Origin of the sequence: Sphingobacterium olei, assembly GCF_005048855.1 — a bacterium.
Classification (GTDB): domain Bacteria; phylum Bacteroidota; class Bacteroidia; order Sphingobacteriales; family Sphingobacteriaceae; genus Sphingobacterium; species Sphingobacterium olei.
The window spans coordinates 415,057-472,727 of record NZ_SUME01000002.1 but is presented as its reverse complement, the minus strand read 5'-3'; the positions used below and the strand labels follow the sequence as shown (position 1 = coordinate 472,727).

53 protein-coding genes and 2 tRNA genes (1 of these 55 running past the window's edge) are annotated in these 57,671 nt (G+C 40.2%); 31 read left to right on the top strand and 24 right to left on the bottom strand.

The genetic code is table 11. From position 1 onward, the window contains the following. The 10 genes from FAZ15_RS06330 to FAZ15_RS06285 form a co-directional block, all read left to right on the top strand. Positions 1 to 1,067, top strand: partial view of a CaiB/BaiF CoA transferase family protein gene (locus FAZ15_RS06330; protein WP_136900468.1) — the 3' portion only. 76 nt of this gene lie to the left of the window's left edge; 1,067 of the gene's 1,143 nt are visible here — the last part of the coding sequence; its start codon lies beyond the left edge, outside the window; it ends in the stop codon at positions 1,065 to 1,067. Next, positions 1,060 to 2,316: an extracellular solute-binding protein gene (locus FAZ15_RS06325; RefSeq protein ID WP_136900467.1), complete on the top strand. Its 1,257-nt coding sequence runs from the start codon at positions 1,060 to 1,062 to the stop codon at positions 2,314 to 2,316. The genes FAZ15_RS06330 and FAZ15_RS06325 overlap by 8 nt, the downstream gene beginning before the upstream one ends. A 35-nt stretch (positions 2,317 to 2,351) precedes the next feature. Beyond that, entirely contained in the window at positions 2,352 to 3,425 is a 1,074-nt protein-coding gene (locus FAZ15_RS06320; protein ID WP_136900466.1) for a Gfo/Idh/MocA family protein, read from the top strand. A 71-nt stretch (positions 3,426 to 3,496) separates the two neighbouring features. Next, the gene (locus FAZ15_RS06315; protein WP_136900465.1) at positions 3,497 to 3,952 is read left to right on the top strand and encodes a MaoC/PaaZ C-terminal domain-containing protein; all 456 of its coding nucleotides are present in this window, start codon (positions 3,497 to 3,499) and stop codon (positions 3,950 to 3,952) included. Between the two features lie 18 nt (positions 3,953 to 3,970). Continuing rightward, the gene (gene fucP / locus FAZ15_RS06310) at positions 3,971 to 5,266 is read left to right on the top strand and encodes an L-fucose:H+ symporter permease (protein ID WP_136900464.1); all 1,296 of its coding nucleotides are present in this window, start codon (positions 3,971 to 3,973) and stop codon (positions 5,264 to 5,266) included. 171 nt (positions 5,267 to 5,437) lie between these two features. Beyond that, positions 5,438 to 7,603: an alpha-L-rhamnosidase-related protein gene (locus FAZ15_RS06305; RefSeq protein ID WP_136900463.1), complete on the top strand. Its 2,166-nt coding sequence runs from the start codon at positions 5,438 to 5,440 to the stop codon at positions 7,601 to 7,603. A gap of 119 nt (positions 7,604 to 7,722) precedes the next feature. Further along, positions 7,723 to 11,001, top strand: a complete 3,279-nt coding sequence (locus FAZ15_RS06300; RefSeq protein ID WP_136900462.1) for a glycoside hydrolase family 2 TIM barrel-domain containing protein — start codon at positions 7,723 to 7,725, stop codon at positions 10,999 to 11,001. Positions 11,002 to 11,095: 94 nt separating this feature from the next. Further along, positions 11,096 to 14,491, top strand: coding sequence for a glycosyl hydrolase (locus tag FAZ15_RS06295; RefSeq protein WP_136900461.1), 3,396 nt, complete (start codon positions 11,096 to 11,098; stop codon positions 14,489 to 14,491). Between the two features lie 14 nt (positions 14,492 to 14,505). Continuing rightward, on the top strand, positions 14,506 to 16,527 hold the full coding sequence (locus tag FAZ15_RS06290; protein WP_136900460.1) for an aceric acid hydrolase: 2,022 nt from the start codon (positions 14,506 to 14,508) through the stop codon (positions 16,525 to 16,527). A 72-nt stretch (positions 16,528 to 16,599) separates the two neighbouring features. Beyond that, positions 16,600 to 18,879 (top strand): DUF5703 domain-containing protein, encoded by a 2,280-nt coding sequence (locus tag FAZ15_RS06285; protein ID WP_136900459.1) that lies wholly within the window; start codon positions 16,600 to 16,602, stop codon positions 18,877 to 18,879. A 71-nt stretch (positions 18,880 to 18,950) separates the two neighbouring features. Here FAZ15_RS06285 and FAZ15_RS06280 read toward each other — a convergent pair whose 3' ends face one another. Both FAZ15_RS06280 and mqnB read right to left on the bottom strand, forming a co-directional pair. Then, positions 18,951 to 19,937, bottom strand: coding sequence for a pyruvate dehydrogenase complex E1 component subunit beta (locus tag FAZ15_RS06280; protein ID WP_136818824.1), 987 nt, complete (start codon positions 19,935 to 19,937; stop codon positions 18,951 to 18,953). A 124-nt stretch (positions 19,938 to 20,061) separates the two neighbouring features. Next, positions 20,062 to 20,685: a futalosine hydrolase gene (gene mqnB / locus FAZ15_RS06275; protein WP_136900458.1), complete on the bottom strand. Its 624-nt coding sequence runs from the start codon at positions 20,683 to 20,685 to the stop codon at positions 20,062 to 20,064. 59 nt (positions 20,686 to 20,744) lie between these two features. Between mqnB and FAZ15_RS06270 the strand changes: the two genes are divergently transcribed. The 8 genes from FAZ15_RS06270 to FAZ15_RS06235 all read left to right on the top strand — a co-directional run bounded on the left by FAZ15_RS06270 (position 20,745) and on the right by FAZ15_RS06235 (position 26,769). Beyond that, a complete protein-coding gene (locus FAZ15_RS06270) occupies positions 20,745 to 21,158 on the top strand; it encodes a 6-pyruvoyl trahydropterin synthase family protein (protein ID WP_136900457.1) in 414 nt (137 codons plus the stop codon). A 19-nt stretch (positions 21,159 to 21,177) separates the two neighbouring features. Then, positions 21,178 to 21,807 (top strand): GTP cyclohydrolase I FolE, encoded by a 630-nt coding sequence (gene folE, locus FAZ15_RS06265; protein ID WP_136900456.1) that lies wholly within the window; start codon positions 21,178 to 21,180, stop codon positions 21,805 to 21,807. Between the two features lie 154 nt (positions 21,808 to 21,961). Then, positions 21,962 to 22,597 (top strand): O-methyltransferase, encoded by a 636-nt coding sequence (locus FAZ15_RS06260; protein WP_136900455.1) that lies wholly within the window; start codon positions 21,962 to 21,964, stop codon positions 22,595 to 22,597. A gap of 22 nt (positions 22,598 to 22,619) precedes the next feature. Beyond that, positions 22,620 to 23,126 (top strand): glucosaminidase domain-containing protein, encoded by a 507-nt coding sequence (locus FAZ15_RS06255; protein WP_136900454.1) that lies wholly within the window; start codon positions 22,620 to 22,622, stop codon positions 23,124 to 23,126. Positions 23,127 to 23,147: 21 nt separating this feature from the next. Next, on the top strand, positions 23,148 to 23,984 hold the full coding sequence (locus FAZ15_RS06250) for a glucosaminidase domain-containing protein (protein WP_136900453.1): 837 nt from the start codon (positions 23,148 to 23,150) through the stop codon (positions 23,982 to 23,984). Positions 23,985 to 24,098: 114 nt separating this feature from the next. Beyond that, positions 24,099 to 24,797, top strand: coding sequence for a hypothetical protein (locus FAZ15_RS06245; RefSeq protein ID WP_238387168.1), 699 nt, complete (start codon positions 24,099 to 24,101; stop codon positions 24,795 to 24,797). Positions 24,798 to 24,807: 10 nt separating this feature from the next. Then, positions 24,808 to 25,824 carry a DUF3078 domain-containing protein gene (locus tag FAZ15_RS06240; RefSeq protein ID WP_136900451.1) on the top strand — a complete coding sequence of 339 codons (1,017 nt, stop codon included), beginning with the start codon at positions 24,808 to 24,810 and terminating at the stop codon, positions 25,822 to 25,824. A 15-nt stretch (positions 25,825 to 25,839) separates the two neighbouring features. Next, complete coding sequence (locus FAZ15_RS06235; RefSeq protein ID WP_136900450.1) at positions 25,840 to 26,769, top strand: N-acetylmuramoyl-L-alanine amidase; 930 nt, start codon at positions 25,840 to 25,842, stop codon at positions 26,767 to 26,769. On the opposite strand, the gene FAZ15_RS06230 is transcribed toward FAZ15_RS06235, so the two are convergent. The 6 genes from FAZ15_RS06230 to FAZ15_RS06205 form a co-directional block, all read right to left on the bottom strand. Then, entirely contained in the window at positions 26,766 to 28,475 is a 1,710-nt protein-coding gene (locus FAZ15_RS06230) for a sodium:solute symporter (protein WP_136900449.1), read from the bottom strand. The two genes, FAZ15_RS06235 and FAZ15_RS06230, sit on opposite strands and share 4 nt — an antisense overlap. 105 nt (positions 28,476 to 28,580) lie before the next feature. Continuing rightward, entirely contained in the window at positions 28,581 to 28,778 is a 198-nt protein-coding gene (locus tag FAZ15_RS06225) for a hypothetical protein (RefSeq protein WP_136900448.1), read from the bottom strand. Between the two features lie 94 nt (positions 28,779 to 28,872). Then, complete coding sequence (locus FAZ15_RS06220; protein ID WP_136900447.1) at positions 28,873 to 31,299, bottom strand: PIG-L family deacetylase; 2,427 nt, start codon at positions 31,297 to 31,299, stop codon at positions 28,873 to 28,875. Positions 31,300 to 31,557: 258 nt separating this feature from the next. Continuing rightward, complete coding sequence (locus FAZ15_RS06215) at positions 31,558 to 31,815, bottom strand: DUF6952 family protein (RefSeq protein WP_136900446.1); 258 nt, start codon at positions 31,813 to 31,815, stop codon at positions 31,558 to 31,560. After that, entirely contained in the window at positions 31,796 to 32,110 is a 315-nt protein-coding gene (locus tag FAZ15_RS06210) for a thioredoxin family protein (RefSeq protein ID WP_136900445.1), read from the bottom strand. The genes FAZ15_RS06215 and FAZ15_RS06210 overlap by 20 nt, the downstream gene beginning before the upstream one ends. Before the next feature lie 55 nt (positions 32,111 to 32,165). Next, positions 32,166 to 32,798, bottom strand: coding sequence for a peroxiredoxin (locus tag FAZ15_RS06205; protein ID WP_136900444.1), 633 nt, complete (start codon positions 32,796 to 32,798; stop codon positions 32,166 to 32,168). A 202-nt stretch (positions 32,799 to 33,000) separates the two neighbouring features. Between FAZ15_RS06205 and FAZ15_RS06200 the strand changes: the two genes are divergently transcribed. Continuing rightward, positions 33,001 to 33,072 (top strand) — tRNA-Arg (locus FAZ15_RS06200). Between the two features lie 60 nt (positions 33,073 to 33,132). Here FAZ15_RS06200 and FAZ15_RS06195 read toward each other — a convergent pair. Next, positions 33,133 to 33,205: transfer RNA gene (locus FAZ15_RS06195), tRNA-Gly, on the bottom strand. A 274-nt stretch (positions 33,206 to 33,479) separates the two neighbouring features. Then, the gene (locus tag FAZ15_RS06190; RefSeq protein ID WP_136900443.1) at positions 33,480 to 35,021 is read right to left on the bottom strand and encodes an NAD(P)/FAD-dependent oxidoreductase; all 1,542 of its coding nucleotides are present in this window, start codon (positions 35,019 to 35,021) and stop codon (positions 33,480 to 33,482) included. A gap of 137 nt (positions 35,022 to 35,158) precedes the next feature. On the opposite strand from FAZ15_RS06190, the gene FAZ15_RS06185 reads away from it, so the two are divergent. From FAZ15_RS06185 to FAZ15_RS06170, 4 genes are read left to right on the top strand one after another with little or no spacing between them, the layout of a single operon-like run. Continuing rightward, the gene (locus FAZ15_RS06185) at positions 35,159 to 35,737 is read left to right on the top strand and encodes a LemA family protein (protein WP_136900442.1); all 579 of its coding nucleotides are present in this window, start codon (positions 35,159 to 35,161) and stop codon (positions 35,735 to 35,737) included. Between the two features lie 57 nt (positions 35,738 to 35,794). Then, entirely contained in the window at positions 35,795 to 36,229 is a 435-nt protein-coding gene (locus tag FAZ15_RS06180; RefSeq protein WP_136900441.1) for a TPM domain-containing protein, read from the top strand. A 7-nt stretch (positions 36,230 to 36,236) separates the two neighbouring features. Then, positions 36,237 to 37,064, top strand: coding sequence for a TPM domain-containing protein (locus tag FAZ15_RS06175; RefSeq protein WP_136900440.1), 828 nt, complete (start codon positions 36,237 to 36,239; stop codon positions 37,062 to 37,064). A gap of 34 nt (positions 37,065 to 37,098) precedes the next feature. Further along, the gene (locus FAZ15_RS06170) at positions 37,099 to 38,223 is read left to right on the top strand and encodes a redoxin domain-containing protein (RefSeq protein ID WP_136900439.1); all 1,125 of its coding nucleotides are present in this window, start codon (positions 37,099 to 37,101) and stop codon (positions 38,221 to 38,223) included. Positions 38,224 to 38,281: 58 nt separating this feature from the next. Here FAZ15_RS06170 and pfkA read toward each other — a convergent pair whose 3' ends face one another. The 4 genes from pfkA to FAZ15_RS06150 all read right to left on the bottom strand — a co-directional run bounded on the left by pfkA (position 38,282) and on the right by FAZ15_RS06150 (position 42,535). After that, positions 38,282 to 39,256, bottom strand: coding sequence for a 6-phosphofructokinase (pfkA, locus tag FAZ15_RS06165; RefSeq protein ID WP_136900438.1), 975 nt, complete (start codon positions 39,254 to 39,256; stop codon positions 38,282 to 38,284). Between the two features lie 60 nt (positions 39,257 to 39,316). Next, positions 39,317 to 41,020: a protein-disulfide reductase DsbD family protein gene (locus FAZ15_RS06160; protein ID WP_136900437.1), complete on the bottom strand. Its 1,704-nt coding sequence runs from the start codon at positions 41,018 to 41,020 to the stop codon at positions 39,317 to 39,319. A gap of 186 nt (positions 41,021 to 41,206) precedes the next feature. Then, positions 41,207 to 41,659 (bottom strand): protein-disulfide reductase DsbD domain-containing protein, encoded by a 453-nt coding sequence (locus FAZ15_RS06155; protein WP_202912341.1) that lies wholly within the window; start codon positions 41,657 to 41,659, stop codon positions 41,207 to 41,209. 102 nt (positions 41,660 to 41,761) lie between these two features. Continuing rightward, entirely contained in the window at positions 41,762 to 42,535 is a 774-nt protein-coding gene (locus FAZ15_RS06150) for a biotin--[acetyl-CoA-carboxylase] ligase (protein ID WP_162304892.1), read from the bottom strand. 44 nt (positions 42,536 to 42,579) lie between these two features. Between FAZ15_RS06150 and rsfS the strand changes: the two genes are divergently transcribed. Genes rsfS through FAZ15_RS06130 form a run of 4 tightly spaced genes read left to right on the top strand, consistent with a single transcriptional unit; the run spans position 42,580 to position 46,382 of the window. Next, on the top strand, positions 42,580 to 42,954 hold the full coding sequence (rsfS, locus tag FAZ15_RS06145) for a ribosome silencing factor (protein WP_136900434.1): 375 nt from the start codon (positions 42,580 to 42,582) through the stop codon (positions 42,952 to 42,954). Between the two features lie 35 nt (positions 42,955 to 42,989). Continuing rightward, entirely contained in the window at positions 42,990 to 45,056 is a 2,067-nt protein-coding gene (gene ftsH, locus FAZ15_RS06140) for an ATP-dependent zinc metalloprotease FtsH (protein WP_136900433.1), read from the top strand. A 45-nt stretch (positions 45,057 to 45,101) separates the two neighbouring features. Continuing rightward, entirely contained in the window at positions 45,102 to 45,749 is a 648-nt protein-coding gene (locus FAZ15_RS06135; RefSeq protein ID WP_136900432.1) for a LutC/YkgG family protein, read from the top strand. Between the two features lie 3 nt (positions 45,750 to 45,752). Then, positions 45,753 to 46,382 (top strand): rhomboid family intramembrane serine protease, encoded by a 630-nt coding sequence (locus tag FAZ15_RS06130; protein ID WP_136900431.1) that lies wholly within the window; start codon positions 45,753 to 45,755, stop codon positions 46,380 to 46,382. Here the strand turns inward: FAZ15_RS06130 and FAZ15_RS06125 are convergent. Continuing rightward, positions 46,379 to 47,917, bottom strand: coding sequence for a YifB family Mg chelatase-like AAA ATPase (locus tag FAZ15_RS06125; RefSeq protein ID WP_136900430.1), 1,539 nt, complete (start codon positions 47,915 to 47,917; stop codon positions 46,379 to 46,381). The two genes, FAZ15_RS06130 and FAZ15_RS06125, sit on opposite strands and share 4 nt — an antisense overlap. A gap of 201 nt (positions 47,918 to 48,118) precedes the next feature. Between FAZ15_RS06125 and FAZ15_RS06120 the strand changes: the two genes are divergently transcribed. The 3 genes from FAZ15_RS06120 to FAZ15_RS06110 all read left to right on the top strand — a co-directional run bounded on the left by FAZ15_RS06120 (position 48,119) and on the right by FAZ15_RS06110 (position 49,440). Continuing rightward, entirely contained in the window at positions 48,119 to 48,388 is a 270-nt protein-coding gene (locus tag FAZ15_RS06120) for a YtxH domain-containing protein (RefSeq protein ID WP_136900429.1), read from the top strand. Between the two features lie 79 nt (positions 48,389 to 48,467). After that, positions 48,468 to 48,938, top strand: a complete 471-nt coding sequence (locus tag FAZ15_RS06115; protein ID WP_202912328.1) for a hypothetical protein — start codon at positions 48,468 to 48,470, stop codon at positions 48,936 to 48,938. Further along, on the top strand, positions 48,919 to 49,440 hold the full coding sequence (locus FAZ15_RS06110) for a hypothetical protein (RefSeq protein ID WP_136900428.1): 522 nt from the start codon (positions 48,919 to 48,921) through the stop codon (positions 49,438 to 49,440). Before FAZ15_RS06115 ends, FAZ15_RS06110 begins: the two co-directional genes overlap by 20 nt. Here FAZ15_RS06110 and fcl read toward each other — a convergent pair. Then, the gene (fcl, locus tag FAZ15_RS06105; protein ID WP_136900427.1) at positions 49,437 to 50,366 is read right to left on the bottom strand and encodes a GDP-L-fucose synthase; all 930 of its coding nucleotides are present in this window, start codon (positions 50,364 to 50,366) and stop codon (positions 49,437 to 49,439) included. The genes FAZ15_RS06110 and fcl overlap by 4 nt on opposite strands. Before the next feature lie 55 nt (positions 50,367 to 50,421). Between fcl and trmB the strand changes: the two genes are divergently transcribed. Next, complete coding sequence (gene trmB, locus FAZ15_RS06100; protein WP_136900426.1) at positions 50,422 to 51,075, top strand: tRNA (guanosine(46)-N7)-methyltransferase TrmB; 654 nt, start codon at positions 50,422 to 50,424, stop codon at positions 51,073 to 51,075. Between the two features lie 143 nt (positions 51,076 to 51,218). On the opposite strand, the gene trhO is transcribed toward trmB, so the two are convergent. The 8 genes from trhO to FAZ15_RS22685 all read right to left on the bottom strand — a co-directional run. Beyond that, the gene (gene trhO, locus FAZ15_RS06095; RefSeq protein WP_136900425.1) at positions 51,219 to 52,199 is read right to left on the bottom strand and encodes an oxygen-dependent tRNA uridine(34) hydroxylase TrhO; all 981 of its coding nucleotides are present in this window, start codon (positions 52,197 to 52,199) and stop codon (positions 51,219 to 51,221) included. Between the two features lie 71 nt (positions 52,200 to 52,270). Continuing rightward, on the bottom strand, positions 52,271 to 52,507 hold the full coding sequence (locus tag FAZ15_RS06090) for a DUF3820 family protein (protein WP_136900424.1): 237 nt from the start codon (positions 52,505 to 52,507) through the stop codon (positions 52,271 to 52,273). Next, positions 52,488 to 53,240 (bottom strand): glycosyltransferase family 2 protein, encoded by a 753-nt coding sequence (locus FAZ15_RS06085; protein WP_136900423.1) that lies wholly within the window; start codon positions 53,238 to 53,240, stop codon positions 52,488 to 52,490. Before FAZ15_RS06085 ends, FAZ15_RS06090 begins: the two co-directional genes overlap by 20 nt. Then, on the bottom strand, positions 53,237 to 54,151 hold the full coding sequence (locus FAZ15_RS06080; protein WP_136900422.1) for a sugar transferase: 915 nt from the start codon (positions 54,149 to 54,151) through the stop codon (positions 53,237 to 53,239). The genes FAZ15_RS06085 and FAZ15_RS06080 overlap by 4 nt, the downstream gene beginning before the upstream one ends. A 122-nt stretch (positions 54,152 to 54,273) precedes the next feature. Next, a complete protein-coding gene (locus FAZ15_RS06075; RefSeq protein WP_136900421.1) occupies positions 54,274 to 54,909 on the bottom strand; it encodes a class I SAM-dependent methyltransferase in 636 nt (211 codons plus the stop codon). Between the two features lie 238 nt (positions 54,910 to 55,147). After that, on the bottom strand, positions 55,148 to 56,596 hold the full coding sequence (locus FAZ15_RS06070) for a lipopolysaccharide biosynthesis protein (RefSeq protein ID WP_162304891.1): 1,449 nt from the start codon (positions 56,594 to 56,596) through the stop codon (positions 55,148 to 55,150). A gap of 38 nt (positions 56,597 to 56,634) precedes the next feature. After that, entirely contained in the window at positions 56,635 to 57,378 is a 744-nt protein-coding gene (locus FAZ15_RS06065) for a DeoR/GlpR family DNA-binding transcription regulator (protein WP_136900419.1), read from the bottom strand. Positions 57,379 to 57,392: 14 nt separating this feature from the next. After that, on the bottom strand, positions 57,393 to 57,671 hold a 279-nt coding region (locus FAZ15_RS22685; RefSeq protein ID WP_202912327.1), incomplete at its 5' end, for a hypothetical protein.

The window sequence follows — 57,671 nt, the reverse complement described above, 5'->3', positions numbered from 1 at the left end:
CGGATTTGGGTGCCCGAGTGATTAAAATTGAAAAGCCGGATACGGGAGATATCTGCAGGCAGATGTACACCTCCGATACAGTACTTAATGAAACATCAACGGTATTCCATGCGATCAATCGCAATAAAGAGAGTATTGCCTTGGATATTAAAGATGAAGCGGATCGCGACATTATCATCAAGCTTATTGAACGGGCGGACGTGGTGATGCACAACTTTAGACCGGGCGTCATGGAACGACTCGGATTTGATTATGCCACGGTAAGCGAAATTAACCCGAAGGTAATCTATGGGGAGATATCGGGTTATGGTGAGACAGGCCCTTGGGCCAAGAAGCCGGGACAGGACTTATTGTTGCAATCAATTACAGGCATGACCTGGCTAAGTGGGAATGAAGGCAATGGCCCGGTCCCTATGGGTTTGTCTATTGTCGATATGTTTGCTGGAGCCAACCTCAGTAGTGCCATACTGTCTTGTTTATATAGAAAAGCCATGCATGATCTGGGTGCACACATTAAAGTGAGCATGTTAGATTCGGCTGTTGATATTCAGTTTGAAGCGGTTACCACCTACTTTAGAGATGGAGGTCAATTGCCGCAGCGCACAGCAGTAAGTAATGCACATGCCTATCTCGGAGCACCTTATGGGATATACAAGACCCGAGATGGATTTCTCGCCTTGGCTATGGGGTCGATTCCCTTTCTTGGAAAACTGTTGAGCTGTGAAGTTTTGACCGATTTTACAGATGGCGAGCAGGCTTTTGTGCGACGCGATGCCATCAAAGATATATTGGGGCAGCATCTGGCAACGCAAGAAACAAGCTATTGGTTAGAAATTTTAGAAGCTGCTGATATATGGTGCGCTGATGTGCTGGATTGGAACCGATTATTGCAACACGATGGTTTTAAGGTGCTGGATATGATACAACAGGTCACTATGGGTGATGGGTTTTCCTATGCTACGACCCGCTGTCCGATACGAATTGATGGGCAAGTGCTGTATTCGGACAAGGGATCCCCTAAATTAGGGGAGCATAACCAAAAAATTATAAACGAACTGTATGGCTAAATTACGTTTCGCTGTTAGAAAATTTGATCCTTTTGAGCAAGCTTTGCTTAAATTTTGGCATCAATATAAGGAACTATATGCGGTAGATGTGGATATCGAATTCGTACCCTTGGATTTAGAAGAGTTATACGATACCCTGTTCGTGCAACATGGGCTTCGTAATGGCAATTGGGATCTTGTGCATATCAATACCGACTGGATTGCACAAGCTTTTGAACAAGGCGACTTACACGTTTTAAATGAGTACTTGAATCGTAATCCTCCCGAGGATTATGCTAGAGCATGGAGTTCGAGCTTGCTAGGATTTCAAAATTTTGAAGGACAGATCGTTGGACTTCCTTTTCATGATGGTCCGGAATGTTTGGTAATTCGTAAAGACCTTTTTGAAAGTGAAAAAGAACAGCAACAGTTTTTCAATATGCATAAGCGGGAATTAGCTGTTCCAAAAACGTGGGAAGATTTTCTTTTGGTTGCCGAATTCTTTACAAGACCTCAGGACAATTTGTATGGAACTGTCTTTGCCGGTTATCCCGATGGACACAATGCGGTGTTTGACTTCTGTATACAGCTGTGGTCCAGAGGAGGTGAATTGCTGGATAAACATGGACAGGTAAGTCTGGATCAAACGACTGCGGTGGAGGCTCTGGATTTTTACAGAAGCTTGTTTCGGGATAGGCGTTGCTTGCATCCAAATTCGGTAACATACGAATCCGTGCAGGCGGGAGAGGCTTTTGCAAGGGGAGAAGTCGCGATGATGGTCAATTGGTTTGGTTTTGCCTCTTGGGCTCAAATTGATTCGGCGTCTACTGTGCGAGGTCAAGTAGAGATTGCGCCTATACCGGCTAATGAAAATATTTCTGCACCTTCACTCAATGTGTACTGGCTGTATGCGATCGCCGAAGGAAGTAAACATAAAGCATTGGCGTACGACTTTATACGTTTTGCAGTCGCTAAAGAGCAGGATAAAGCCCTGTCATTGGGAGGTGCTGTCGGTTGTCGTTATTCGACTTGGTATGATGCCGATATTAATGCCCAGATTCCGTTTTACAATAAGCTCGCTGCGCTCCACGAAACTGCCCGTACGCTACCGCGAATAGCGAACTGGTCTGATGTAGCACATATTATTGATCATACCGTTACTTCTGCTATCCACAGTGAGAAAGACAGTTTGACCCTTTTAAAAGAAGCTCAGGAAAAACTTTCAGGTGGTGGTAACAGTAAAACCATGAAAGCTCTTGATGGCCATTGAGAACAAATACACGCAGAAAAAATAAATTCATTGCTATGTTAAACATTGAATACAAAGCCATATTACCTAAAACAAAGCTACCTATTGTTATTATTGGAGCGGGAGGCATTGTGAAGGATGCCCATCTGCCAGCTTACAAAAAAGCGGGTTTTGAGGTGTATGGTATCGTAAATCGTACGAAGCCTAAAGCCGAGGCCTTGGCAGCGGAGTTTGCTATACCCCATGTATTTGATTCGGTAGCTGATGCCGTTGCGCAGGCTCCTGCAGATACCGTCTATGATATTACGATCATGCCCAGCCAGTTTATCGAAACTTTGGAAGCGTTGCCCAATGGGGCGGCGGTATTGATACAGAAGCCCATGGGTGATTATTTTTCCGAAAGTAAAGCTATTTTAGAAGTTTGCCAACGTAAAGGTCTAGTTGCGGCAATCAACTGCCAGTTAAGACAGGCACCGTTTGTGAATGCTGCGCGCTGGTTAATCGAAAAGGGATATATTGGAGAGATCTACGATATGGAAGTGCGGGTCACGGTGCAGACACCTTGGGAATTATTTCCCCATGTCATGGTACATCCCCGCCTCGAAATACTATACCATAGCGTACACTATATCGACCTGATCCGTTCCTTTTTAGGGAATCCAGCAAGCATATATGCCAAGACATTGAAACACCCTGCAAAGGCTTTATCTTCGAGCAGAACAACCTTGTTGTTTGACTATGGTGATACGGTACATGCTGTCGTGAATACCAATCACGATCACGACTTTGGTGCGAGACATCAGGAGAGTTATATCAAATGGGAAGGTACTAAAGGTGCTATCAAAGCAAAGATGGGCCTGTTGATGAATTATCCCGATGGAGTGCCGGATGCATTTGAATATGGTATCAAAGATGAAAATGGACAGTGCGAGTGGGTAACCTTTCCGATTGAAGGCTCGTGGTTTCCGGATGCTTTTATCGGTAGCATGGGAAGTTTGATGCGATTCAAATTAGGCGAAATTAACGTATTACCGGCTGCAGTGGAGGATGTTGTTGATACCATGGCGGTGGTGGAAGCTGCATATCAAAGTAGTGCGAGAGGCGGACAATCCGTCAATTACAAGGTTTAAAAAACAAAGAATAACGATAAAAGACTAAGAACGTGGATAGTTCTGATATCTAAATACTAACATCTAAAAATATGCATTTCGAATCGATATTTTACGAAGATTACACGTTGGAGGATAAACGTGTAACATTGGGGCGAACCATTACAGAGACTGACTTTGTGGTTCACGCTGGCCATACCGGCGATTTTTTTCCGCATCATATGGATGCAGAATGGTGCAAAACACAGCCCTTTGGTCAACGGATCGCCCATGGAACGATGATTTTTGCCATCGGTATTGGTTTGACGGCGTCCGTGATCAACCCGGAAGCCTTTTCAAAAGGTTATGATCGTTTACGTTTTGTAAAGCCGGTTTTCATAGGCGACACCATTCACGTGGAAGTTACTATTTCTGAAAAATCGGAGGCTAAGAACCCAGAATACGGTACTGTGGTAGAGCATGTCGAGGTGATTAACCAGCATGGGCAGGTCGTATTGGTAGCGGATCATATTTTGCTGGCCAAACGTAAAGAAACAACTTCTAAATAACCTTCAATATATTGACGTATGCATATCGATTCAACTAAAAAAGTGACCGTTACCGGTAATCCCAAGAATTATCTGTTTCCTTTTATACTTGTTGTTAGTTTATTTTTCTTGTGGGGTATTGCCCATAATTTGAATGGTGTGTTGATTCCGCATTTGAAAAAGGCCTGTCAGCTGGACAATAGTCAATCCGCTCTGGTGGATACCTCTGTTTTCTTCGCTTATTTTATCATGGCGCTACCTGCGGGACTTCTATTGCGTAAGTTGGGCTACAAAGTTTCAATCGTTATTGGCCTCCTCGCCTTTTCATTGGGCGCTTTCCTGTTTATTCCTGCCGCCAACGCGCGAATGTACGAACTGTTTTTGGTGGCGTTGTTCATTATTGGTTGTGGGCTGGCTGTATTGGAGACCGCGGCAAATCCCTATGCGACCATATTGGGGCCTCCTGAGTCGGCCACACAACGTATCAATCTGGCTGCTTCATTTAATGGGTTAGCAGCGATGTTAGGACCCATTCTAGGAACGGTATTCATTCTTTCGGGAACAAGCTATACCGCTTCGGAATTGGAGGCTATGGCGGAAGCTGAACGCTTGACCTATTTAGCTTCAGAAGCTTCTTCCGTTAAACTGCCCTATTTTGTATTGGGAGTTATTTTATTGTTGGTTGCTGTCATTTTCATGTTTGTGAAGCTTCCGGAGATTAAGGAGACGCAATCGGTAGTAGGAGAAAGTAGCGAAAAGAAAAGCCTATTTGCCGTGCTACGGCATAAGAATCTGACTTTTGCCGTTGTGGCTCAATTTTTCTATGTAGGAGCTCAAGTTTGTGTCACTAGTTTTTTTATTCGTATGGCGCAACAAGGGGCTGGTGTAGATGAAAAAACAGCAGGATACTATTTGGGTGTGTACGGACTTTTATTTATGGTCGGTCGGTTTGTTGGCACATTTCTTCTAAAATACACTACGGCAAATCGACTATTATCCATCTACACATTGGTATCTGTTTTATTGGCGGCCACGGCTGTTTTTGGATCAGGTATGGTGGTTTTATACGCTTTGGGTGGTTTAGGCTTCTTTATGTCTATTATGTTTCCCACGATCTTCTCATTGGGTATCGCAAATTTGGGTAACGAAACAAAACAAGCATCGTCGTGGCTGATTATGTCCATTGTCGGAGGAGCAATCTTTCCTTTCCTCATGGGGGATATTATAGACAATGCAAATGATAATACACAGATAGGGTATGTAATTCCATTGGTATGTTATGCCGTGATTCTATGGTATGCTGCAAAAGGTTACAAACCTGTTTCGATTAAATAAAGCAGTATGCCCATGCTAACATAATATAATAGCTAGAGAAAATCTTATAACTATACAAGGGGCTTTTGAGGTAAGTTTGTATTTGATGGATAACGCCAAACTCAATTGTTCAGTGAAGAAGAAGTATGCGTAGACATCATGCGAAGCCAATTGGATATTAAAATGGATATCATGTTTATAAAGAAAATTACGTCTTTCTGTTGTTGTTTGTTTTCCGCTGTTACGCTGTTTGCACAGCAGGGAGCTACCTGGATCTGGTATCCTGGTGATTTTGAGGTATGGTTAAGCAACGATATGCAAAATCGCAGAACAGAAAGAGGAACATTCTTTCCGCCGTTTTGGCGAATGGATAGCCACTATGTATTGGTAGAGTTCCACAAGGAGTTTGACGTACCTGCGGATGAAGAGATAACGATCGTAGCCGAAGGAAAGTACAATGTCAAGGTGAATGGGAAAATGCTACCTGGTATGCCTGCAAAGATCGATCTTAAAAAAGGAAAACAAAAAGTAAATATTAAGGTTTATAACCAAGGGCAGGTACCGGCCTTATACGTCTCAGGTAAAACCGTGAATACCAACAAAGATTGGTTAGTTACGTTTGAGGACAAAGAATGGATCGATGAGACAGGAAAGGCTTCTGATCAATCGGGTACGACCTATGTCAAAGCAGGCTACTGGAATTTTGATCAACCTACGCAGTTCCCTTCTAAATTTAAGCTCCCTACCCGACAGGAAGAATCTATATCGACTACACAACAGGGCAAAGGTACATTAGTCGATTTCGGTAAGAATACGTTTGGCTTTCTAACCTTTCACCAGCTAAAAGGTAACGGAAAACTGTCTGTGTACTATGGCGAATCAAAAGAAGAGGCTTTGGGCATCGCGACGTGTGAAACCTTAGATTATATCGATGTATCGCGTGCTTCATCAACCGATAGCACGTTGGATCTGTCTAAAGCCTTTCGCTACGTCTACATCGAAAAGGAGGGAAATATCAGCTATGACAAGGTGTCTATGCAATATGAATACCTCCCTGTGGAAGACCGAGGAGCATTCAAAAGCTCGGATGAAGAGCTCAACAACATTTGGGAAGTAGCTAAATATACGATGGAGTTGACATCGCGTGAGTTTTATATCGATGGCATAAAAAGGGATCGTTGGATCTGGAGTGGCGATGCCTACCAATCTTATGCGATGAATTATTATTTAGGCTTTGATTCCGAAACGGTGAAGCGTACAATATTGGCATTGCGGGGTAAAGAACCGACCATGACGCATATCAATACCATTATGGATTACACATTCTATTGGTTTTTGAGCATTTACGACTACTATCAGTATACAGGAGATAAGGAATTTATCGAAGCGGTATATCCCCGTATGCAAAGCTTAATGGAATTCTGTTTGGGACGTCGCAACAAAGACGGACTGATGGAAGGTCTCTCCGGAGATTGGGTTTTTATCGATTGGGCGGACGGTCTGAGTAAAAAGGGAGAGGTTAGTTTCGAGCAATTGTTGCTGTGCCGCAGCTTGGAGACAATGGCGCTATGTGCCGAATTGTTGCAACAAAAGGACGATCAGGATTTTTATGCCAAGGAAGCGAAGTCATTAAAGACGAAACTGTTCGAATACTATTGGAACCCGACCAAACAGGCCTTCGTACACAGCCGAATTAATGGAGAACAGACAGAAAACGTGACCCGTTATACCAATATGTTTGCGATATTCTTCGACTATATGTCCAAGGAGCAACAACAAGGGATCAAAACTAATGTACTGTTAAATGATCAGGTGCAAAAGATCATGACACCCTATATGCGCTACTATGAATTGGAAGCTCTCTGTGCAATGGGGGAAAAGGACTATGTCATGCGACAAATAAAGGAGTACTGGGGAGGGATGCTGAAGCTTGGCGCGACTACTTTTTGGGAGGAATACAACCCCGCTAAATCGGGAGCAGAACATTATACCATGTATGGTCGTGAGTTTGGAAAAAGTCTTTGCCATTCTTGGGGAGCAAGTCCGATCTACCTTTTGGGAAAATATTATTTAGGGGTGAAACCAACTTCGGCCGGATACCAAACCTATGAAATTGAGCCGTATTTGGCTTCTTTGCAATGGATGGAAGGTAAAGTGCCTACACCTGCGGGAGAGATCGATCTGTATGTTTCTGCAACTAAGATAAAAGTGCAATCTCCTACAGGAATCGGTACGCTAAAGATAAAGAGTAAAACAAAACCGAAGTCCAAGAACGGCACAATCGTCCAATTGAATAAGGAGACATATACCCTAGAAGTACGGGCAGGTGTGGCATACGAAATCGACTATAAGTTATAGTTTGATTTATCATCCTGCATGTAATGAACGATTTATTCGTAAGTGTGAAGCGTTTAGATCCCCGTCTTCCGGTAGGCAGCAAAAATCGTGAAGATATAGGACCGTAAATGGAAAGATTAATGACAAAAAAACTAAGCATATTATTTATTACCATATTGGGTAGTTGCATAGCAAATGGACAAACCGTGGATGGTAAACCTGCGGTAATTCCACCCGTACCGGACGGTAAGATTGCGTCGGCTTGGGAAGATCCACTGATCACATCGATCAATAGAGAACCTGCCCGGGCAACATCATATTCCTATGCGAGTATCGAAGAGGCTTTACAGAATAATCGGGAGCAAAATCAACGCTTGTTGTTTCTAAATGGGATGTGGGATTTTAAGTTTGTTTCGAAGCCTGCCGATGCTCCTAAGGATTTTCACCTACAGGCAGTGACGGGTTGGGATAAGATTCAGGTACCTTCCAACTGGGAAATGCAGGGCTATGATATTCCGATCTACCGCTCTGCAGTCTACCCTTTCAAGCCTATTGATCCTCCACGTATACCGACGGATTATAATGCTGTGGGATCTTATCAGAAGATCTTTGATCTGCCCGAACATTGGGACGGCATGAATGTGACATTGCATTTCGGTGGAGTGAGTTCTGCTTACCACGTATGGATTAATGAACACTATGTCGGTTATGCAGAAGATTCCTGTTTGCCATCTGAATTTAACGCTACACCTTATCTAAGAAAAGGCAAAAACCGAATTTCTGTACAGGTAATCCGTTGGAGTGATGCTTCTTATCTGGAAGACCAAGACCATTGGCGCATGAGCGGGATACAACGCGAGGTTTTCTTGATGGCAGAGCCAAAAGTACGTATCGGGGATTTTCACTGGCAGGCCAAGCTCGATGAAAATTATACCCACGCCAAATTCTCCCTGCGACCTAAGATTGATAATTTTTCCGGCGACAGCATCAACGGATTTACAGTAAAGGCACAGCTGTACGGAGCGGATGGTGAACCTCTTTTTGCAAACGGATTAGAAAAGAATGCGACTGAGATCTTCAATGAGATCTATCCTCGACTGGATAATGTGAAATTTGGTTTGTTGGAAACGACTGTAGAAAACCCGAAGAAATGGTCGCCTGAACAGCCAAATCTGTACCAATTGGTTATATCATTGTATGACCAAAACAATAAGCTATTGGAAGCCAAAAGCTGCGACGTAGGATTCCGAAGTGTAGAATTTTCGAAGACTACCGGAAAACTACTGATCAATGGCAAAACCACATATTTTTATGGTGTAAATCGTCACGATCACCATCCTGTACGTGGTAAAGCCTTGACGCGGGCGGATATGGAAGCAGATATCCGTCAGATTAAGGCGTTTAATTTCAATGCGATCCGCACGTCACACTATCCCAATGACCCCTACGTTTATGAATTGTGCAACAAGTACGGATTGATGATAATGGACGAGGCTAATCTCGAAACCCACGGTCTAGGGGGCAAGTTAATGAACGATCCGCGCTGGTTGTCGGCTCATATGGAACGGGTAATGCGTATGTTGGAGCGGGACAAAAACCATCCTTCAATCGTGGTTTGGTCGCTGGGCAATGAATCGGGAAGAGGACCGACTACAGCGGCAATGGCTGCATGGATTCATGATTTTGATATTACGCGGCCTGTTCATTACGAACCGGCCATGGGCAGCCATCAGTTGCCTGGTTATATCGATCCATCGGATCCACGCTATCTAAAGTCCAATGATCATGCGAATCGTACCCAAAATATCCAGGATCAGTATTATGTTGATATGGTATCCCGTTTTTATCCAGGCATACACACACCAAAATTATTGCTCGACCAAGATAATGGCGATAAAAGACCTATTCTATTTGTTGAATATTCGCACTCTATGGGTAATTCGACGGGCAATATGAGGGATTTTTGGGATATTTTTAGAACATACCCTCGGCTCGTGGGTGGATTTATTTGGGATTATAAAGATCAGGGCTTAATCCGTCGCGACAGTGTGTATGGCGACGTGCTGGCTTACGGTGGGGACTTTGGCGAGAAGATTCATAATGGCGCGTTCAATCTGAACGGTATTGTCGATTCTTGGGGCAGACCGAAGGCAGCAATGTATGACAACAAGCGTATCTATCAACCAGCTGAAGTGTTGTTGATAGATACCGCTGAGCTGATTGTGCAGATTAAGAACAGAGCTGCAGTGCTTGATTTAGGCTATTATACACCTTATGTATTGATCCGTGAAAATGGGGTAGTTGTCAGTGAAGTAAAAACAGATCCGGTTTCTTTAGCAGCAGGCGACTCTTCAAGACTATCCCTGGCTAAATATATGCAGGTGAAACCTAAACAAAACCGAGAGTATCAGATTGATGTACAGTTCCGCCTGCGGACAGATGAAACTTGGGCAAAGGCCGGATTTGTCGTGTCTTCATCTCAATTACGCTGGAAATCATTGGAGAAATTTGCTACGACAATGAAAGCCGCTTCAGGAAAATTGGATATCGTGGAATCAACCGATCAATATCTGGTAAAAGGCAACAGTTTCGAAGTACGGTTTAACAAGAATAACGGCGCATTGGCGAGTTATACGTCCAAGGGACAAGAGGTAATCAAAGAAGCGATCTTGCCAAACTTCGTGCGCCCCGCTACTGAAAATGAAAGACGGGGATGGAAGCCGCAGCATAAACTGAAATATTGGTACAACGCACTTCATTTCCGCGAGATGACAACCAAGGAGGAAAAGGATGCATTTCTTGTAGAATCGACTTATGTTTTACCGCAGGACTCTGCCGTTGTACGCGTCTCTTATCATGTAGATGGAGGAGGAGTTGTTAATATACAGTACCAGTTGATCGTAAAAGAAGGACTTCCGAATATACCGAAAGTGGGTCTGAAAATGGGTGTGAACCCTGGTTTTGAACAGGTGCAATACTACGGGTTGGGTGAGATGGAAACTTACCCTGATCGTGCATACGGATTTGATTTAGGGGTTTATGAAATGAATTTAGAAAAATTTATGGAGCCTTATCTCACGCCGCAGGAAAATGGAAATCGCATGGATGTGCGTTGGTTTGCTATGCGGAAGAAAGATACCGGTGTTTTGATTGTGGGGAATCAGCCGCTGAATGTTAGTGCATGGCCTTATTCGCATGAGCAGATCGAAGAAAAAAAGCATTGGTTTAAACTGGAGAAAGAAGATAAGATCACCGTAAACGTAGATTTCAAAACGATGGGAGTCGGCGGTAATGATAGCTGGACTGACGTTTCCCAACCCTTACCTCAATATCAAATTCCGTCGCAAAATTACAGCTATGGGTTTCGGATTATTCCCGTGCAGAAGAATACAGATGTTAAATCCGTGTTTAGTAATTAAAAACGTGCAGTGCGACTGTCGGGACAAATCCAAGGGCTGTAGGAAGTAACTCTAAAAGCGATATAACGCTATTAGAAAATATGATAGAAAGAAAATGAAAGAGAATCTAAATATAGGTATTGCGTTACTTTTTAGTTGCTTTATTCTACAAAGCAACGCACAGATCAAAGGTATTCCGTCTGCTGTTGTGCCACTTTCTTCTACTTCCTATCAAGAAGCTAAGCCATGGGTTGTATGGTACTTTATGCATGCAAGCTATTCAAAAGAAGGAATAAAAGCCGATTTGGAGGCTATGGCAGCTAATAACATTGCGGGAGCCTATTTTACGCCGATCAAAGCACAGACCGATCCTCCTTTATTTGAGCCTTCTGCAGAGACACTATCCCCCGAATGGTGGGAGATGTTCCGCTACCTTGTACAGGAAGCCAAGAAGAACAACATACAGATTGCGCTCTTTCCGAATGATGGTTTCGCGACAGCCGGAGGACCATGGATTACACCCGAAACGTCTATGCAGAAAGTGGTGTATGCCGACACGATTATACATGTTCAGCAAGAGGGGAGGGTTAACATCCATTTACCGCAACCGGAAAAACTTCACGATTATTACCAGGATATTCAATTGTTTGCGATTCCACTTGCAAAGCAGTTTAGGATCAGCTATAACGAATCCCCAAAGGTCAGTACGAGTTACGATGAAAATTTGGAACGATTAGCCCTAAGGGATAATTCCGAGCGTTTTTCTTCTTCCCAGCCCGGTTGGATTCAGTATGAATTTATGGAACCTTTTCCATGCAACGCGATAAGGATCCAGCGTAAAGCAAATAACTACGGTGCTAATAGATTTAAGATATTGATTAGCAATGATGGGCAGCACTTCGAAGAGTTGATCCGTTTGCAATCCCCTCGTACAGGGTGGTTGGATTGGGACAACGGCGTAACGCATACGATACCGTATACGCAGGCCAAGCATTTTCGATTTGTATTTGATCCTGCAGGCTCAGAGCCGGGTGGAGAGGATTTGGATGCGGCAAAATGGAAACCTTCGATTAATCTTTTGGGAATTACCCTTTTTGAAGAAGCAAAGATAAATCAGTTCGAAGGGAAAACGGGAGAGGTTTGGCGGGTATCGTTGCCAACAACTGCTTCCGACGTGCACCCTGAAAGCATCTTGAAGGGTGAAAATATGGTACGCCTACAGCCTGCAACAGTTGATGATGCAGTCGAAGTTGCATTGCCGCAAGGAACGTGGAGAATCTTACGTATTGGACATACGACCACCGGACACAAAAATGAAACCGCAGGTGCAGGGAAAGGGCTAGAATGCGATAAATTAGATGCAGATATTGTCGCTTTCCAGTTTGAACAATGGTTTGGCAAGGCCAAGCAGTCGGTTAGTCCCGAATTGTCGAATGACGTGTTAACGGTATTTCATATTGACTCCTGGGAGTCGGGAAGCCAAAACTGGACCAGACATATGCAAGCCGAATTTCGAGAAAGAAGAGGTTACGACCTAACAGAGTACCTCCCTGTATTGGCCGGTTATGTGGTAAATAGTGCAGAAGCTTCCGAAGCCTTTCTACACGATTATCGAGAAACGATTAATGACTTACTGCAGGAAAAGGGTTTTCAGACCTTACGACGGATGTCGGACAAATATGGTGTGGAGTTTACCGCAGAGGCAACCGCTCCGATTATGACAAGTGATGGTCTATCGCATTTTACCTACACGGATCGTACGATGGGCGAGTTTTGGTTTAGGAGCCCTTCACATGATAAACCGAATGATATATTGGATGCCGTTTCGGGAGGACATATTTATGGAAAGAATATCGTAATGTCTGAAGCATTTACGCAAATCCGTATGGAATGGGATGAACATCCGCGTTTGTTAAAATCATTGCAAGATAGAAACTATGCTTTGGGGGTAAACAACTTGGCCTATCATGTCTATGTACACAACCCATGGATGGACCGTAAACCGGGTATGACTTTAGATGGTGTAGGAACCTATTTTCAACGTGATCAGACGTGGTGGAAACCTGGAAAGGCTTGGATAGATTACGCGATACGCACTCAGCAGCTGTTGCAGCATGGAAAGCCGGTGCGCGATATCGCTGTATTTATCGGCGAAGAAATGCCGAGACGATCGATTTTGCCGGATCGGCTTGTGCGCACGCTTCCAGGCATCATTGGCGAACCTCGTGTAAATCATACCGATTCTTTATTACGTAATGAAGGACAGCCCATGCAGAAGATAACGGCAGTCAGTACATCGGCTAATATGTATAACCCCGTCGATTGGATAGACCCGTTGCGTGGTTATGCTTATGATTCTTTCAATCCGGATGTATTGCTTAAAAACGCAAAGGTAGTAGATGGCGAAGTGCTATTATCAGACCATATTGCCTACCGATTATTAGTGGTGCCGGGTAAGCATTTTTTGAATCCAAATCCTGCTTACTATTCGTTGGCTGTGCTTGAAAAATTTAATGCGCTTATTGAACAAGGAGCTACTGTGCTTTTCCATGAAAGGCCGACAGCACTACTTGGACATGTATCTACGGCGGATTCACTTGCTTTTACGAATATAGTGAATAAGCTGTTTGGAAATATGCTAGCTAAAGGATCATTGTTATATAAAGCCGTTGGTAAAGGGAATGTCTACGTGGGAACTTATTCATCTGATAATTTTATGGACTTGGGTATCGAGGAAGACGTCCTCATCAATGATAAAAATAACAAGATTATCGCATGGAATCATCGTCGTTTTGATGGAGGAGATAGTTATTTTTTCTCCAATCAGGATAGTGTAGTCCATCAGGCTACTTTTTCGGTTCGAGCGCAAGCTTCACACGCGTATGTATATGATGCGGTTCAGGATAGATTAATCTCCTTAGCATTTACGGTGGATGCAGGACGCTCGAAATTTACGCTGCCGTTCGATGCCTATCAATCATTTTTTGTTCTGTTCAGTGAAAAGAAGATTTCATTGCCACAATGGGAGAAGGGTAAGGTAAATACGTTAGAAGGACAATGGATCGTCCAGCTCGCTGGTGTTCCTCACGATCCGATCGTACAGCAGATACCAGATCTTTGGACGACTTCCGCGATAAAAGATATACGCTACCATTCCGGGATGGGAAGCTATAGCTTAACATTTGACCAACGCAAAAAAATAGGTAAGCAACGTGTCGTATTGGAGTTGGATGATGTGGAAAATTTAGCAGAGGTGGTATTGAATGATAGTCCTGTTGGTGTAGTGTGGACGAAGCCTTACGAAATTGATGTGACGGACTATTTAAAGGTTGGTAAAAACAAGTTGGAAATAAAAGTTTATAATACCTGGGGTAATCGCTTTGGTTATGAAAGCCGCGAAATACCAAAAGAACAGCTTGTGCAGACAACTGCTACACCGAAATTTCTCAAAGGATTACAACCCGCAGGACTGAAAGGTGACGTGAAACTACGTTGGTATAAACGAAAATAAGAAGAATTACAGATATGAGCTGGAGTAAAGTAATTTATATATGTGGTCTTGCATTTGCCTGCGCGCCTATCGCAAATGGACAGGACAAAGCCATAACGAATACATCTGATAGTCCCTTTGCTGTAAAGCAAGCAATTAACATGGGAGATGTATCATGGACAAGGGGATTTTGGGCAGATCGTACAGCCGTATGTGTAGATCGTATGGTGCCGCATTTATGGGATGTGTATACCGATGCGGAGATCAGTCATGCCTATCGCAACTTTGAAATTGCGGCTGGCTTACAGACCGGTGAGCATAAGGGCCCCTCCTTCCATGATGGCGATTTTTATAAGACGTTGGAAGCTGTTTGTGCCATCTATGCGCAGACTAAGGACAAAAAATTACTCCAGTTGCTGGACGAGGTGATCCCCGTGATCGCCAAAGCACAACGTGCTGACGGATATATCTATACAAAGGCCACCATCGATCAGCGAAATGCCGGGTTAAATATCGAATTTCAGGATCGCCTGAGCTTCGAATCCTATAATATCGGGCATTTGATGACAGCTGCCTGCATACATTATCGGGTAACCGGGGAAACCAATCTTCTGGATATCGCGGTAAGAGCTGCGGACTATTTGTACGGTTTTTACAAAAAGTCCAATCCGACATTGGCGCGTAATGCGATTTGCCCTTCCCATTATATGGGGGTGATCGAACTCTATCGTACCACCAAACAGCCTCAATACCTCGAGTTAGCCAAACATTTGATTGATATCAAGGGAGAAATTGAAGATGGAACAGATGATAATCAGGACCGTGTTCCATTTAGGCAACAAAACAAAGCAATTGGGCATGCTGTACGTGCCACGTACCTGTATGCCGGTGTAGCTGATCTTTGTGCGGAAATGCAAGACACCACACTCAGCAATCGTCTATTTAATATCTGGGACGACATGACACAGACTAAAATGTATATCACAGGGGGTGTTGGTTCGTTATATGATGGCACTTCGCCGGATGGAACATCGTATGATCCAAAAGATGTGCAGAAAATACATCAAGCATTTGGTCGAGACTATCAATTGCCTAACCTGACGGCACATAATGAAACCTGCGCCAATATCGGCAATGTGTTATGGAACTGGCGTATGGCCAATCTCACCGGAGATGCGAAATTTATCGACGTGATGGAACTGGCATTGTATAATAGCGTGTTGTCTGGAATTAGTTTGGATGGAGATAAGTTTTTGTACACCAATCCGTTGAGTTATTCGAATAAGTTGCCGTTTCAGCAAAGGTGGTCTAAAAAGAGAGTACCTTATATCTCATTGTCCAACTGTTGCCCACCCAATGTGGTACGTACGGTCGCTGAGGTAAGCAATTATGCATATAGCGTGGCAGAAGGTCAGATATGGGTTAACTTGTACGGTGGAAACGTATTGGATACGCGGCATCATGGAAAAGCCATTAAGGTAGAGCAGGTGTCAAATTATCCATGGGATGGATCAATTGCCTTACAGGTAAAAGATGTTCCTGCTAATTATACCTTAAAACTGCGCATACCGGGCTGGGCTAAGGGTTTTGATGTCGTTAAAAATGGAAAAGCTATCGCATTTCAGAACAAAAAGGGATATGCTTTGCTGGATGGCCAGCTAAAAAAAGGTGACGTTATCCAAATTACAATCCCAATGGAAGTAGCTTTTATGGAATCTAATCCGTTAGTGGAAGAGAGCCGAGGGCAGGTGGCTGTTATGCGCGGACCTGTTGTGTATTGTTTGGAAAAAGAAGACGTAGCGGCAGATGTAGATATATTTGATTTAAAAGTCAAATTGTTTGACGATTTTAAACCCGTAGTGCGCCAAATTCATAATCAGGATATTGTACTTTTGGAAGGCAAAGCGCTGCTTGAGAACGATAAGGATTGGGATGGTCTATACCGTGAGGTGGCGGTAAGCACTAAAAAAGAAGTGCCTATCAAATTGGTGCCTTATTTTGCTTGGGGAAATCGGGAGTTTGGCGATATGTCGGTGTGGCTTCCAAGTATAAGATAATATACTAGTTTACGGCGCAAATTTGTAGGGGATAATTGAAGTTCTGTACATCGAATAAATTGAATAATAAGTATGAGTTTGAGATATCTATTTCTACTGTTGTTTTTGGGAACTGAAAGCCTATCTGGGCAAACGGATCTGGAGAAATATAATATACAGTGGACAACCCAAAGTAAAAATGCTGCTGAATCCATGCCGCTCGGGGGAAAAGATATCGGTCTGAATGTGTGGGTGGAAGACAATGATATCTTATTTTATATGGCACAGAGCGGTTCATTTGATGAGAATAATACCTTACTTAAACAGGGCCGGATCCGCTTGAGGTTATCGCCAAATCCCTTGAAAGATAATTTTAGTCAGCTGTTGCGTTTAAAAACCGGCGATATTCTCATTCGGGGAGGAAAGAAGGGACAGGAAACTGAAATTAAACTTTGGGTAGATGTCTATTCGTCTGTTATTAACATTCATGTAAACGGGGTACAAAAAATCGAAAGTGAAGTTTTCTATGAGAGTTGGCGATTTGAAGATCTCTTCCCAAAAGGAAGAGAAAACAATATGAATTCATGGAAGTGGGCTCCTCCGACAACAGTAGTTACTAAGGCCGATCGGTTTGAAGTGGCGCCATCGTTTTTTTATTTTTACCATCACAATCTGCCTACAACTGCTTTTGACACGGTGGTAGAGCAGCAACAATTGATAGCGTATAAGGATTCTTTAGTTAATCCGTTGAAAGAACGTATTTCTGGGGGAGTTCTTGCCCTGCGAAATTTGACGTTTAAGGATACTGGATTTGGGAAATACCAGAATACGGCATTTAAATATTGGCGTTTCGACAGTAAATCTGCTAGATCCAATCGTTTTCAAATTTCGCTTTTCAATGCGCAAGATTCGCTTGCGGGATGGAAATCTACCGTTACGCAGCGTGTTCAGAACCCGACAACAAAATTGGCGCAATCGAAGACACTAACTTGGTGGGCAGATTTTTGGAATAGAAGCCATATCAAAATTAATTATGAGAAAGATGAATCCGACTTGGGATTTAGGATAGGGCGCAACTATCAACTTTTCCGGTATATGCTGGCCTGTAACGCCTATGGGGAATATCCGACGAAATTCAATGGCGGACTATTTACCTATGATCCGGTCTTTGTTGACTCTAGTTATACCTTTACGCCTGACTTCCGGAATTGGGGCGGAGGCACATTTACAGCTCAAAACCAACGGTTAGTCTATTGGCCCATGTTGCGATCCGGAGATCTGGATATGATGCCTGCTCAATTTGAGTTCTACAACCGTTTGTTAACTAATGCCGAGCTGCGAACAAAAATATATTGGGGACATCGAGGGGCAAGCTTTACCGAACAACTGGAAAACTTTGGGTTACCAAATCCTGCCGAGTACGGTTGGAAAAGACCTGCGAATTTTGATGCCGGGATCGAATATAATGCGTGGTTGGAATATCAATGGGATAATGTGTTGGAATTCTGCTATATGATTCTTAAGTATCACGGATATCAGCGACAGGATATTTTACAGTATATCCCGTTAATAGAAAGTTCGCTAACGTTTTTTGATGAACATTATCAGTATTTAGCCAATCGGCGTGGACGTAAGGCACTGGACGAAAAAGGCAAACTTATTATTTATCCAGGCACCGCTGCTGAGACCTATAAAATGGCGTATAACCCGAATAGCACATTGGCCGGGTTACGAAGAGTGGCGTCGGAGCTAAGTCAATTACCTGAAACATTACTTTCAACGGAACGAAAGGAATTTTGGAAGAAGTTTTTAGATCGTTTGCCGGAGATTTCCTTTCGGGAAATAAATGGGACGGCCCTAATTGCACCGGCGATCGTGTGGGAAAGGATGAATAATACGGAGTCTCCTCAACTGTACCCCGTATTTCCTTGGGATATGTTCGGTGTCGGTCGCGATAGTTTAACGATTGCAAAAAATACCTATCTGTTAGATCCAGATGTGCAAAAGTTTCGAAGCCATGTCGGGTGGAGACAGCATAATATCTTTGCAGCCCGCCTAGGTCTGATCGATGAGGCAAAAGACTTGCTGTCTAAAAAATTGGAGGATAGCGGGAGACGATTCCCGGCATTCTGGGGTCCGGGTTTTGATTGGGTACCAGATCATAACTGGGGCGGAAGTGGTATGATAGGGTTGCAGGAGATGTTAATGCAGGAAGTAGGCGATGAAGTATATGTTTTACCAACCTGGCCCAAAGAATGGAATGTTGACTTTAAGCTCCACGGCATGGACAACAATATCCTCGAGGGAGCATGGAAGGAAAATGAATTCATCCGCTTAGAGATGAAAAACAGAACCAAGAAGATTATCAAATAGTACGATAATAAAAGAAGGTTGACTTTTGAATTCAAAAATCAACCTTCTTTTATTTATAATAAATTAAGTTCTTATTTTTTCAAGTAAGATACTTCTTTAACAGCTTTTACTACTTTAGTAATACTTGGTAACGAAGCTTCCACTAAATTAGGTGCATAAGCCAACGGAACATCTGCAGATGTAACGCGCGTTACAGGCGCATCCAAATAATCAAATGCATCTTTTTGTACACGAAAAGCAATCTCTGAGGAGATAGATGCCAAAGGCCATGCTTCTTCTACGACTACTAGTCGGTTAGTTTTCTTAACAGAAGTCAGGATTGCATCGAAATCAATTGGACGAACGGAACGTAAGTCGATTAATTCTACGCTGATTCCCTCTTTGGTCAACTCTTCTACTGCAGGAATTACTACGCGAGGAACCATTTTTCCGAAAGAAACAACAGTAACATCAGTACCTTCTTTTACTACATTTGCTTTACCAATAGGTAAGTAGTATTCTTCTTCAGGAACTTCTCCTTTATCACCGTACATGACTTCGGATTCCATGAAGATTACTGGATCAGGATCAATGATCGAAGATTTTAACAAACCTTTTGCGTCATATGGATTAGAAGGAATAACTACTTTTAGACCGGGCGTATTTGCAAACCAGTTTTCAAAGTTTTGTGAGTGTTGAGCACCTAATTGTCCTGCATTACCTGTTGGTCCACGAAATACAATCGGACATGAAAATTGTCCGCCTGACATTTGACGTAACTTCGCAGCGGCATTGATTATTTGGTCGATTGCTACTAAAGAGAAGTTGAATGTCATGAACTCGACGATGGGTTTCAGGCCGTTCATAGCAGCACCTACAGCGATACCTGCAAATCCCAATTCTGCAATTGGCGTATCAATTACACGTTTTGCTCCAAATTCATCAAGCATACCCTGGCTTACTTTATAAGCACCGTTATACTCTGCAACTTCTTCACCTAATAAAAATATGGTTTCATCTTTACGCATTTCTTCGTTCATAGCTTCACGAAGTGCTTCTCTGAATTGTATTTCTCTCATCAGTTTGTAAAATAGTGTCTTTTTTGTCGAATACGCAAAACTACTATTTAAAATTGATATTTCGCAATGAATATGGTGTTAAAAAGCATGATGTGTGTCATTTTTGATAAGCGTTTGCGACTATCTAATAAATAGTTGTGTACTGGTTCTCGATAAAATTCTGTAGCCAAAGATTGAGGTTTTCGATAGCTAGTGGGATATTCCAAGTTGTCTTATTTCTTTTTTTTACATAGTTAGAAATAGCTCTAACCTGTATTGCTGCTGTATTTTCCAGCGAAGCCACATAATATACTGCTGCTCCCTCCATGCTTTCGATTTCTATTTGAGGTAGTCGGTTTCTAATTTTCAGGATACTTTTTTCGTTGCCGTGTATGGTGTTGACACTTATCGCCTCCGCTTGCGGTAGATCCAGAACAATGTTGGACGGAATAACGCCACTCCAAGAAGAAGTTCCAAATCCCAATTCTTCCAAGGATAAAAACTGCTGGCCATCTTCTGCGCCCAATTCAGCAATGCTATCTTTACTGATATAAATCACATCTCCGATATTTTTATTGTTGCCGAACGCCCCAGCTATCCCAACGTTGAGAATAAGATCGTATTTATTTTTAAGGAGCTCTTGTCCAAGGTGGTAGGCTGTAGCAACCATTCCGACCCCCGTTATTAAATAGGGGATGTTTCTTTTTTCCAACAAAGGAATGCTAGGAAGAATTTCGTCTTTTGTAGCAGCTACTATTAATATAGTCATATTATAGAGTAATGGATTTGAAGTGCTAAAATATAGTTTTTTAGGATTATCTTTGCATTATGGTATACATTACAAGAAGAGAACGATTCAGTGCGGCGCATAAGTTGCATCGTGAAGAATGGTCTTTGGAAAAGAATGAGGAAACATTTGGTAACTGTTCGAACCCCAATTGGCATGGACATAATTACGAGCTATTTGTTACCGTAAAAGGCGAAATTAATCCCAAGACTGGTTTTTTGATCGACCTGAAGGTAATGAAAAAGATAATCAATTTGCATGTTATTGAGAAATTAGACCATAAAAATGTCAATTTGGATGTAGATTTCATGCAAGGCAAGATGGCGTCTACAGAAGTAATTGGCATGGAGATATTCCATGTACTCAAACCGTTTTTTGAAGCGGAAGGCGTCCAGTTACACTGTGTTAGATTACACGAAACAGAAAATAACGCCGTCGAATATTACGGCGAATAATTATAAAAATCAATTAGAAATGAGTAATCCTACGGATTTCAATGAAGAATTAGATGGCTATGTTAAGATAGACCAGTACAATACACAACACGTGGAACGTGTAGCAAATCACTATAGAGATATTTTAGAAGCATTAGGCGAAGATCCAAATCGGGAAGGTCTTCTCAAAACACCGGAACGCGTGGCAAAAGCATTGCAGTTTTTGACGCACGGTTATGATATCGATGCGGCAGAAGTATTGAGAGGTGCGATGTTTGAAGAAGAATATAGCCAAATGGTGGTGGTTAAGGATATTGAGGTATATTCCATGTGTGAACATCACATGTTGCCGTTTTTTGGTAAAGCCCATATCGCCTATATCCCTAACGGTCATATTGTTGGTTTAAGCAAGATTCCACGGGTGGTGGATATCTACGCTCGTCGTCTACAGGTACAAGAACGCCTCACGAATGAGATCCGCGATTGTATCCAGCAAACATTGAACCCTGCAGGAGTAGCAGTAGTGATCGAATGTAAACATATGTGTATGGCCATGCGAGGTGTGCAGAAGCAAAACTCGGTGACGACAACTTCGGCTTTTACCGGTGCTTTTCAAAATGATGTTACACGATCGGAGTTTCTGAGACTGATTACTGCCTCGTTAGATTAACGCGTTGAAATTATTCTTTCTACGTAAAAAGCCTCTATTTTAGTCTAAATAGAGGCTTTTTTTTGTTTGCAATTGAATCCAATACCTGTGGAATTGTCATCCCGAAATCATCAGAATATACACGATATAAAATAAGTTCAGTACATTTGCAGGTATGTTTCAAAATGAAGATCAAATAAATTCTTATTTAGAGCTGACCTGCGATGACGAAAACGCATTGTTGAGAAGGATAAATAGGGAGACTTATCTGAAAGAAACTATGCCCCATATGCTATCTGGGCATTATCAAGGACGAGTGCTTTCGATGCTGAGTAAATTGGTCTCGCCCAAGCAAATTTTGGAGATAGGTACTTTTACGGGGTATGCGACGTTATGTTTAGCGGAGGGGTTAAAGCAGGGAGGTGTATTACACACGATAGACATCAATGAAGAGCAGGAGGAGCGTATTTCCGGCTACTTTTTGGAATCGGGATATGCCAGGAATATCAAATACCACATAGGAGATGCCGGGAGTGTAATCCCTACGATTGAAGGCGATTTCGACTTGGTATTTATAGATGCGGATAAAAAGAGGAATTTAATTTATTTCGATATGTTGATTGACCGTGTGCCTCCGGGCGGGTTAATCTTAATTGATAATGTGCTGTGGAAAGGCAAGGTTTTTGACGAAATGCCAGATGCACAAACCCAGCGGATTGTTGATTTAAATAGTACATTGGCAAAGGATATACGGGTTGAAAAATTGATTTTGCCAATCAGAGATGGACTTTTTGTGTTACGCAAAAAGTAATTGTTGAATTAAAAAAAAGGATATGCAAAAATCGTTATGCAGCAGGATGTTGCTGTTAATTGTATTGTGCCTGTCGTCAATTACAATGACTTTTGGTCAGAAGAAATTTTCACCTTCGAGTTATATTGATGAATACAAGGACGTTGCACAACAACTTATGCGAGAAACAGGTGTGCCAGCATCTGTGATTTTAGCAGTAGCTATTCATGAAAGTGCTTACGGGAATAGTAAAATTGCAAAACACTTAAACAATCACTTCGGAATCAAAGGTCAAAACAGCAGCTCGGTGATTCGTTCTGCTTATAAAGGATATGAATCTGTACTATCTTCTTACCGCGATTTCGTAGCTTTATTAAAAAGAAAGAAAGCCACCCAATCCTTATTCGAAAGTCGCTCTTCCACAGATTACCAATCTTGGATAGCGGGTATTGCCCGTTCGGGATATTCGGTCAGTGGAGATTGGAAAAGTAGGGTATTATCTACGATCAATCGGTATGATCTTGATCAGTATGATTTAAAAATCAAGTAGAATCGCGTATCTTCGTATTCGATGAAATCATATCTAGCTATATTAATCTTTGCACTTCTGTTAAGTTCCTGTGCGAGTAAGCGAGGAACTGTTCTGAGGAATCCGAATGACAGAAACGACGGACATACCGGAACGGTAAACACAAATAAAAAGACAAAACCGACGTCTATTTCGGGTCTAACCTATATCGATCAGTACAAGAACATCGCGATACGCGAAATGAACCAATACGGCATCCCTGCTAGTATCAAATTAGCACAAGCTTTGCTGGAATCCGGCAATGGTAACAGCTACCTTGCCCGGGAGGCGAATAATCATTTCGGTATTAAATGTGGTGGAGTGTGGAATGGGAAAAGTATCGCTAGAGATGATGATAATCCTAATGATTGTTTTAGGGTATACGGTGACCCCGAAGAATCTTTTAGAGATCATTCTCAATTTTTGCTTAGGAAGCGATATGAAAAGCTCTTTACCTTGGATAAAGATGATTATAAAGGCTGGGCACGGGGTTTGAAAGATGCTGGATATGCTACAAATCCTCGTTACCCTGAACTGTTGATTGATCTGATAGAGCGCTATCAGTTACACCAATATGATCGTGCTGAATCGCATGTAGAGAAAGAAGAGCGAGAAGAGAAAGTCGTCAGTATCATTGAAGTCAAGACGGATACTGCACCGCCTGTACAAACAGAAAAAATAAAGTCTCCTGTTGCGATGGTTATTCACGAAGTAAAGGCTTCTGAGACCTTGTATTCGCTGAGTACGCGCTATAATGTCTCTGTGGATCAAATCAAACAGTTGAATGCAATGGGATCCGATAACCTTTCGGTGGGACAATTGTTGGTAATTTCTAAATAGCTTTAAAAGTTGTTAAATTGTAGATAAATAACTAATCAAAAATGTAGTTTTACATTTGTGATGTTAAGAGCGAAAATCAAACTTTTACTCGTTTTGTTTCTTCTGCCTTTTTGCGTGAGTTCGCAAGAAAGGGTGGAGGGGATTGGTTTTGATGCAGATACCAAACAGCGTATCGGTAAAGTCTTGATTATCAATGCCCGTACAGGAGAGAACGTATTCAACAATTTGCGAGGCGAATTTGGTATCCATGTGAGAATGGGAGATTATTTAATTGCGAGCAAAGAAAATTATTATAGCGATACCTTGGTTTACGAAGGGCAGAAGGTACTTTTGTTTTATCTGAAGCGAGCGACGATTTACATTGACCCCGTAACGGTGACAGGTAAAAAGTCTCCGGAAGAGATCCTGGCCCAACGACGTAAAGACTATGATAAAGCGTATAAATTGGCCGATCCGGGCGATATTTTTTCTGTGGGTCAGAACGGAGCGGGGCTTAGCATAAACGCGGTGTACAATTTGCTTAGTAAGGAAGGTAAAAATGCTCGCAGATTGACGAAATTTTTTCAAAAGGAATATGAAGAAAATGTAATCGATCAACGGTTTACCAAGGAAATTGTTACAAGTGTTACGGGGCTAGAAGGTACTTTATTAGATAATTTTATGCTGCGGTACCGACCGTCCTACTTTTTTGCAAAAACAGCAGGGCATTACCAAATGACAGAATATATTAAAAGTAAGTATGAAACGTTTAAATTAAATCCAAATTATAGACCTTTACCAAAATTACCCATACATTTGATCGATGAAAAATAAAACACCATTTATGAAGCATACATCTTTACTTCTATTTTTTTTACTGAGCGTTTGTAGCTTCGCATCAATTGCTCAAGTGAATCTGAAAGATCTGCGGGAAAAGCCGGATGCAAATATCGCAGACAGCGATACGACTAAGGGCTTAAAGATCAACCCGATTAATGTACCTATTCCAAAGCTAAATTTGGAAGTAAACTATTGGAAGCATTGGACAAAGTTTGGTATCAACGCGAACCAAGCTTCTTTTAGTGATAATTGGAGTGCCGGAGGGGTTAACTCAGTCTCTTTAGGAGGGAATATATGGCATAAGTCAGATTATACTAGAGATAATTTCAATTTTGTTTCTGAGATCGATTTACGATACGGTAAGATCAAGAATAAAGATCAGCTAGCTAAAAAGAATAATGACCGGATCTTTTGGGATAATAAATTAGCCTATAAATTGGCGAAAAGTTGGGCGTTGTATTTTTCTTTTACGTTCGAATCGCAATTTGATGCGGGATATAGATATACAAAGAGAACCGAAGGTGAAGAGGTTATTGAAGTTATTGATACCATTACCAGTAATTTTATGGCACCGGGATATTTTACAGAGTCTTTTGGTTTAGAGTACAAGCCGGACAATACCTTTTCTTTGCGTTTAGGCACGGGTACAGCCAGACAGACGTTAATTTTGGATAATAGATTAAAGCCTCTTGAAGGGGAAAAAGAAAGATTTGGTGTTGAAGGAGGGAAGAATTTCAAAAATGACTTGGCCTTCCAGATTACAGCTAATTTGGATAGAAATTTATCAAAAAACCTTAATCTAAAATCACGTTATAATTTATTTGCTGACTATAAGGATATAGGGGATCCCGATCATCGACTAGATGCTACGCTTACGGCAAAAGTTACCAATTTGGTGAATGTAAGTTTAGGGGGGATAGTTTTATATGATAGCGGTTATATTGTTGAGGGAGAAGACAAAGCTAAGGTGCAGTTTAGCCAGGCATTGTCCTTGGGTATTATTTACAATTTGCCTAAATAACATGACGACGGAGGAATGAAATTAAACTTGCTTTGTGTATTGGTATTTGTTCTCAGTTTGGTGGGGTGCGGAACAAAAAAGCAGATTTTACAGTCTGCGTCGATTATAAAGCCTGTGGATATACTCGGCAGACTGGATACCTTTGTTCCCGCGGTAAATTTAACATTGGACTCTCCAATAGTGATCTTGAAGCCCTCTGTAGACACATTGCCATTAGATCAAAGGTTTTCGGAACGTATATTAACTCCGGAAGAAAAGGTACAAGAACAAAAAAGAACAGGGATACACAAGGGCGCGGATTGGACTAGCGCCATTCATTATGATTTGCGTAAACCCAATTTTGTCATTATTCACCATACTTCCCAAAATAGTATCACACAGACCATCCGCACATTTCAGGTAGAGCATTCGAAAGTAAGTGCGCACTATGTTATCGGTCGTGATGGACGAGTTGTACAGATGCTCAACGATTATGAGCGGGCATGGCATGCAGGACGATCTAAGTGGGGCCAAATCACGGATATGAATTCCATGTCTATAGGAATAGAGCTGGATAATAATGGAAGGGAACCCTTTCCTGATCCTCAGATCAATTCATTACTGCTGTTGCTTGATACCTTGAAGACAAAATATACTATTCCGCACACTAACTTCATCGGACATGCAGATATTGCTCCCACTAGAAAAGACGATCCGAATGTGTTTTTTCCCTGGAAATTATTGGCAGAAAGAGGATTTGGTGTTTGGTATGACGAAAGTTTTTTGATTCAGCCTCCTTTTAACTTCAACCCCGTTGATGCACTCAAGATAATTGGATACGATGTCAGTAACGAGGAGGCGGCTATTAGGGCTTTTAAACGCAAATTTATTATTAAAGAAGTGAACGGAATTCTGACGGCCTATGACAGAACCGTTTTATACAATATCTATAAGAGATACTATTAATCTGTTTCTGCTTGTTGAAAATTCCGTTGTTTCCAAATAGATTGTAGGAATAAACCTATAAGGATCACCGCAACACAACCGATTACGTTGAGCCATAAAAAAGCAATGACATCTAATTTCCATATCGTGACAACAACTGCCTCGGATAAAAGGGCTGCCCAAAAGACCGCCTGCCCCTTTATACGCTTGAAATAGAAGGCAACTAGAAAAATACCAAGAATAGTACCATAGAAGAGAGACCCTAGAATATTTACTGCTTCGAGTAGGTTGCCTAGTTTGCTGGCATACAAAGCAATGATCACCGTAAATATACCCCACAAAAGTGTAAATAGTCGTGACGCCCTTAAATAGTTTGTTTCCGAGCCATTTTTGTTAACGAAGCGTTTATAAATATCGATCACGGTAGTCGAAGCCAAGGAGTTAATCGCGCTTGCGGTGGCTCCCATGGACGCCAGAAAAATAATAGCAATGAGAAGACCGATAAATCCTTTGGGAAATGTAGAGGTGATAAAGGATAAAAAGATATAATTGTTATCGTTCGTTTCCGCAGTGGCGTCGTTTTTCTTTATTAACGTGATGACCTGCTCCCTTAATTGTGTCCCCGCTTCATTGAGCTGAGCGAGTTTTTCTCTGCTTGCATCTACTTGTCCTTCATTATCCTGATTGACACCTTTGGTTAGCTCATGAATAACAGCCGTTTTTTCAGCGCTTAATTTCTGATGAGTCTCTAATATCGCATTATACTCGTTTTTATATTCGCTTTTGAGCAATTTGTCTGTTTCCAGCTCATTGAAAAAAATCGGTGGAGTATGATATTGATAATAGGCAAATACGAGAATCCCAATTAATAGAATGCAGAATTGCATGGGCACTTTCAACAGACCATTCATCAATAAGCCTAGTCTACTGTCGCGAATAGAAGAACCGGTGAGGTATCGTCCTACTTGGCTTTGATCGGTTCCAAAATAAGACAGTTGCAAGAAAAAGCCTCCAATTAACCCAGTCCATACCGTATATTGATTGCTCAGATCGAATGTAAAATCAATGGCGTTCGTTTTGCCCGATTTCCCAGCAATATGAAGTGCTTCCTTTAACCCAATATCAGCCGGTAATAAGTGTATGACCGTAAATCCTGCTGCAAGTAAGCCGCTAAATATGATAGCCATCTGCAAGAGTTGCGTATAAGAGACCGCTTTTGTCCCCCCATAGACCGTATATAACACCACCATGCTCCCGATAACCAAGGTGGTATATGTTACATCAATATGTAAGATGGTAGACAATATAATGGAAGGCGCGAAGATGGTGATACCTGTAGATATGCCACGTTGGATTAAGAATAATGCCGCTGTAAGTGATCGGGTTTTGATATCAAATCGTTTTTCTAGAAACTCGTAAGCGGTGTATACTTTAAGCCGATGAAATATGGGGACAAAGGTAATACAGAGTACGATCATCGCTAGTGGTAAACCGAAATAGAATTGTACGAAACTCATCCCGGAAGAGTAGGCTAAACCCGGTGCGGACAAAAATGTAATGGCGCTAGCTTGAGTGGCCATCACGGAAAAACCTACATTGTACCAAGGTAAAGAACGGTTTCCCAGTAGATAACCGTCAATATTTTTGATATTTCTGCTTTTGAATATTCCGAAAAGAATAATCAAAAGTAACGTAATAAAGAGTACTATCCAGTCAATAGTACTCATGAATAGTATAGGGTAAACAGATACATGAATAAGATACACACGACGAGCCAAGCTACAACTAGAATATAGAATTGTCGCCAGCTACGTATGAATGGTGGTAATCCTTTACCTGTCATGCGGTTTTTGCGGTAATATATACGAGTTGAATAAAATAGCAATAATCAATCCTACCACAGCTCCACCGATAATACTTAAGAAGGTATCATTCGCGGCGAAAGATATTAAAGCACCAAATATTACTCCTATTAATAAGATTAAACTTTTTACGTTCAAAGATTTAGTTTCAGTTACTTGATTTTCCATATTATAAACTTAAAGATATTTGCTTTTTATAAAATGCAAATATATTGATTTCTCCTCTGCCTTTGAATTTATTTTATCGAGAAGATGTAGTATGCTATTCTTTAGTCAGTAAATTTACAAATAATCTGTAAGCTCCGGGGACTCCGGCCGGTAATTGTCTGAAAAATGATACAGAAGTATACACAAATTTGCCCTCGCCATATTTTGCAATTAGCAAAGAACCTTTATTAGGCACTTCATTCTTGTCATTCATTACGAGCGGAGTACGGTAGTTTTTGTCTATATTATCTGCGAAGTATAAGCCTCTTTCTTGTATCCATCCTTCGAAATCGGCGTCCGTTAGCCTATTTGGAAAATTAAGTGCTGGATCATTTTTGTCAAAATGAACCTGTGCATTTTCTTCCGTAACACGATTTCGGGTGATGTTAAAAGGATAGGGCCCTAGATTGCTGGTTTGAAGACGGCTATTGACATTATATTGTATCAATACCGTTCCTCCATTTTTAGTGTAATCTAATAATTCAGATAGAATTCGTGAACTATTTACATTGACATTAAATATGCGCACGCCTAGAACTACGGCGTCGAATTGTGTTAAGTGAGCACTGGTGATTTGATTTGAATTTAGCACCGTTACATCGATTCCGATTGCCGAAAGCGATTGCGGGATTAAATCTCCGGCTCCATGGATATACCCTACCCTTTTTATTGGATTTATAAGATCTACCTTTTTCAATACGATCTTTACAGGCGGAAACCAGGAAATATTCGGAATGTGATCGTACTGAATGAATTTGGAATCCGATATCGTTTCCCCATTTTCGGAGAAGAATAGATAATCAGTTGTATCTAGACGATTATCGCCGTTAGGTTGGAGGGTAAATGTTTTGGAGATGATGTCTGATTCATTAAAATCTAACAAAATTCTCTGCTGGTCCACAGCCCAGCCGATAGGATGGTTAACAGTAATGTGGTATTCCTTTTTAGACGGATGGTGGTTTTCAAAAGTTAATTCGACCGATTGAGACTCCCCATTTTTCGACAATACCGAAGTAAGACTTGGTTTAGCCGTTAGGTCGGGCATGATCGCAATTGGGTGATACAACTCTCCCCTTACCGGGTCTACAAAACGAAAACGGACCTGTTGATCAATGTCGATTTCCTGATTGTTGATTTGGAAATGGAACGTAACAGTTGGACGGTTTTTATTCTCCGGATAGCCGACATCTTCTACTTTAACATCAAATTTCCCAAGCGTATGTGGACTGGCCAACCAATAGGGCTGTGTGGTATAATCCCAGGTCACATTCTGGGATTCTTTCCACAGTTCATTTGTTTTTAAACTCGCTGTCTGCTGTCCCGAAAGAATCTCTACTGCGACATTAGGACGTCTTACGATGGCCTCAAGCGTTACAGGAACCGTTTCTCCGGCCACATATCGTGTCTTAGGTGTTGTTGCATCTATCCAGATACCCGCACAAGCCAGTATTAATTCTTTGATCTCACTTGATTTTTCGGCTACCCAATAGTTGTCTTCAACCTTTTGGATGTCTTTTAACAAGAGGATTAAATCATTTATGGAGTTCTCCGGATGATTGGAATTAAATTGTGTGTTTATCTTGTTTATTAATTGCTCAATACCGGTTGATTTTGGTACTCTATCCCATGAGGTGAGTATTCCGTCAAAGAGATCTTGTTTCGCTTCTTCTCCTGCTACATGCTCAAAATATTCAATACTTTTCCCCCTACTTGAAGCTGAGCCGAATCCCTGACTTTTGTGTTGGGAGCGACTTTTTGCAGATATTTCTCCGTAAGATATCCCTATCAAGGGGTTATAGTTTCCAATGTCGATCGATAGTTGATCTTCAGAAGTGTTATTCATTCCTCCAAAGTTGGCCGTGTTCCAGACCAAACGTTTGGCCTTCCACGGTTTTACGGTAGTAAATTGGTCAGGGTATTTGCTGTCGTCCGCCGCGGCTAAATAGGCCTCGTGTGCGAGTATCGCGGAAGCCTGATGATGACCGTGGCCACCTCGTTCGTCGGGAGGGAAACGGGTGATGATCACATCCGGCCTTAGCTTGCGAATAATATAGACTGCTTCTCTAAGAACAGTTTCTTTATCCCAGAAGTCGAAAGTTTCTTGATGCGTTTTGGAAAATCCGAAGTCATAAGCAGAGGTGAAAAATTGCTCTCCTTTGTCAATTTTCCGAGCGGCGAGCAACTCTTGTGTACGGATTAACCCAAGTTCAATACCTTGTTCTGTGCCAATGAGGTTTTGGCCACCATCGCCTCTTGTCAAGGATAAGTATCCTGTTTTATATTTTCTATCTTGCGCTAGGTAAGCGATAAGCTTGGTGTTTTCGTCATCAGGATGTGCCGCAAAATAGAGAACGGAGCCTAATATATTTAATTTTTCAAGTTTTAACTTGATCTCCGAAGAAGATAGGGAAGTGTGTTGAGCGACAGATATATGCATGCCGAATAGCATACACAGTATTAAACTTAAATATTCTAATCTCATAATGACTTTGATGACTTCTCAAAAATAATAAAAGGAATCAAAATTTACTTTTGATTCCTTTTACCAACAATTAAAAATCTTTTTTGTCTTAAAACAGTGATGCTTCTAATGTAGTGGTATTAAATGCATGTTCAGTTCAAACTCACCAGCTTTAAGGGAGTAACCTTTCAACTATAGTAAAAGTACTATAAAAAGAATAATATAATGGTACAACTGTTAAAAAAAATTTTCCACACAAAATAAGTTATGAACAAATGCTTATTTATCTATAGATCCTAATACACGTTTCATGAAGGAATTCAACGCTTCTTTTTTAGGTGTGCCCTCTTTTATCAGTTTATCTACCTCTACGGCACCATACATGTTCGAAATCATTTCACCAATAACGTCGAGCTCCTCGTCTTTTAAAGATGACACTTCTGTCAAAGCTTCTAATGTCTCGATAGTTTCTAACACGTAGTCGACATCATTTTGTTCAATAAAATCGGTTAGGTGCTTAATTACTGGTAACTTCATTTAATAAATCTATTAATCCTTCTATTTTGTTCGTTTGCACTTGATTCACCAATTGGCCATTTTTAAAGGCAGCAAAGGTGGGCAGATTATTTACGTTAGCTAATTTTCTTGACTCAGGAAATTTTTCTGCATCGACGATGATAAAAGAGATTTGCTCATTCTCCGTTGCTAGTTTCTTGAATTTTGGTTTCATAATGCGGCAATTACCACACCATGACGCAGAATATTGTACCATTACCGTATCGCCGCTACTTACAGCCTCTTGTAACGAGTCGTTCTCTAATTCTTTTAACATGATAATATTTTTGGTAAAGGGGGGTAGGACGATCCCCCCTTGATAGTGTATTTAATTAATTCATTGACAAGTATGAAGCTACTCCTTCGCGGGTTGCATTCATAGCGTCTTTACCTTCTTCCCAGTTTGCTGGACATACCTCACCATGTTGTTGTACATGCGTATATGCATCGATAAGACGGATATATTCTTTTACGTTACGACCTAGGGGCATATCATTTACTGATTCGTGGAATACTTTCCCCGTTTCGTCGATTAAGTAGGTTGCACGGTAAGACACTGCATCACCTTCGGCAATAGTACCAAACTCTGGGTGTTCTATTTCCTTCACGTCTAAAATCCCTAAGATACTGGACAAGTTGCGGTTAGTATCTGCTAGGATAGGGTATTCAACACCTTCAATTCCGCCGTTGTCTTTAGCTGTATTTAACCAAGCAAAGTGTACCTCATTAGAGTCACAAGAAGCACCTATAACGATTGTATTACGCTTTTCGAATTCGGCCGTAGCCTCTTGGAACGCGTGTAATTCTGTAGGGCATACAAAAGTAAAATCTTTTGGATACCAGAATAATACGACTTTTTTGTTTTCTTGTTGAGCTTTCTCAAAAATGTTGATTGATAGGTTGTCACCTAAATAATCGATTGCACTTACTGTAATGTTTGGGAAATTTTTACCTGTAAAACTCATAGTTATTTTCTTTTTCTTAATTGTGCCACAAAAGTACTCATAAATATGATAATTAGATATCAAAAATCTCAATGGGATATCGTTGTTATCTATATTTTTTATAGTATATTTATAGTCAAAATTTATTATCGTAATTTTCGAAATAAATAAAAATAGTTGTTGTTATTGGTCGTAATTTTTGAAATCTTTGTATGCAGAAAATGGCCCCGTAGTTCAACGGATAGAATAGATGTTTCCTAAACATTTGATAGCAGTTCGATTCTGCTCGGGGCTACTAAAAGGTTTAATTATAGCTCACAAAAAAGCCTTCGAAATTTTCGAAGGCTTTTTTGTGAGCGAAAGACGAGATTCGAACTCGCGACCCCAACCTTGGCAAGGTTGTGCTCTACCAACTGAGCTACTTTCGCTGATTGTGCTACAAAGTTACAATATCGTTTGCTATCTGTCAATAGGTATTTTAAAAATTAGACAGTCCTTACTCTTTCTGCTGATCAATACACGACTAACTTATTTATTAACTAGATATATATATGTATATAAAATAATATTTATAGGGATATTATATGGTTTTACCCATGTAATACCCCTATAAACACCCTGTTATTCCCCTATAAATACCATATAAAAATATAACTTGGTTCGGTTCTTTGTCGTGTGTTGAATATAAGGGGTACCGGAAAGTTAAAGTTGTATCGCGTCCACGCAATTGATTCCATCAATTGCGGCAGATACAATGCCTCCGGCATACCCTGCGCCTTCTGCACACGGATATAAGCCACGGACTTGTGGGTGTTGTAGGGTGTCTTTATCTCGGGGAATACGGATAGGCGAAGATGTGCGGGATTCTACACCTACTAAGATGGCTTCATTTGTATAATATCCATGCATCTTCTTGCCAAAAATTGGTAGAGCTCCTCTTAAGGCATCATGTACAAAGCCAGGAAGAACTTCTTTTAGATCTGCTGAGCGGGTACCTGGCTTGTATGAATTGGAGGGCAAATTATTAGAAATCCTATTTTCAACAAAATCTACCATTCGCTGTCCTGGAGCGACTAACTTACCTCCTCCAATTTGAAAAGCTTTTTGTTCTATCTGCCGTTGAAATTCCAATAGGGCAAACGGGTTGTTAGCAGCATTCGGAATGTCCTCTATATTGATTTGGATGACTGTTCCGGAGTTAGCATGTGGATTGTTACGTTTGGAAGGTGACCATCCGTTTACAACGATCTCTCCGTCGTCTGTTGCACAGGGGGCAATAATTCCACCGGGACACATACAAAACGAGAATACCCCTCTGCTATTCACTTGTTCTACCAGGCTGTAGTAAGCAGGGGGTAGATTTTCGTGGCGTGCAACACAATGGTATTGTGCATTGTCAATGATTTCCTGAGGGTGCTCAATGCGCACACCTAAGGCAAAGGACTTCGCTTCTAATAGCCATTTTTTTTGACGAAATAGTTCAAATATATCCCTTGCAGAATGTCCGGTTGCCACAATTACATATTCGGCATTGATAGTTTGACCCCTGTTTGTCTTTACACCCTGCACATTGCCGAAGGCTTCATTAATATCGATCACTTTGGTGTCAAAGTGCACTTCACCGCCCATTTCGATGATAAGTAAACGCATATCTTCAATAATGTGGGGCAATTTATTTGTGCCGATGTGAGGGCGTGCATCTACTAATATATCTGGTGTCGCTCCATGTTCGACAAATATGGATAATACTTTATGTACATCACCACGTTTATTTGAACGTGTGTATAGTTTGCCATCGGAATATGTTCCGGCACCGCCTTCACCAAAACAATAATTGGATTCAGGATTTACGAAACCCTCTCGATTTATTTTTGCCAGATCTCTTCTCCGTTCCTGTACGGGCTTACCTCGCTCTATTACAATAGGTTTTAATCCCCGTTCTATACAACGGTATGCAGCAAAAAGTCCTGCGGGGCCTGCACCGATGATAATAACAGGTTTAGCATCTTTAACTTTTTTGAGGTTACTTTTGAATACATTTACAGCGACGTTTTCATCAATAAAAAAAATAATACGTATGCGATAGACCACTTGACGACTCCGCGCATCTATAGATCTTTTTCGGATATGGAGGCCTCTAATTCGTTTTTTGTCAACCTTTAATTTTCGGGCACCTTGTTCTATAATGTATGTTTCGTCATTGATGAAATCAGGAGCAATCGCTAATTCTATTTCTTTTTGCATGAGTAGCTGGTGGGTATTTATCCCAAAACGTACAAAGGTAATAATTAAGTTAAAATTTAGGATAAACAGTGTTTAGCATTTGCATTGTCTTAACTTTTATTTGTATTTTTAGGGAAATATAGTTTGAAAAATTAAACATGAAAAGATTATTAGTCGTTTTAGCGGGGTTATTTACAGCCCTTTCTTTTAGTTCCTGTGGTTACAACACGATGGTTTCAAAAGACGAAAATGTAAAAGGAAAATGGGCCCAGGTGGAAAATGCATACCAGCGGCGTGCAGATTTGATTCCCAATTTGGTTTCTACCGTAAAAGGGGCTGCTCAACATGAAGAAAACACGCTAACAGCAGTTGTAGAGGCACGTGCTAAAGCTACTTCGGTAACAGTAGATCCTTCTAATTTATCAGAAGAAGCGATTGCAAATTATCAACAAACGCAAGATGCACTATCTCAATCCATCGGTCGATTATTGGTGAGTGTGGAAGCTTATCCTGATTTGAAAGCTAATTCGAATTTCCAGGAATTGCAGGCACAGCTAGAGGGTACTGAAAACCGTATCTCTGTAGAACGTAGAGCGTATAATGAAGCAGTTCAAGATTACAATACGACGGTTAGAAGTTTCCCAAATAACATCATGGCTGGTGTTTTTGGTTTTAAGGCTAAAGGTACATTTGCAGCGACTGAGGGGGCTGATAAGGCACCGACAGTTTCATTCTAGGATAAAAAAATATATAGTTTAGAAGAAAGATAAAGCCAAGGAGAATCAGGAATAAAAATGGCAGTATTAAGCGCAGAGGAACAAGAAAAGGTAGTTCATGCCATTAGTTTGGCTGAAAACAAAACATCTGGCGAAATCCGGGTAGTAGTAGAGAATATCGTAGGTGACGTGGATCCTATTACCAAGGCAAAAGCGTATTTCGAGGAACTGGAAATGCATAAGACCACACTTCGGAATGGTGTGCTCATTTATCTTGCCGTAGCGGATCATCAATTTGCGATCATAGGAGATGCTGGTATTGATCAATATGTGCAACATGATTTTTGGGAAAGTACGAAGGAAAAAATGGTTTCATTTTTTCGCAACGGAGATTATGTAAATGGTCTCATTGACGGTATCCACGAAGCTGGGGATCAGCTACAGCAATTTTTCCCTCGACAAGAGGATGATATTAACGAACTCCCTAACGATATATATTTTGGAAAGCACTAATTGCATAATGAGAACAACTTTTATAGCCGTTACTATTAGGATCAGGACTTTATTTACTATACTATTTTTTATCGGATTACATGCTACTCCTTTATTCGGTCAGGATTTACCGTCCGCACCGAATAGCTTGGTAAGCGATTTCACCAATACGTTAAGCAGTAGTGAAATAAATGATTTAGAGCTGAAACTTCTCGCTTTTGAAGATAGTACATCTATTCAGATCGCGGTAGTTTTAATAAATTCTACCAATGGATACGATATAGCCGACTATGCGGTACGGTTAGCTCAAAAGTGGGGTGTGGGGCAATCAAAATATGATAATGGGATTATGGTTCTAGCTGCTCTCGGGGATCGTGCCGTTACCATTCAGACTGGATATGGCATTGAGGGTGCTGTACCCGATGCAATTGCATTCCGGATCATTGAAAATGATATTAAACCGAATTTTCGTCGGAATGCCTATTACGATGGTTTAAATTCGGCAACGAGTTCGATAATTGCTTATACCAAAGGTGAATATAAGGCAGATCCGAAGGCAAGAGGGGATTCTCGTGGAAAAGGTGGTGGCTTTTTGCTTGTTATTATTATTTTTGTCATTATCGCACTTATCTCTAAAGGAGGTGGCGGCGGGAAGAATAAAGGTGGCCGTATGATGAATGGTAAAGGCTCTTCCGATCTATTTTGGTGGGCTTTGTTACATGGATTAGCTGGTGGAGGCGGTCGGTCCGGTGGATCAGGTGGTTTTGGGGGCGGAGGTTTCGGCGGCGGAAGTGGTGGCTTTGGCGGTTTTGGAGGCGGTGGCTTCGGAGGCGGTGGAGCAAGTGGCCGATGGTAACACAATAAATAATGAAAAATTACAGTTAAATAATATGAAGAATTTAATTTTATTGGGAGCGGCTTTAGTACCGTCTCTATTATTTGCTCAGGAAGACTATACGATAAAAGGGAAGATAGGATCTTTTAACTCACCTGCTAAGGTATATATGCAATATGCTGATAAGGGCCAGCGGTTAATAGATTCGGCTAATATTGCGAATGGTGAGTTTAAATTTAACGGAACGGTACAAGAACCTACGCAAGCTTATTTGATTCTTTCTCCAGAGGGACTTCCGCTTCGCGAGTTGCAAAATCCAGATGTTAATTCGTTGTATCTTTCTAAAGGTGTTATTAACGTAACAGGAGCAGACCTCAAAAATGCTGCGATTTCAGGTAATGCGCTTAATGAAGAAATGACTGTTTATAAAGTGCAACTGAAGCAGGTAGAAGAAGGTTTCAAAGCACTTAATACCGAATATGCAGCGGCTTCATCAGAGAAAAAGGAAGATGAGGCATATATTGCAGAACTGCAAGGTCGAGCACAGGAATTATATAAATTACAAAGTTCATTAAATGAGCAATTTATAAAGGATAACCCGAAAAGCTATATTTCCTTAAACTTGGTGGATGAAATGCTTACTCCTGCTACTATAGCAAGCTTTGAACCCGCATTTCAAAATTTGTCTGCCGATCTTAAAAATTCCGCTAAAGGAAAATCGATCACAGAAAAGATTGAGGGTATGCGTAAGTTAGCAGTAGGCGCTACAGCTCCGGACTTTACATTGCCGGATACAAGCGGGAATGATTTATCTCTTTCATCGTTACGCGGAAAATATGTACTAGTCGATTTTTGGGCAAGCTGGTGTGGACCATGTAGACATGAGAACCCGGTTGTTGTGGCGGCCTATAACAAATACAAAGATAAAGGTTTTACAATTTTGGGTGTCTCTTTGGATAATCCGGGTAAAAAAGATGCCTGGATGAAAGCCATTGCAGATGATGAATTAGCACAGTGGCCACAGGTATCTGATCTTAAAGGCTGGCAATCCGACGTGGTAAAATTGTATTCTATTCGTGGCATCCCTCAAAACTATCTGTTGGATCAAGAAGGGAAAATTGTTGCTTCCAATTTGAGGGGGGCAGCTTTGGAAGAAAAGTTGGCTGAATTACTAAATTAACCCTGATATAGACATAAAAAACAAAAGGGCTTTAAAATTTTTAAAGCCCTTTTGTTTTTTATAACGATAGAATCTCTACTATTCGTGTCAGATTAGTATTTATTTTGTTGATGTGTTTTATAGCCTTATTGAAAGGAGTGAACTGTACATTGCCACATATTAATCCTGCCATCTCACCACGTCGACCTTCTAATAGACCTTCTACTGCCGCAACACCTAAACGACTTGCCAGGACACGATCCATACAGGTGGGTTTGCCACCACGCTGAATGTGTCCTAATATGGATACCCTCACATCGTAGTGTGGAAAGTTCGATGTGATTTTTTCGGCTACGACTAACCCTCCTTCTTTATCCCCTTCGGCAACGATGATGATGCGTGAAGATTTGTTTTTGCGTGATTTATCAAGCCGCTTCATAATTGCATCGTAATCTACTTCCAATTCCGGAATAAGAACAGCTTCTGCTCCCGTGCTAATACCAGACCGTAAGGCAATTAAGCCAGAGTCACGACCCATCACTTCAACAACAAATAGACGGTCATGAGATTCTGCCGTATCTCTAATTTTGTCTACGGCGTCTACTACAGTATTGATCGCGGTATCGTAACCAATGGTGAAGTCGGTGCCCGCTAGATCGTTATCGATCGTACCCGGCATACCCATTATTGGAATGTCAAATTCTTCAATGAACTTAGATGCCCCTGTAAAAGTGCCATCGCCACCAATTACCACAAGGGCGTCGATATTCAGTTTTTTAGTATTTTCGTATGCTTGCTTACGACCTTCGTAAGTTTTAAACTCTTCGCTTCTTGCTGTTTTCAATACCGTACCGCCACGTTGGATGATATTGGCAACGGATTTGGCATCCATGGCAATTATTTCTCCATTTACCAATCCATCATATCCTCTTTTTACTCCAAAAACATTTAATCCGTGATATATTCCTGTTCTTACCACAGCACGGATGCCCGCGTTCATGCCCGGCGCATCTCCTCCTGATGTTAAAACTGCTATATTTTTTATTTTAGTCATATGTTCAAACTTAGATAAATTTGCTTTTATATGCAATACAATTATAATCGGTTTTTATAATTATTTCGCCGCTTTATAGGCATCGACTCCAGATTGCAGGTATTCCGCATATTTTTCAATATCGTAATTTGCTCCGCTGGAGGGAATCAGAAGTTCTCCCTTATTGTCTACGATGGCATATAGAGGCTGCGAATTACTACGAAATTGAGTAATTTGGAAATCCGTATTCTTTTTTCCAACTGTATTTATTTTTTTTCCGGTTTGAGGTGATATATATTGTTCTGACTCTGGAAGTTTTAGATCATGCTCATCTACATACAATTCCACCAAAATGAACTCGTTGTTGATGAGGTCTTTAACCTTCTGATTTGACCATACATCCGCTTCCATTTTACGGCAATTTACACAGGTCCATCCCGTAAAGTCTATCAACAAAGGTTTTTGCTGACTTTGTGCCGCAGCTAACGCTTCATCGTAGTCGTAATAGGGATCAAATCCCTTTATGGTAGTCCGACTATGGAAATGGGTGTAATGTTTCCTGTTAACCGCATCCGCATTATGATTGCTGCCTGTTCCGACACCTGCAGACACATCAAAATCCTGTGTGCCGATCGGAGGTAGGAAGGCGGCTATTGATCTCAATGGTGCTCCCCATAGTCCGGGGACCATGTACACGACAAATGAGAATACAATAATAGCTAGCATAGTGCGTGGAACTGATAAATATGATAAGGGACTATCATGTGCAAATCTGATTTTACCGATTAAGTATAAACCCATTAAGCCAAATATCACAATCCAAAGGGAGAGGAAAACCTCCCGATCCAGCAATTGCCAATTGTAGGCTAAATCTACATTTGATAGGAATTTCAATGCTAATGCCAGTTCCAGGAATCCCAAAACAACTTTTACATTATTCAACCAACCTCCCGATTTGGGTAATGATTTGAGCATGGAGGGAAACATCGCAAATAATACAAATGGAATGGCCAAAGCCAATGAAAAACCAAACATGCCGATTGCAGGTCCTAAACGTTCACCTTTTGTAGCGGCTTCAACCAATAACGTTCCTATGATAGGGCCTGTACAGGAAAAAGATACTACAGCGAGACTGGCTGACATAAAAAATAGACCTAACAACCCGCCTTTATCTGAATTGGAATCTATTTTATTAACGAAAGAACTCGGCAGTGTAATTTCAAAAGCGCCAAAAAAAGATGCTGCGAAAATGACAAGAAGCAGAAAGAATAGGAAGTTGAATACCCCATTGGTGGAGATCTGATTCATGGCTTCTGCGCCAAAGGCTATAGTAATAAGCATCCCCAACGCAACATAGATAACGATGATAAATATACCATATAACAAGGCTTGTGTTACTGCTTGAGCTTTGCTGCCCGATTTTTTTGTAAAAAAACTGACCGTCAAAGGCACCATTGGGAAAATGCAGGGCATCAAAAACGCAGCAAAGCCGCCAATCAAACCGGCTATAAAAATACCCCAAAGAGATTCATTTTTTTTGTCTGTGTTTTCCAATGTAATTGTTTCTGCTTCTGCATTTGCATCATCTTGATGGATGCTATCTGTACCGTCCGAAAAAACGATGTCTTCTGGAACTGCTACCAGGGAACTGGTGTCGGAAACTGTACCATCCGTAAATTCGATGTCATCGAAAGAGAGGAGCGTGTCTTCTTGAGCGAACGAGAAAGTAAATGAAAAAGCGAATATTGTTAATGTAAGTAACAGAAGGTACTTGTAAATTTTCATATGTATTGTATTGACTTTTTGATGGTCATATGCCTACCTATCCCAGGCAGGGAATATCTACGATTTATTCTCATTCGTGTTGGGATGCTTTGTGTCCGTGGGTATTTCATGAATGCGAAATAAAATCAGGTAAAAATAAAAAAAAGGCAGTATTAAACTGCCTTTTCAAATCTATTAGAGCCGTAATTATTTTATTGTGACTGTAAAATTATATTCATCCGGGGGAAGGCATTGTGTTTTATCGCAAGCCATAAACTCAACCGTCCCACTTAACGAAGTCGGTTTCGAAGTATTTAATTTTACTTTTTGCTGGAATACGACTTCTGTACTAAAATAGGGCACATCCATTTTAAATACTTCTTCGAATTTTGTTTTTGGCTGAGGTTCTGCGGTCTTACCATTCAATGTAATATCTTTAGAAGTCTTATACGCAAAGGAGGTAGGGACAGGGCCGCCTTCTCCTACTGTTTGAGAGTATATGTGCCAACCGTTTTGAATGGTCGCTTTAATAAATACTACGGCTTCCTTACTGTTCAGCTTTTTTGAAGCTACAGACCACTTTACCGGATTGTGAATTTGAGCGAACGCTCCAGTTATTGTTAATAAAACAGCAACGATAAGTAAGCTAATTTTTTTCATCATCATTTTTCGTGTTTAAACCTTATTTTAAGACATTAAATAAAGTTAAAAGTTTAATGCTAAATTACATTTAACCCTATCCATCAGCAAGTAATTTTTTTGTTATAGCTGATATGTTATGTCTTTTAGGTCGTATTTTAATTTTTCCTGTCTGTACTCCATTTCCAGTAATCCATCTTCGCATACTTGTACTATGCGGGCTTCTAGCGTCTTTCCGTTCACGGTAAATAAAGCGTTTAAGTTCCTTCGGAATAAAAGTTGATTGTATCGTGTTAATAATTCGTCGTATTGCTCTTTTAATAACATTTCATTGTAAAATTTTAGTTTAGTTTGAATCTCGGTCACTAATGACAATATTGTCTTTTGCAATAATGGGTTTTCTTTATGGAGCGAAGTTGTTTTAAATGAAATTTCGGAAGGAAATTGGGACTGAAATACATTCAATCCTATTCCTACAACTGCATGCTTGATCTGTGAATGTGAAATTTTATTTTCGATTAATATTCCTCCAACTTTTTTGTTGCCGATCATGATATCATTTGGCCATTTGATACGAACTTCCAAAGGAATATGTATGGAAACGATATCATAAACCGCTAGACTTGAGATGATTGTCAGATAAAAATTTTTTTGAGGCGTTAGTTTTTGGGGGAATAAAATAAAACTCGCTGTTAAACTTTCACCCGGTCGATCAATCCAGGTCGTGCCGCGTTGTCCTTTGCCTGCCGTTTGTTTTATTGCCATAATGGCAGTGTATTCTTCTAGTGGCGTGAAATTTGACAATAATTGTTTTAAATAATCGTTCGTAGAAGTTGTTTCGGTTAGAACAATTACGTTCTGAGCGTTAGAATGTCCAAAAAATGTGTTATTTTGCAAAAGAATAATATTTAAATGAATTAATAAAGCTATAATAATTCTTAATGAGTAAAAAGAAAAATTCAGAATTGTCTGCAAAACTGGCGGAAATTGTAGTTCATGGGATGCAGGAAAAGAAGGGTAATGAGATTGTGAGATTGGATATGAGAGAAGTAAATGCAACAATTTCGGATTATTTTGTCATCTGTCACGCAGATTCTAATATACAAGTTAATGCAATTGCAAAAAGTGTGGAAGACGAAGTTTTCAAAAGCTTAGGCCAGGATCCTTGGCATAAAGAAGGGCATGGAAATGGAGAGTGGGTATTATTGGATTTTGTGGATGTCGTAGTACATGTTTTCAAGACAGATAAAAGGTCTCATTATCGCATTGAGGATTTGTGGGGAGATGCAGAAGTCCAATCTTACCAAAGCGCCTAGTTAATATAATAAAATAAGAGACTGAAAGATACATAATGAAGAAAATTCCAAATAAAAAAGTAACGCCTATTCCACCGAAGTTTAATATGATGTGGCTTTATATCGCGATGATATTAGGCTTTTTCGCGCTTCAATACGTATTCAGTGGTAGTAGTGCAAAAGAAACCACGTACGAAAATTTTGAAAAAAATATGCTTTTGACGGGTGATGTTGAAAAGCTGGTCGCGCTTAAAGGTAACGATCTACTGGAAGTACAGGTTTATATTAAGAAAGATCGGTTAAAAGAAGACAAATATAAGGATGTAGCCCCATCGGAGAACAATCTAATGGTATCTCAATCGTCAGGACCTCAATATACCTTTACGTTGGGTTCGGATCAGATATTTGAGTCGAAGCTAAACGCCTCTCAAGAAAATTTACCGGAAGGCATAAATAAAGTAACTGTAGAATATGGAAGTAAGAATAGTCCATGGAGTGGATTTCTTGTTTCTTTCATACTACCTCTAGTCATTATTGTTGCGCTTTGGATGTTCCTGATGCGTCGAATGAATGGTGGTGGAGGTGGTGCAGGCGGCCAAATTTTTAATATTGGTAAATCGAAAGCACAATTATTCGATAAAGAATCGCAAATCAACATTACATTCAATGACGTAGCGGGACTAGAGGAGGCAAAACAGGAGGTAATGGAAATTGTCGATTTCCTGAAGAATCCCAAAAAATATACTGATTTAGGAGGCAAGATTCCTAAAGGAGCCCTTCTTGTAGGCCCTCCGGGAACAGGTAAGACCTTATTAGCAAAGGCCGTGGCAGGCGAGGCACAGGTGCCTTTTTTCTCTTTGTCCGGATCAGATTTCGTAGAAATGTTTGTGGGTGTAGGTGCTTCACGTGTACGTGATTTATTCAAACAGGCGAAGGAGAAAGCTCCGTGTATTATCTTTATCGATGAGATTGATGCAATTGGTCGTGCACGCGGTAAAAACTCAGTAATGGGAGGAAACGATGAACGCGAAAATACCTTAAACCAATTATTAGTGGAAATGGATGGATTCGGTACAAATGTCGGCGTCATCATATTAGCCGCTACCAATCGTTTAGATGTGTTGGACTCTGCATTATTGCGTCCCGGTCGATTTGATAGACAAGTTTCGATAGATAAGCCCGATTTAATTGGTCGCGAACAAATATTCAATGTTCATTTAAAACCGTTAAAATTATCGGAAGAAGTAGATGCTAAAAAACTTTCAGCTCAAACGCCAGGTTTTGCAGGAGCTGAAATTGCGAACGTTTGTAATGAAGCCGCTTTAATCGCAGCCCGTAAAGGGAAATCAGCAATTGATATGCAGGATTTTCAAGACGCGGTGGATAGAGTAATTGGTGGTTTAGAAAAGAAAAATAAAATTATATCGCCAGAAGAGAAGAAAATTGTAGCCTATCATGAAGCGGGACATGCTATTGCAGGTTGGTTCTTGGAACATGCAGATCCTTTGGTGAAAGTTTCGATCGTTCCACGTGGCGTAGCAGCATTGGGTTATGCGCAATATTTACCCAAAGAACAGTTCCTCTATACGACAGAGCAGCTTTTGGACAGTATGAGTATGACAATGGGTGGTCGTGTGGCAGAAGATATTACCTTCGGGCGTATTAGTACCGGTGCTCAAAATGACTTAGAGCGTATCACAAAGTTAGCTTATGCAATGACTGCTGTATATGGTATGAATGCAAAAGTAGGGAATGTTTCTTTTAGAGACAGTGGAGGTGAATCGCAATTTCAAAAACCTTATTCGGATCAAACGGCTGAATTGATTGACGAAGAGGTTCGTCTTTTGATTGCGAATGTATACGATCGTACCCGGAAACTGTTGCTGGACAAACAAGGGGGGTTGATTAAGATTGCTGAAAAATTATTGGAAAAAGAAATACTATTTCAAGCGGATTTAGAAGAGATATTAGGAAAACGTCCATTTTCTAACCGTACTACGTATGACGAATTTGTAAACGGCGGTGCCGATGGAGGAGGTGTTCCTCCCACGGAATTACCTTTGCCTCCAATACCTGAAGATGCGGTAAGTCCAGAGGTGCCAAAAATAAACGAAGAAAAATAGTTAAAATGAGCTGTGCTGTAGTAACAGTGCACTTATTTTTTTGTCATGAATATCAGAAATACAACCGCCAAGGAGCGAATGCTGAAGCAGATAAGGCAAGCTTTGTTGCAAAAGCGAGACAATCCCTATCCTGATTTTGAAGATGCTCCTCTTTACAAAGATGAAGATGAACCGTTGGACGTGACTTTTGCAAAAGAGTTTACAGCAGTAGCCGGTAATTTTGTTTATTGTGACGGCGAGATTTCCATCATTGAAAATTTGATTGCTTTAGTGGAGCAGCTGAATATTACTAAAATTCATGTGTGGGAGCCCGAGATCCAAAAGTTGTTGAGACATTATGGTTTTCCAATGATAACTTCCGACAGCAATTTTGAAGAGGCCGAAGCAAGTATCACGACTTGTGAATCTTTAATCGCTCGAAATGGAAGTATTATGATCTCAAATGCGAACGCCGGAGGCCGCCGTTTGAGTATTTATCCACCGATCCATATTGTATTTGCTAATGCTTCTCAGTTGGTAATGGATATTAAACATGCTTTTTTGCAAGTTAAAGAAAAATACAGAGGCGAATTGCCGTCAATGATTACTACTATTACCGGGCCTAGTCGAACAGCAGATATTGAGAAAACGCTCGTACTTGGTGCACACGGACCCAAAGAACTATATGTATTCCTAGTTGAAGACCGATTTTAATATATGATTTTAGAGTATTTGTATGCTACACCAGTAGCTAGTATTATCTTTGCTATTACCATAGCGACTAGTATTTATGTTTTTTCAAATCCGCAGATGTATGGAACGATGATGTTACATCCTTATAGCATACATCGTGATAAAACAAAGCTTTATACCATATTTACAAGTGGGATAATTCACGCCGATTGGGGGCATTTGTTGTTCAACATGTTTACGTTTTACTTTTTTGGCTTTGCATTAGAGCATTTCTTTGTGTTGGCAAGTGGTTCCATTGGTCACTTTTATTTTGCTCTTTTATATATTGTAAGTTTGGTGTTAAGTGACATACCAACAATTGTTCAGCAAAAAAATAACGCAGGCTATCATAGTCTAGGGGCCTCCGGTGCTATTTCGGCGGTGCTCTTTAGTTATATTTTGTTTCAACCGAAAGCGATGCTGGGTATTTTCATGGTGATACCTATGCCAGCCTATGTATTTGCCGTTTTATATATAATATATTGTATCTGGGCATCTAAAAATTCAAACGATCGCATCAACCACGATGCACATTTATTTGGTGCTTTAGCGGGAGTTTTAATTACGATATTATTGTATCCATGGATAATACGGCATTTTGTCGAGCAGTTTTAACCCATCCAATTTTCTCGATCTAAACTTCTAAATTGGATGGCTTCTGCAATATGTGCAGGTTGAATTTTTTCTGAGCTTTCCATGTCTGCTATCGTGCGCGCAACTTTTAGAATACGGTCATATGCTCTGGCCGAGAGATTAAGACGTTCCATTGCTGCGTGCAACAATTTTCTCCCCGTATCATCCAAAAGACAGATGTCACGTACAGATTTGGAACTCATCTGGGCATTACTGTGTACATGTGCATTATTTTCAAAGCGCTTTTCCTGAATCTTTCTTGCACCGATGACGCGTTGACGAATAGCACCGCTATCTTCTGCCGATCGTCCATTTGATAATTCTTTAAATTCGACGGGAGTAACCTCTACATGGAGATCAATACGATCAAGAAGGGGACCGGAAATTTTACTGAGATAACGTTGCACCACAGCACTGCCACAAATACATTCTCGTTCTGGATGATTGAAATATCCACAAGGGCAGGGATTCATAGCCGCAATCAGCATAAAGCTTGCCGGATATTCCACGGTAAATTTAGCTCTGGAAACGCTAATTTTCCGGGATTCTAATGGTTGTCGCATGACTTCAAGCACTGTTCTTTTGAACTCGGGTAATTCATCTAAAAATAAAACTCCATTATGTGCTAGAGAAATCTCACCTGGTTGAGGATTTGCACCTCCTCCTACCAGCGCTACGTCCGAAATAGTATGATGTGGATAGCGGAAAGGTCGTATGGTCATCAGTGCTTCAGAAGCAGAAAATTTTCCGGCCACAGAATGGATCTTGGTTGTCTCGAGTGATTCTTCTATGGTTAGGGGCGGCAAAATAGTGGACAATCGTTTAGCCAGCATCGTCTTTCCTGCCCCTGGAGGGCCTATTAAAATAACGTTGTGTCCTCCACATGCTGCAATTTCTAAGGCTCTCTTAATATTTTCCTGTCCTTTTACGTCTGCGAAGTCTACTTCGTAATTATTTATTTTATTGGCAAACTCATCATCAATGTTAACATTTGTAGGGGGTAGATGTACTTTCCCTTCAAAAAAGCCGACAACTTGATCCAAACGTTCTACACCTAAGATGTCTAAGTCCGAAACGATTGCCGCTTCTCTCGCATTGGCAGTAGGTAAAATAATACCTTTAAAACCATCCGCTTTAGCTTGAATAGCGATAGGGAGGGCTCCTTTTATGGATTGGATAGATCCATCGAGCGAAAGTTCTCCTAAGATAATGTAATTCGTTATTTCTTCATTCAGAATTTGTCCAGATGCAGCTAGTATTCCGATTGCAATACTAAGATCATAGGCGGAGCCTTCCTTGCGAATATCGGCCGGAGCTAAGTTGACCACTATTTTCTGTCGAGGCATTCGAAATCCTATTGCCATAATAGCACTTTCTATACGTTGCCAACTTTCTTTGACAGCATTATCCGGTAAGCCTACTATATAATATTTCGTGCCTGTAGAAATATTCACTTCTACATTGATCGTTGTCGCTTCAATTCCATAGACGGCGCTTCCAAAGGTTTTTACCAACATGTATCTAAATAAATAGGTTTCTTAAACTTAGATAAATTTGCTGTTATATGCAATTATAATCGTTTTTAATTTTGCTGAAAATCAATAAAATTCGTAACTTAAGGGAGTGATCCATGAAAATGCAAATAAAATTAAACGATTTTGGATTTTAGTTGTTTAATTAATATAGGAATAGATTGATAGAAAATAAATTAAATAGTAATGAACGATAGCGGAAAAATTGTAACAGCTTTGCTAGCAGGACTTGCTGTAGGAGCTGTTTTGGGTGTTTTGTTTGCACCTGAGAAGGGTGCTGAGACAAGAGACAAAATTAATGAGTCCTTAGCTGACTTGGGCGAAGCTTTGAAGGAAAGAGCTGAAGAGCAACTTGATCAATTGAATGATTTTAGAGAAAAAATTGTTTCGGTAGTGAAGACTAAACTTTCAAAGACCGATGTTATCTTAGAAGACGAAATAGAAGAACATGCTTAAATAGACGGCGAAAATCGTCGGGCGTGAATTTTAATCTAAAGAGCTGTGTAAGAACATGGCTCTTTATAAAAGCAAGAGCATGGAAGAGCAAAAATTTTCATTTTCGGGGAGTTTTCAAAAGATCAGAGAATATGTAGATACTCGGATCGATTTAGTCAGACTAAAAGTCATTGCGAAGTCCTCGCGAATAATAGGCGCATTGGTCGTCGATGTAAGTAAATTGATTTTATTATTAATAATCATTTTTTTCTTTTCGTTGGCTTTAGGTTTTTATTTGGGCGAACTTTTAGGAAGTTATTCTTTTGGGTTTTTAGCGACTGGCGGTATTTTTTTGGTGTTGTTGTTGCTAATCAAACTTTTTGAACCTAAATTAGAAGCAAAAGTGATGGAAATTACCATTCGGAAAGTCATGGGAAAGTGGAACGAAGATGATGAACATGTGGAAGGAGAGGAAGCCGATCAGGAATTGACTGACTTAGCGGAAAAGGTTGAAAAGGATGTTAAAGAAATTATTAAAAAGGATTTGAACCATGAGTACGAAAATAAATAATATCGTTGAATTGAAGTTAGAGATCGCTCGCCTGAAAAAGTTGAAAAGCGAGCAGGAGCTTTATTTGGATACTCAATATACGTTGATGCGCACAAAATTGGAGACTCCATATCGGGTGATTCGCACGATTACATCGCAGATACCGGGTTATGGATTGGTAAAGGGATTGATATCTTCAGCGTCTAACATGGATTCGGATAATAATATGAAAAAGGGAAGTAGTTCTGATTGGTTGACCCGTACGCTACAATTGGGACTTCCCTTTGTCTTGAATAAGACATTTCTTAAGAAATCAGGTTGGCTGAAAAAGTCTTTAGTATTGTTGGCATCGGAAACTGCTGCAGGACAAATCAATCAAAATAGTGTTACGGGTGTGATATCTAAAATAACCGAGTTCGTAAAGCCTAACAAGAAGAGAAAGAAACACAAGGACGTTCCTCCGTTGGAAGAAGAACCTGATGTTATTAATTTTGGTGTTGCGCCAGGTGGTGAAACGTATTAAAGTTCTTTTTCTTTAAAATCAATGTATGCACGTTTAATCCCTTCTTCCAAAGGGATTTTGTGTTTCCAGCCCAGGCTATGAAGTTTGGACACATCCATTAGTTTGCGGGGCGTGCCATCCGGTTTGGAGGGATCAAATGTGATTTCACCTTTATATCCGATGAGATCTTTTATAAGTAAAGCGAGATCTTTGATACTAATGTCGTGGCCAATTCCAATATTCACGAACTGTTCTCCATCATAGTTTTTCATCAAAAAGATACAGGCATCAGCAAGATCTTCGGAAAACAGAAATTCACGAAGGGGAGTGCCTGTGCCCCAAATGGTAACTTCAGGAAAGTTGTTTTCTTTCGCCTCGTGAAAGCGACGAATCAAAGCGGGCAAGACGTGAGAATTTTGTGGATGGTAATTGTCATTTATGCCGTATAAATTAGTTGGCATGACAGAAATGAAATTACAATTGTATTGGGCGCGATAGGATTCACACATTTTTATGCCGGCTATTTTTGCAATAGCATAAGGCTCATTAGTAGGTTCTAACGTGCCTGTTAATAAATAATCTTCTTTAAGAGGCTGGGCCGCTAATTTAGGATAAATACACGAAGAACCTAAAAACATTAATTTTTGAACGTTGTTTACATATGATTGATGGATAACATTGTTCTGAATAGCAAGATTTTCGTAGATGAAATCAGCGCGGTAAATATTATTAGCCATAATTCCGCCTACTTTTGCGGCTGCTAGAAAAACATATTGGGGTTTTTCTTGAGCAAAAAAATAGGCAACTTCAGTTTGATTTCTAAGATCTAACTCCTTAGAGGTTCGGGTTAGAATGTTGGTATATCCCAATTCCATCAATCTGCGGTGAATAGCTGAACCGACCATTCCTCTATGCCCTGCAACAAATATTTTTGCTTCTTTTTCCACGATAAATTATTGATTCCTGCAAATATAAGGTTATTTTTGCGATTTAATATTTGGTATGGGTAAGGATAAATTAAGAAAATTCGCAGAAGTAGCGACATTCAAAAATGTTGTTCAATTGGACGAAGGTTTGGGATATAAAGGAAAATGGTCTTCCGAGTTCTTCGGAAATGATAAACCTTTAGTTTTGGAATTGGCATGTGGCAAAGGGGAATATACCGTGAATTTAGCAAAACTATTCCCGGACAGAAACTTTATCGGAATAGATTACAAAGGAAACCGTATTTGGAGAGGTGCAAAAACGGCTTTGGAGGAAGGAATTGCCAATGTGGGATTTTTGCGTATTCAAATTGAGAAAATCTTAGAATTTTTTACAGAAAATGAAGTGTCGGAAATATGGATTACATTCCCTGATCCGCAACCGCAGGATAGCAGAGAAAAGAAAAGATTAACAAATCCTAGGTTTTTAGAGCGTTACCAGCTTGTTCTTAAAGAAGAGGGGATGATGCATCTAAAAACGGACAACGATGGATTTTATGCCTATACACTGGAACAATTAACGTTATTAGAAGCTCCTAAAAATAGAGAAACAACGGATCTGTACAAGTCGGATTTAGTAGATGAGGTATTGTCTATTAAAACATATTATGAACGAAAATATCTCGCTGTTGATAAAAATATAAATTATGTTCAGTGGAAATTTAAAAAATAACCAAGGTGCTTTCGTAAGTAAGACATCATCGTCACTGCGAGGAGGCACGAGGCGGCAACCTTTTTTAATACGTGAATATAGATTGCTTCGTTGTTATTGTTCCTTCTCGCGATGACGTTTTCTTTTGATACAGCCCCTTTTGATTACGCTTGCTCTTTAGAAGGGAATTTTTTATGCTTGCGCTTGCTTATTTTTTCAAGATTTACCGGTTGAGGCACTTTTACATAATACCCTGTTCCGTCATATTCTCGTTTGTGTGGATTTGATTTGCACTTGTCTGAGCAACAGCCTTCCATTTCCCACCCGCATTCATCACATTGCGTAAAGTGCTCGTTGCATTCCGCGTTTGCACAGTTTATCATTTTGGGAGTTGTTGTACCACAGTTTCTACACGTGGAAACGACGACAGGGTTTACGTTATTAATATCAACTGTCACTCGGTTATCAAAAACATAGCACTTCCCTTCAAAGTCTTTGCCGCCTGCCTCTTTGCCATATTTGATAATTCCGCCATGCAACTGATATACTTCTTCAAATCCTTCTTGTAGTAGGAGAGCAGAAGCTTTTTCACATTTGATCCCTCCCGTACAGTAGGTCAAAATCTTTTTGCCCTTGTATTGCTCCAGTTCTTTAACTTTCTCTGGAAATTCCCGAAAATTTTCGATGTCTAGAGTTACTGCATTTTTAAAGCGACCTACGTTGTGTTCGTAATTTGATCTCACATCCAGTACGACTACATCATCACGGTCTTTCATCTCCATAAACTCGGTGGGTTCCAAATGTATACCGGTTTGTTTGTTTGGATCAATGATTTCAGGATTTCGAAGTCCGGAGTGTACGATCTCAGATTTGTAGCGGCAATGCATTTTAATAAAGGAAGGTTCTTCTACTTCGTCAATTTTAAAATCTGTTTTTGCAAAACGGGTATCCGCGTGTATGGCATCCATGTAAGCCTGACAAGCTGTTGGTGTGCCAGACACTGTGCCATTTAACCCCTCATCGGCAACGATAATTCGACCAACTAAGCCTAGTGATTTACAAAATTCTAAATGATCTGCAGCAAACTGTTCTGCATGTTCGATAGGGCTGTAACAGTAGTACAGCAATGTTTGATATTGTGCCATATTTTCATTGATACCGCTGCAAACGGCGTTTAATGTTAAAAATTTCTACCAACAAAGTTAGGAAAAAAATATTACTTCTTAATTAGAGGCGTTAAGAGATACTCAAGACCATTCAATTTGATTTCATATAGCGTAGCCAGTTGGATTCCTAGTTTTCCTGGAGGGAATCCTTTTTTATGAAACCATACTAAGTAAGGTTCCGGCAAACGGCATAGTAACCATCCTTGATATTTTCCAAATGGCATTTTCGAATTCGCTAGCTCTATTAGTAATTCAGGATTAAAAAAATCATTCTCTTGTTTTGCCATGTATGATGCGGTGTTTGAGTAGGCGGAATGCAATGATGCAGTGATTTATAAAGTTTGGAATTGTTCCGTAGTGTTTTTTTAAAATTTGGTAACGTTCTTTGAGGCTTTGTTGATGTCTCTTCTGCGATATACCACCCACCAAATACTTCGCTACATATTGATGAATATTTACCGTAGTTTTAGCCTTTTTTGCAGCGCGTATTACCCAATCGATATCTGCACTCAATTGATATTGCTGGTCATAGGGTTCTGCAATCGTCCGTTTCACATAGATAGCTTGATGGCACACATTCATGCCATAACGGAATGATTTCCAATCAAATGTTTTGGGAGCTGCATGTCTGCGATCACCAACGATATGACGTTGCTCGTCCACGAGTTTAGTTTCGCCGTAGATAATATCCGCATTATTTCCTTTTTCTACAATTTGTTGGATCGTATTTAAATCGAACAGTTCATCTCCTGAATTCAAAAATAGAACATAATCGCCCGTTGCGGCCATTAAACCTTTATTCATGGCATCATAGATACCATTGTCTTTTTCCGAAATAACTTTCGATATCCGATCTTTATATGTCTTGATTATATCAAGAGTGCTGTCCGTAGATGCGCCATCCACGATAATGTATTCTATATTTTTATACGTCTGCTCAAGTACGGATTTTATGGTGTATTCGATATCCCGAACGTTATTGTAAACTATAGTTATAATGGAAACTAAAGGATATTTCATCGTGTGGAAAGATTATGTAATTTGTTTTTTAACCATCTTTTCAATCGATCCATTAGGGAACCTTTCCTATGTTTGAAGAAATATTTCAACGCATGGTAACCTTGTACATTTTCTACTATAGCAGCTGGAAAATGCGTTACTTTGTCCTTTTTTACTTCGGTATCAAACATATCGCTAATTGCGGAATGTATACCTGTACCATCATGCCCAATATTGGTAATTAACGAGGACGAGCATTGTAATCCTAGACCTCCTTGTAAAAAGACGGAGGCATACCACCGTACTGCCCAGGAGTTAATCAGACCTTTTCGTTGAAGATTAATCTGACGCCAGAAATTCATGCTATGTTCAAATGAAAAGGCCTTTACCTTTTTCCGATTGAATTGCGCGATTAACTTTTCAGTATCGGGTTCAAAATGTTGCCAGGCCCGATCCCATGTAGCCCATGCTTGACTGGAAACCAATCTTGTGAAGAAGGTCTCGTCGAGGCCCGTCTTGTCAATATTATACATATAACTGCCAATATGCATTACTTTTTCTTCATTAACATATAATCTCAATGCATCGTTAAAGTACTGCAGCGCATGGGGACTTAGTAATACGTCATCTTCTAAGATAATAGCCCGTTTATGTTTTTGAATTATTGTAGAAACGCCGTCAATCACATTAGCAGCCAAGCCGATGTTTTTTTCTCTTTCAATGACATAAATATTTTTAAAACCCCATGCTTCCCTGATTATTCTTCGGACTTCATTAACTTTCTCATCCTGTTTAGATGTTTTAGCCCCATCCGAAAAAATATACAAGATGGAGTCTTTAGCAAGATTGCTTTTTTCTAATGTATTTAGTGTTTCTTTTGTATGCCAAGGACGATTGTATACAAAAAGTATTATGGGACTTAAATCCTGCATAATTTGGAATTACTTTTTATTGTTATAAAAATCAAAATAATAATTTGCAATTACAATAATTCAAAATAGAAACATTCTTAAGAATAGGAGTTTAAACGATTAAGAAAGCCACCGACAGACATTTATACTCCTAAACAATTATTAGATCGGTAGAATAAGGATGTGGTTTTCCCATGAATAGCTCCAATAGCGATTCCGGTAAAAGGAATGTGTTTAAAGCCCAGAGATTCCATTAAAGGAAAAATTTCTGCGTATTTTGCCCTCTCACTGTCATCAAAAATAATGACCCCCGATTTAGTTAGTCTTTGGACCGCATTCTTAATACAGGATACTCGGTTGCGACCATCTATTAAAATGATGTCATAATGAACATTTTGTCTTAAAGGAGTAGCCTCGTATTCTCCATTTTCAATTGATACATAATTAAGAGTGACGTTTTTAGGAATGTCTGACTTTATCGTTTCAAACCAGAATTTATCATGTTCAATGGAATAAATATTTTTTACATGTTTTGAAAAATATAGTGTAGAATTCCCGGAACCAAATTCAAAAAATATCAGCTCATTGGAGAGCCGTTTTTCAATGAAATCTAAAAAAGAATATGTTAGCCACGGAATTACCTGACCTTCATTGGTGATAGACTGTCGTTTAATGTAAGATCGATTCCAACCTTTTTCGAATAAATAGCCTTTTATAGCTAGACTGATGATGCCTCGCATTAGTCTTAGATTGAAGAGGTTTTTGTATTTTTTTTTCATTAGCGATCTATTTTTCGGCGAATATGTCTTAACATTAATTCAAAAATGTCAAGTAAAAATAGGGATTTCGCCGACAAAATTCCTATTTTTCTCGTTTATACAAAAATTAACACACTAAAATGAGTTGATGTAAAACGTAAAATAGTGTCGTTACTTTTTATAAGTCTAGCTGAGTACAGATATCATTGTATGTTTAGAATCTAGGGCTTTGTTTTAAAAATAATAATAATTGATGTTTTTATATTTTTCTTTTTTTTATTATTTCCAACGCCTCTTTCAATGCTTCTGCTTTTAGCAAATACATTATTCCAATATATATACCACCTGCAATGAAAATTTTACTTATAAAGCGGAAATAAATAAGGTCGATATTTAAGGTGATGAAGTGAGTTGCTAATATAACGCAGGCTGTTATTAAGCTGTATTTCCCCACCATGTTGAATAGAAGCGAATAAGGAATTGAGGTGATCTTGCAAACATAGTGCTGCCAAACCAATAACCAAATTATATTTAGAACGGCATAACCTGCAATCATTGTTGTTATGCCATAGGGGTAAATTATCAGCTGTAGAGCGATCTGTAATAAACAGAGCGAGATGGTTATAGTTCGGTAAATGTCGGACTTTCCACTACTTAATATCAACTGTGTGTACAAAATCGATACGATCAAAAAGGGAGAGACCAATGTAAGGAACTGTAAAAATACAGCGCTTTCAATCCATTTCTCCGTAATCAAAATTACAATGAGGTCTTGGGCAGATAATGATAATATAAACATGCAGGGAAAGGCGATGAAACAGGTGAAATCTACTAACTTAATAAATATCCGATTATGGCGTTCTTTGGAATCCCTGACCTCGGATAATAGAACTTGCGTTATGTTCTGGAGCATTCCCGATATTACGGATTGGCTTGTCGTTGTCCATTTATTTCCCTGTGTGTAGTTCCCGACATCAATGGTATTATAAAACTTTCCCAATAAGGGCGCAAAAATATTATTGCTGATCTGGCTCACAATATTAGTAGTTAGTATATTTAAGCTGAACGGAGCCATTTCTTTAATAGGTGTCAGACTGAATGTAAAAACTGGTCTGAAGGCGGAATAGTGCCAGAATAACAGCATGACGATAAATTGGTACACGACATTGATGCTTGCATATGCCCAATAGCTATAGCCAAGCAGCGCAAGTGTAATCCCGGCAACATTGGATATAATAGATCCGGTTATTGCAGCGAAGGCACGATGCTTTATTTGTTGGTTTTTAAGTAAATATGCATTTTGAGCGACGGAAAAACTAGAAAATAGAATAGTAATAAAACAATATCGTGCCAAGGAAACGATTCTCGGCTCATCAAAAAAAGCGGCTATAGTAGGTGCAAGAAAATAAAGAGAAATATAGAGGAATGTACCTAAAGAAACATTGAACCAAAATATGGAATTGTAGTCTCTTTTATCAATGACTTTCCTATTGATTAATGCTGTTAAAAATCCGGATTCCTGAATTGAAGTGGCAACTAACGTAAAAATAAGGACCATTCCTACAATTCCGTACTCCGTGGGAGAAAGAATTCGAGATAAGAAGATCCCAAAGGCTAAAGTTAGTATCTGAAGGACTAAATTGCTTGAGCCACTCCAAAAAAAATTTTTTAGTGTCTTTTTCTTTAGTGAATTTTCTTCTTCGTTCACGATCTAAATAATAAGCTCTCCATTAGAAAATTCCGTTGCTATATAACGGACAAGTACTTTTCAAATTCTTTTAATGACTTGTCAGAAGGCGATAAATCAGTAACTAAATAGCTTACATCTTTAAGCGGTGCTACACGCATCTTTTGATTGGAATTCAGTTTTTCCGCGATACTTAAAATCGCAACATGTTTAGAACATTTGATCATCGCACGTTTGATCTGTACAACTTCCCAATCTGAATCGGTAATACCCTCTTCGACAGAAAGGCTGTTGGTGCCCAATAAACAGAGATCGACACGTATGTCTGCGAGTTCGTTAATTACCTGTGAACCGGTGACGATATTCGTGTTTCTAGATAGCTTACCGCCAATTAGAATAACTTCGATGTTCTCCTTTTCAGCTAATTCGAGCGCCACCAGAGGACTGATTGTAAAGAAAGTACATTGTATGTCATTCGGAATAAGGCGAGCTAATTCTATCATTGTTGTGCCCCCTCCAATTAAAACAGTCATGCCGTTGGTGATCAATGATAGTGCTTTGCTCGCAATTTCTTTTTTACCCTCTTTTGCATATACGTTTCCTTCTTGGAAAGGGAATTGAAAAGATTTTGAAAGTGCGCCGCCATATACTTTGATTACTTGTCCGTTTTCGGCCAACTCATTCAGGTCTCTACGAATAGTATCTTCGGAAACATTCAGTTGAACACTTAGATCCGATGAAAGTACTTTATTGTGCAGATTTATTTGATGAACGATGTAGGCTTGTCTTTCTTCTTTAAGCATGAGTATGTGTTTTATTATTGATCATTTTTTTTTGTATCGGAGTCTGTCGCCGGTTTAGTTACACCCGCTTTGAAGCGAGGTTTGAAGCCTGTAGGTTTACTGGTTTCAGGAGCTTCTTCGGAAGCTTTACTTTCGGTTTCTTCGTTTGTACTCAGTTCGGTTGGAACCGGTTTAGTTACACCCGCTTTGAAGCGAGGTTTGAAGCCTGTAGGTTTACTGGTTTCAGGAGCTTCTTCGGAAGCTTTACTTTCGGTTTCTTCGTTTGTACTCAGTTCGGTTGGAACCGGTTTAGT

Coding starts and splice junctions, on each gene's coding strand:
- FAZ15_RS06325 (WP_136900467.1), top strand. CDS start 1,060: ATGGCTAAATTACGTTTCGCTGTTAGAAAATTTGATCCTTTTGAGCAA.
- FAZ15_RS06320 (WP_136900466.1), top strand. CDS start 2,352: ATGTTAAACATTGAATACAAAGCCATATTACCTAAAACAAAGCTACCT.
- FAZ15_RS06315 (WP_136900465.1), top strand. CDS start 3,497: ATGCATTTCGAATCGATATTTTACGAAGATTACACGTTGGAGGATAAA.
- fucP (WP_136900464.1), top strand. CDS start 3,971: ATGCATATCGATTCAACTAAAAAAGTGACCGTTACCGGTAATCCCAAG.
- FAZ15_RS06305 (WP_136900463.1), top strand. CDS start 5,438: ATGTTTATAAAGAAAATTACGTCTTTCTGTTGTTGTTTGTTTTCCGCT.
- FAZ15_RS06300 (WP_136900462.1), top strand. CDS start 7,723: ATGACAAAAAAACTAAGCATATTATTTATTACCATATTGGGTAGTTGC.
- FAZ15_RS06295 (WP_136900461.1), top strand. CDS start 11,096: ATGAAAGAGAATCTAAATATAGGTATTGCGTTACTTTTTAGTTGCTTT.
- FAZ15_RS06290 (WP_136900460.1), top strand. CDS start 14,506: ATGAGCTGGAGTAAAGTAATTTATATATGTGGTCTTGCATTTGCCTGC.
- FAZ15_RS06285 (WP_136900459.1), top strand. CDS start 16,600: ATGAGTTTGAGATATCTATTTCTACTGTTGTTTTTGGGAACTGAAAGC.
- FAZ15_RS06280 (WP_136818824.1), bottom strand. CDS start 19,937: ATGAGAGAAATACAATTCAGAGAAGCACTTCGTGAAGCTATGAACGAA.
- mqnB (WP_136900458.1), bottom strand. CDS start 20,685: ATGACTATATTAATAGTAGCTGCTACAAAAGACGAAATTCTTCCTAGC.
- FAZ15_RS06270 (WP_136900457.1), top strand. CDS start 20,745: ATGGTATACATTACAAGAAGAGAACGATTCAGTGCGGCGCATAAGTTG.
- folE (WP_136900456.1), top strand. CDS start 21,178: ATGAGTAATCCTACGGATTTCAATGAAGAATTAGATGGCTATGTTAAG.
- FAZ15_RS06260 (WP_136900455.1), top strand. CDS start 21,962: ATGTTTCAAAATGAAGATCAAATAAATTCTTATTTAGAGCTGACCTGC.
- FAZ15_RS06255 (WP_136900454.1), top strand. CDS start 22,620: ATGCAAAAATCGTTATGCAGCAGGATGTTGCTGTTAATTGTATTGTGC.
- FAZ15_RS06250 (WP_136900453.1), top strand. CDS start 23,148: ATGAAATCATATCTAGCTATATTAATCTTTGCACTTCTGTTAAGTTCC.
- FAZ15_RS06240 (WP_136900451.1), top strand. CDS start 24,808: ATGAAGCATACATCTTTACTTCTATTTTTTTTACTGAGCGTTTGTAGC.
- FAZ15_RS06235 (WP_136900450.1), top strand. CDS start 25,840: ATGAAATTAAACTTGCTTTGTGTATTGGTATTTGTTCTCAGTTTGGTG.
- FAZ15_RS06230 (WP_136900449.1), bottom strand. CDS start 28,475: ATGAGTACTATTGACTGGATAGTACTCTTTATTACGTTACTTTTGATT.
- FAZ15_RS06225 (WP_136900448.1), bottom strand. CDS start 28,778: ATGGAAAATCAAGTAACTGAAACTAAATCTTTGAACGTAAAAAGTTTA.
- FAZ15_RS06220 (WP_136900447.1), bottom strand. CDS start 31,299: ATGAGATTAGAATATTTAAGTTTAATACTGTGTATGCTATTCGGCATG.
- FAZ15_RS06215 (WP_136900446.1), bottom strand. CDS start 31,815: ATGAAGTTACCAGTAATTAAGCACCTAACCGATTTTATTGAACAAAAT.
- FAZ15_RS06210 (WP_136900445.1), bottom strand. CDS start 32,110: ATGTTAAAAGAATTAGAGAACGACTCGTTACAAGAGGCTGTAAGTAGC.
- FAZ15_RS06205 (WP_136900444.1), bottom strand. CDS start 32,798: ATGAGTTTTACAGGTAAAAATTTCCCAAACATTACAGTAAGTGCAATC.
- FAZ15_RS06190 (WP_136900443.1), bottom strand. CDS start 35,021: ATGCAAAAAGAAATAGAATTAGCGATTGCTCCTGATTTCATCAATGAC.
- FAZ15_RS06185 (WP_136900442.1), top strand. CDS start 35,159: ATGAAAAGATTATTAGTCGTTTTAGCGGGGTTATTTACAGCCCTTTCT.
- FAZ15_RS06180 (WP_136900441.1), top strand. CDS start 35,795: ATGGCAGTATTAAGCGCAGAGGAACAAGAAAAGGTAGTTCATGCCATT.
- FAZ15_RS06175 (WP_136900440.1), top strand. CDS start 36,237: ATGAGAACAACTTTTATAGCCGTTACTATTAGGATCAGGACTTTATTT.
- FAZ15_RS06170 (WP_136900439.1), top strand. CDS start 37,099: ATGAAGAATTTAATTTTATTGGGAGCGGCTTTAGTACCGTCTCTATTA.
- pfkA (WP_136900438.1), bottom strand. CDS start 39,256: ATGACTAAAATAAAAAATATAGCAGTTTTAACATCAGGAGGAGATGCG.
- FAZ15_RS06160 (WP_136900437.1), bottom strand. CDS start 41,020: ATGAAAATTTACAAGTACCTTCTGTTACTTACATTAACAATATTCGCT.
- FAZ15_RS06155 (WP_202912341.1), bottom strand. CDS start 41,659: ATGAAAAAAATTAGCTTACTTATCGTTGCTGTTTTATTAACAATAACT.
- rsfS (WP_136900434.1), top strand. CDS start 42,580: ATGAGTAAAAAGAAAAATTCAGAATTGTCTGCAAAACTGGCGGAAATT.
- ftsH (WP_136900433.1), top strand. CDS start 42,990: ATGAAGAAAATTCCAAATAAAAAAGTAACGCCTATTCCACCGAAGTTT.
- FAZ15_RS06135 (WP_136900432.1), top strand. CDS start 45,102: ATGAATATCAGAAATACAACCGCCAAGGAGCGAATGCTGAAGCAGATA.
- FAZ15_RS06130 (WP_136900431.1), top strand. CDS start 45,753: ATGATTTTAGAGTATTTGTATGCTACACCAGTAGCTAGTATTATCTTT.
- FAZ15_RS06125 (WP_136900430.1), bottom strand. CDS start 47,917: ATGTTGGTAAAAACCTTTGGAAGCGCCGTCTATGGAATTGAAGCGACA.
- FAZ15_RS06120 (WP_136900429.1), top strand. CDS start 48,119: ATGAACGATAGCGGAAAAATTGTAACAGCTTTGCTAGCAGGACTTGCT.
- FAZ15_RS06115 (WP_202912328.1), top strand. CDS start 48,468: ATGGAAGAGCAAAAATTTTCATTTTCGGGGAGTTTTCAAAAGATCAGA.
- FAZ15_RS06110 (WP_136900428.1), top strand. CDS start 48,919: ATGAGTACGAAAATAAATAATATCGTTGAATTGAAGTTAGAGATCGCT.
- trmB (WP_136900426.1), top strand. CDS start 50,422: ATGGGTAAGGATAAATTAAGAAAATTCGCAGAAGTAGCGACATTCAAA.
- trhO (WP_136900425.1), bottom strand. CDS start 52,199: ATGGCACAATATCAAACATTGCTGTACTACTGTTACAGCCCTATCGAA.
- FAZ15_RS06090 (WP_136900424.1), bottom strand. CDS start 52,507: ATGGCAAAACAAGAGAATGATTTTTTTAATCCTGAATTACTAATAGAG.
- FAZ15_RS06085 (WP_136900423.1), bottom strand. CDS start 53,240: ATGAAATATCCTTTAGTTTCCATTATAACTATAGTTTACAATAACGTT.
- FAZ15_RS06080 (WP_136900422.1), bottom strand. CDS start 54,151: ATGCAGGATTTAAGTCCCATAATACTTTTTGTATACAATCGTCCTTGG.
- FAZ15_RS06075 (WP_136900421.1), bottom strand. CDS start 54,909: ATGAAAAAAAAATACAAAAACCTCTTCAATCTAAGACTAATGCGAGGC.
- FAZ15_RS06065 (WP_136900419.1), bottom strand. CDS start 57,378: ATGCTTAAAGAAGAAAGACAAGCCTACATCGTTCATCAAATAAATCTG.